Source organism: Pseudomonas koreensis (assembly GCF_025447595.1).
In the GTDB taxonomy this organism is placed as follows: domain Bacteria; phylum Pseudomonadota; class Gammaproteobacteria; order Pseudomonadales; family Pseudomonadaceae; genus Aquipseudomonas; species Aquipseudomonas koreensis_H.
Genome location: NZ_JAOEJU010000010.1, coordinates 112,927 through 170,597 on the forward strand (window position 1 = coordinate 112,927; position 57,671 = coordinate 170,597).

Here is a 57,671-nt window from a genome sequence, read left to right on the forward strand (position 1 = left end):
GATCCCGGGCATATTTGATCAGGCGTTCGAACCAAGCCAGTTTGTAGGCGAACTTCGGCCCCGGTTGCGGATTGCCATTGGGCAGGTACAGGCACCCCACCAACACCCCGTGCACCGCCGCTTCGAGGTAGCGACTGTGTTTATCGTCGGGATCGCCGGGCAGACCGCGCCGGCTCTCCAGCGGTTGCGCATCGCGGGCAATAATTGCCACGCCGTTCCATGACGCCTGACCGTGCCAGATGGCGCCATAACCGGCGGCCGCAAGCTCAGCGGCAGGAAATGCGCTGTCCACCAGTTTCAGCTCCTGCAAACAGACGATGTCCGGCTGCTCGCGCCTGAGCCACTCCAGCAGGTTCGGCAGTCGGGCCCGCAGGCCGTTGACGTTGAACGTGGCAATGCGCATTTTTTTCATCGTCCGGACTCCTGCCATTGACCGATAAAAACTGTGACATCCGCCCACCGCGACGGTTGCGTCGGATCGTTCCCGTACGGCGTAATAAGCCCTCGCCCGAACCGCCGAGAATCCCCACATGCAAACCACGCTGCAAGGCCCGGGAATCATCCTGCGCCCGCTTCAATACACCGATGCCGATGCCCTGCTCCGTGCCGCCGCCGACGGTGAACTGTGGAACCTCACAGTCACCATAGTGCCGTCGGCAACCACCGTCGACGCTTACCTGAAAAAAGCCCTCGACGGTCGTGAGGCCGGCACGGTCATGCCGTTTGTCATCGTGCTGAAGGAAACCGGTGAAGTGATCGGCTCGACCCGCTTCTGGAAGATCGACCCGCTCAATCGCAAGCTGGAGATCGGCAGCAGCTGGATTTCGGCGCGCTTTCAGAAGACCTTTGTCAACACCGAGGCCAAGTACCTGATGCTGCGCCACGCGTTCGAGGTGCTCGATTGCGTGCGTGTGCAGTTCACCACCGACGAGAACAATCAGAAATCGCGCAACGCGATCCTGCGTCTCGGCGCACAGCAGGAAGGCATCGTGCGCCATGAGCGAATCATGCCGGACGGCCGCAAGCGCAACTCGGTGCGCTTCAGCATCATCGATGACGAATGGCCGCAGGTGCGCCTGAACCTGGAGCGCAAACTGGCGGACTACGGTCTGCGCTAAGGAGTCAGACGCGGTTGCGCAGCCATTGCAGGAAGCCTTTTTTCGGCACGGCTACCGGTGCTTCTTCCGTCAGGGATTGCGCCTTGTGCAAACGGAAATCGAGCAGCGCCTGCATGGCGTCGTTGATGTCGTGGCGGGCATCCAGGCAAGGCTTCAGATAAGACTTCTCGATGCGATACAGCGCGCAGAAGGTCTTCGCGGAAAAATCGGCCGGCAACGACGAGTCGGAAAGAATACCCGCCTCGCCGATCACTTCGCCGGGGCCCATGCGTCCCGACTCGAACGGCGTACCGTGTCGATTCAATGTCACCGAGACCACGCCGGATTCGATGATGAACAGATGATCGCTGACCGCCCCGCCCGCCAGAATGATCTCGCCGGCACGAAAGGTTTGTAGCGTCATGTTCTGGCTGAAGGTTTCTTTCTCCTCCTGACGCAACGTGGAGAATATCGGCGAGCTGTCGAGCAGTGCCCGGGGTCGCGACAGGTTGGTTGCCGGGATGGGTTCAACACTCGACAACAGGTTGATTCCTGACGCCTGCAAGTGCCGGTATGCCAGATCGAACAGTTGATTGCGTGCCGCGCGTTTTTCATTCATCGCCGCGACGAATCCGCTGATCTCGTACTCCATTCCGCTGCTGCCGGCACTTTTCAAGGACACGCTCGGTGCCGGATTATCCAGCAGCAAACGACAGCCCTGCATGGCCCGCTCCAACGCTTCGATGACCGTGGTCGGCCGCGCATGCGGGCTCACTTGCAGCGAAACGGCCAGGCCGAACATATTGCTCGGCCGACTGAAGTTGATGATCTTGGCCTTGGCCGCCAGCGAGTTGGGAATTACTGCCATGCTGCCCTGACTGGTTTGCAGGCGCGTGGCGCGCCAGTCGATGTCGGTGACCCGCCCTTCCGTACCGTCGATGGAAATCCAGTCATCCAGTTGATAAGGCTTGGTGGTGTTCAGCACGATCCCGGAAAACACGTCGCTCAAGGTACTCTGCAACGCCAGACCAACGATGATCGCCAACGCCCCGGACGTCGCCAGCACGCCTTTGACCGGCAGATCCAGCACGTAGGCCAGCGCCGCGATGATCGCGATCAGGAAAATCACTGCGCCCAGCAAATCCTGCAACAGCCGCCCGGTATGCCCGACCCGTTGCATCATCACCGCGCCGATCAGCACCGTCAGGGTGCGCGCCCCGAACAGCCACCAGCCGATCTGCAACCCGGTCGCCGCCAGATGCAACGGCACGTTGTCGGCCCAAGGCGCGGCCTCCATCGGGTTGAGGCCTTCGTTGAACAACAGGATGCTGAACAGGGCAAAAATCAGCACCCGCACCAGCAGTTTCCACGCGCTGCCGTGGGAGCTGATGAGACGCCACAGACCGAGATCGATCAGGATCAGGATCAAAGCGCAAAACAACGGATGATCGGTGAGCAGAGACAGCATCAAACAACTCCGACAGGGGCCAGTCGCGAGAAGATCGCACAGATTGGGCTCAGTGTAGGAGTAATTGATTTGGCGGGATGAACGCCGCTGCGTGCGCTCAAAAAAAACCGGCAGGCGCACGTGGCGCCTGCCGGTTTTTTTCAGCCGTGCATCTGGCCGAAGCGGCCGGACTGGAAGTCGGCGAACGCCTGGTGGATTTCCTGCTCGGTGTTCATCACGAACGGGCCGTGGCCGACGATCGGCTCGTCGATCGGCTCGCCGCTGAGCAACAGCACCACTGCGTCCTGGCTGGCTTCGAGGGTGATTCGCTTGCCGTCACGCTCGAACAAGGCCAGTTGCCCTTCACGCATCGACTCCACACCGTTGACCTGGACCGAACCCTTCAACACCACCAGTGCCGTGTTGCGGCCCTCGTGCAAGTCCAACGCGAGCAACTTGCCGCTGTTCAGTCGCAGATCCCACACATCAATAGGCGTGAACGTGCGGGACGGGCCCTTCTGACCGTCGAACTCACCGGCGATCAGACGCAGGCTGCCGGCACCGTCCTTGAGTGCGATTTGCGGGATATCACTGTCCAGAATGGTCTGGTAGCCCGGCGCGGCCATTTTGTCCTTGGCTGGCAGGTTGACCCACAGTTGCACCATTTCCAGGTTGCCGCCGGTTCTGGCGAAGTTTTCCGAGTGGAATTCTTCATGCAGGATTCCGGAAGCCGCCGTCATCCACTGCACATCGCCCGGGCCGATGGTGCCGCCGCTGCCGGTGGAGTCGCGGTGCTGCACTTCACCTTCGTACACAATGGTCACGGTTTCGAAGCCACGGTGCGGATGCTGGCCCACGCCACGACGTTCGGTGGTCGGGGTGAATTGCGCAGGCCCGGCGTGATCCAGCAGCAGGAACGGGCTGATGTGCTTGCCCAGGTTGTCGTAGGAAAACAGGGTACGCACCGGAAACCCATCGCCGACCCAGTGGCCGCGAGGGCTGGTGTAGATACCGATAAGGTTTTTCATGGTGGACTCCGTAATCAGGTTGAACATGGACTGATCATAAATTAGCCACACCGCTAGCACTAGTCAGCCAAAACCGTCTTGATCGTTCTACTGATGGAACAATGAGCCAACGCATCGATTCGTGACTTTCAGTCAACAGTACTTTGTCCCGACAGCGGTTTTTCCCAAGGAATCAGACGCGGATACTCCTGCTCATTCCCACTGCAACCCTGGAGTCCTGCATGTCTGTTCCCGCTTTCGGTCTTGGTACGTTTCGCCTGCAAGGTCAGGTGGTCATCGATTCGGTGAGCACTGCCCTTGAGCTCGGATACCGGGTCATCGACACCGCACAGATCTACGAAAACGAAGCCGACGTCGGCCAGGCCATCGCCGCCAGCGGCCTCGCCCGCGACGAACTGTTCATCACCAGCAAGATCTGGATCGCCAACTTCGCCAAAGACCGGCTGATTGAAAGCCTCAAGGAAAGCCTGCAAAAGTTGCAGACCGACTACCTCGACCTGACGCTGATCCACTGGCCGTCGCCGGAAGATCAAGTGCCGGTCGAAGAATTCATGGGGGCGCTGCTGGAAGCCAAACGTCTGGGCCTGACGCGGCAGATCGGTGTGTCCAACTTCACCATCGACCTGATGAAGCAGGCGATCGCAGCAGTGGGCGCGGAAAACATTGCCACCAACCAGATCGAGCTGCACCCGTACCTGCAAAACCGCAAGGTCGTCGAGTTCGCGCAAAGTCAGGGCATCCAGATTACGTCGTACATGACCCTGGCCTATGGCGAAGTGCTGAAGGACCCGCTGATCGTGCAGATCGCCGAGCGCCTGCAAGCCACCCCGGCGCAAGTCACCCTGGCGTGGGCGATGCAGTCGGGTTACGCGGTGATTCCGTCGTCGACCAAACGCGCCAACCTGCAAGGCAACCTCGGCGCCACGGCGCTGACCCTGAGCGACGCCGACATGGCGCTGATCACCACTCTGGATCGCGACCATCGCCTGACCAGCCCCAAAGGCATCGCGCCGCAGTGGGACTGACCGATCAGGCCTGAAGTTGCTGCGCGAGGTCGTGCATGGCCACGCGCAGCAGCTCGATGGCGGTCGTCAATGACGCTTCGGGCTCATCGTCACGGCAGGCTTACTCGAGTACCCGACACGCCGAAACCACGCGCTCGGCACCGATCATGTGTGCCCCGCCCGTGACGTGATGGGCCAGATCACGCAAATCTGTACGATCACCCTTGCGGCCGGACTCGTCCAGCCGCTTCAGATCGATGCGCAGATTGCTCAGTACCTCCCCACGCAATTGCTCGATCAACGGGTTGTCCGCGCCGACCAGTTGCATCAGCACACTCAGGTCGAAATCGGCCACTCCCTTATCGTTCACGCTCTCGACCTGGATCACCCCGGGTTCTGCGGCCATCAGGGCCTGGCTCAAATCGCGCAGCAGAACCGGCTTGAACAGGCAATCGTCCATACCGGCCGCCCGACATCGCTGCTTTTCTTCCATCTGCGCATTGGCAGTGAATCCGAGGATCAGGCAGGGCGCCCTGCCCGTCGCTGCTTCTTCCTGGCGCACCGCACGTGTCAATTCATATCCGTTGAACCCGTGCATGTTGATATCGGTGATCAATGCATCGAAGGATTGACCACGCCACAGCATCAGCCCTTCCTCACCGCCACCGGTGTCAACAGCGCGATGGCCGAGCTCAATCAGCTGCCGGCACAGCAACAGGCGATTCACCGGATGGTCATCCACCACCAGGACGTTCAGCGACTTTACGGTCGCCGCCACTGGCGCCGGTGCAGGCTCTTGCACCCGCGGCGCCAGCACTGGCAGTTCCAGTCTCAGCATGACCTGCGTGCCCCTGGCCGGCTGGCTGCTCATCCACAAATCACCGCCCATCATCCGGCACAGGTTGCGACTGATCACCAGCCCCAGGCCCGAACCGCCCTGCGCCACAGACTGATGGTCGCCGACCTGCACAAACGGGCTGAACAACCGTTGCTGATCCTCGGCGTTGATCCCCCTACCACTGTCTTCAATGACTACGCCCACCTCAATCTGCCCGTTCCGTTCACCGAACACGCGCAAGCGCAGGCTCACCTCGCCGTCATCGGTGAATTTGATTGCATTGCTCAACAGGTTCGACAGCACTTGTTTGAAACGCAGGGGGTCGAGCATCACCTCGACGTTGCTGAGCTCATCCAGTTCGACATGCCACAACAATTGCTTCTGCCGGGCCAGGCCTTCGAAAATCCGACACACCGACGCCACCACCTCGCGCAGATTGGCACGTTCGGGGGCCAGCGACAGATGCCCGGCTTCGATGCGTGCAATGTCAAGAATATCGCCAATCAATGCCAGCAATTGCTGCCCGGCACTGGACGCCACCTCGATCGCCTGGCGATCGGTGACGCCTTCATCGGCACGCTTGAGGGCCAGTTCGAGCATGCCGGTCAGGGCATTCATCGGTGTGCGGATTTCATGACTCATGGTTGCCAGAAACGTACTCTTGGCACGATTGGCTTCATCGGCCGCCTCCTTGGCCTCCTGCAACTGCCTTAGCCATTGCTGACGCTGGCGGATCTGCCGACGCTGAAAGCCGATCCAGCCCAATGCCAGCAACAGCAACCCCGCCGCAACGGCAAATCCGCGCAATATTTGCTCGCGATGACGCTGCCAATAGCTGTCTTGCAGCACCACATTACGACTCCAGCGCGCGACCAGGCCGTCGATTTCCTGCGGTGCGATACTCAGCAGTGCCTTGTTCAGAATCGATTGCAACTGAGGGGAGTCGAGCGCCGTGGCCATGGCAACCCGGGCCGGCTGATCGCCCAGCGTGGAGACAATCCGCAAGCGATCGCGGTACTGGTGATCGATCTGGTAACGCGCCACCAGCAAAGAACTCAATGTCGCATCTGCCCGACCGTCGAGCAGCGCCCTTGTGCCATCCGCCGGACTCGGTAACTCGATCAGGTTGATCTGCGGCACATGCTCCAGCAGGTAATCACGCAACGGATTGCCGCGATAAAGCGCCAGACGCTTGCCCGTCATGTCGTCCAGGCTACGCGGCCCCTGCACCTTCGAATCGGCAATCAGCACAAAGGGGCTGTTGACGTACGACCGGGTGAACAGCATTTCAGTTTCGCGCTCGCGACTCAGTGTCATCACAGACAACAGGTCCAGTTTCCCGCTTCTGAGTTGCTCGACCTGACGATCCAGAGACTGACCGCGCACCACCTCGAACGTCAGCCCGCTGCGCTGACTGATCAGGTTGAGCAGTTGGGCTGCCAGTCCACTGAAGCGGCCATCAGCGTCAAAGAACGTGAGTGGCGCAAAGCCATCGACAGCGCCGACCCGCACCACCGGATGCTGATCCAGCCATTGTTGCTCGCTCTCGCTCAGGCTGACTCGCGACTGCGCTGCCATGTCGGCGCGACCGGCGCTCCAGCGCAGTTCAATGGCCAGACGCTGCTCCATGGGAATGGCCAGCAGGGCTTTGTCGACCAAACGCTTCAAGCGCGTGTTGCTGCGGGCCAGTGCAAAGGCAAACGGGTTGGCGTCAAGGCCCGAAGGACCGGCCAGTTGCAGGTCGTTGTGAAAGTGAGTGTTGATCAGGTAACTGGCGCTGATGAAATCGCCCAGGTACAGATCATCCCGGCCGAACGCCACAGCGCCGAGGGCATCGAGAATGGAGCGATTAGGCTGCAGGGAAGCTTGCGGGTAAGCCTCCTGGATAGTCGAGGCTGGCAGGTAGTCATCCACCATGGCGATGCGTTTGTCAGCCAGATCGCCGGGCAACGGTTCATCGATCCGAGTGACCCACATCGGCTGATCCTCGGCGTAGGCGCGGGACAGCATCAGGCCGGAATCGGCTTCTTCGAACTTGTTCGACGTGCCCAGCAGGTCCACCTCACCAGCCTTAAGCGCAGCCATGGCGCTTGCTCGGTCGGGATAGCACCAGACTTCAACGCCGATGTTCAAAATCTGTGCAATCGCGTCGGCGTAATCGGCCGTAAGGCCTTCCAGTTCATGGCGCTTGCGGGTCAGCTCAAAAGGGGGGTAATCCGGCCAGGAGGCACCGATGCGCAATACCGGGTGCGCGCTCAGCCACTGTTTATCCTGCTCATCCAGGCGAACCTGCACCCCCTCGAGACGGGTGCGGGAGACGATTTCCAGCCTTTGTGCCTCGGTCGCGTGCACTGCGCTTGCAAGCATCAGTATCGACAGAAGCACAAACCGCAGAGGCCATATCATGGGCAGCCTGTCAAAACAGGCCGTTGCGTTTGACAAACTCTCGCAACACCACCAGCGAGCTCACTCCAAGTTTCAGCATCAAGCGGGTCTTGTAGGTGCTGATGGTTTTGTGACTAAGGTTCATCGCTTGAGCAATGTGCTTGTTGGACTTTCCTCCGGCCAGCTCCAGCATGATCCCCAATTCGCGGGGGGACAGGAGTGCGATCAACTCTCGCTCATCACGGTGCGCTTCGGATTGACCGGCATTGACCCCAGGCATTTCGGGGAAGTAGGTATAACCCGAACGGACGGCCTTGATTGCATTTTGCAGATGTTGCATCGAGGCGGACTTGGCGACAAATGCCATCGCCCCCGCACGTCGACAGCGCATCAGATAGTGTTCAGGGTCGGCCGAGGTGAAAATCAACACCTTGCAGACCAGCCCGATGGCTCTGATGCGCTCCAACACCTCCAGGCCGCCGAAGCCTTTGAGTTTCAGGTCGAGCACGACCAGTTCCGGCGCGTGTTCACGCAGCATCGGCACCACATCGATACCGCTGGTAGTCACATGAATCGGTGTGTAACCCGCCGACTCCAGAACCATCCGAACGGCCCCCACCACCACTGGATGATCATCGACGATCAAAGCTGAACCCATGACCACTCCCGGGGCGAATACATGACATGAGGCCACCGATCTTGCATGAACGGGACTATTGGTAGCTGCGCTACAACTGTTGCACGGTGTGCACGCTGGATCACCTGTCAGATCTGACAGTTGTGCGATAGAGCGATCTGTGATCGAGCAAGCGATGAGCGCCCAAACGAAGCCTCGACCGAGGTCATCAACTGCTCGATCGCGTGGATTGAAGGCAGAGGCGCAGGACTGGTGATGATCTTTGCACCAAAGTGCTCGGGAACCCCTGAGGCGTCCGCCGGTTCACCATAGACCAGCGCTCGCCGGACTTGCGGATGATCAAACAGGAAACCACGAAGATCCGCGATCCCGACCGCCAGTTCCGCGTTGACCACCAGAACATCGAACGGCTGGCAGCCGTAATCGACCAGTGTCAGCAGTTCGACAAGGTTTTGCACCGGTGCAATGCGATAGTAATCGAGGCCGTTGAACATCCGCTCGATCTTCATCCGGTGAAAATGCTGCAAGTCGGCGATCAGGATGCGCAGGGTTTTGTCGGTCAACGTGGAGGTCCGGGTAGTCGCTTCAAGTGGCGGCAAGACTACCCAAGCATCGGGATGCACTCTGTAGGACTTTTCCGAAAAAAACCGTCACTCATCCGGAATAAAAAAGTTACTCCGTGGTGCTCGGACTCCAGAAGGCCTGCACCACCAGCGCCGATGTCGAGATTCGCGCCACCAGTGCATCCAGTTCATCGCCATCCACCGAAGTGGTCGCCAGCGTGGCCTCGATCTCGATTTCATCGGCACCGAAGGCATGTACATCAACATCGCTGGCCGGGTAGTTGCTGCGTTCCAGCTCGGCTTCAAGCAAGGCGAACACCGCCTTCTGCTGTGAGCGCCGGGCGATGACGTAAACGATGTTGGTGACTTCCGCCGAGACCACGTCCAGCGGCTGACGGTTGATGTTGTTGACGATCGGCCGCAGCAGCGTATTGGCGGCGAGCACGAACAAGGTGCCCAGTACCGCTTCGGCCAGCAGGTCGGCACCGGCGCAGGCGCCGACGGCCGCCGAGGTCCAGAGCGTGGCGGCGGTGTTGAGCCCGCGCACGCTGCCCTCTTCGCGCATGATCACGCCGGCACCGAGAAAACCGATGCCGGAAACCACATACGCGACCACCCGCACCGCGCCTTCGGCACCGGCGAGACGGTTGGCCATGTCGACGAAAATCGCCGCGCCGACCGCCACCAGCACATTGGTACGCAAACCCGCCGTGCGTTGCCGGTACTGGCGTTCGAAGCCGATCAGGCCGCCGAGGATGAACGCCGCGCTGAGGCTGACCAGGGTGTCGAGCAATGAGGTGAGGTTGAGATTGTTGATCGCTTGCATGTCGAGCTCCTTGAAACCGCCCCCCTTGCTCCCACAAGGGGGGAATCTTGCCTGTTACTGCCAGCCGAACCGGCGGATGTAGAAACCTTTGACGGCCTGGGTCAGCGCCATGTACGCCAGCAGGATCACCGGCAGGAACACGAAGTACATCGACGGCAGCGCCTGCAGTTTGAAGTAGTGCGCCAGCGGCCCCATCGGCAGGAAGATGCCCACAGCCATGATGATTCCAGTCATCACCAGCAACGGCATGGCCGCGCGGCTTTGCAGGAACGGAATCTTCGGCGTGCGGATCATGTGCACGATCAGCGTCTGGGTCAGCAGCCCCACCACGAACCAGCCGGACTGGAACAGGGTCTGGTGATCCGGGGTGTTGGCATCGAACACGTACCACATCAAGGCGAACGTTGTGATGTCGAAGATCGAACTGATCGGGCCGAAGAACAGCATGAAGCGCCCGACGTCACCGGGCTGCCAGCGCTGCGGCTGTTTCAGCATTTCATCGTCGACGTTATCGAACGGGATCGCGATCTGCGAAATGTCGTAAAGCAGGTTCTGCACCAGCAGGTGCATCGGCAGCATCGGCAGGAACGGAATGAACGCACTGGCCACCAGCACCGAGAACACGTTGCCGAAGTTCGAGCTGGCGGTCATCTTGATGTACTTGAGCATGTTGGCGAAGGTCCGTCGCCCTTCCAGCACGCCCTCCTCCAGCACCATCAGGCTCTTTTCCAGCAGGATGATGTCGGCCGCTTCCTTGGCAATGTCTACTGCACTGTCCACGGAAATCCCGATGTCTGCGGTGCGCAGCGCCGGGGCGTCGTTGATGCCGTCGCCCATAAACCCGACCACGTGGCCGTTGCCCTTGAGGATGCGCACGATGCGCTCCTTGTGCGACGGCGTCAGCTTGGCGAACACGTTGGTGGTTTCCACCGCCACCGCCAGTTCGGCGTCGCTCATGCGTTCGATGTCGTTGCCCATCAGCAGGCCTTGCTGGGCCAGGCCCACTTCGCGGCAGATCTTGGCGGTCACCAGCTCGTTGTCGCCGGTCAGCACTTTCACGGCAACGCCGTGCTCGGCCAGGGCCTTGAGCGCCGGTGCAGTACTTTCTTTCGGCGGATCGAGGAACGCCACGTAACCGATCAGCGTCAGCTCCTGCTCGTCGCTCAGGCTGTAAGTGTCGCGCCCTTGCGGCATCGACCGGGCGGCCACCGCTACCACGCGCAAGCCTTCAGCGTTGAATGCTGCTGTGACCTGACGGATTTTCGCCAGCAATTCATCGCTCAAGGCTTCGTCGACTTCACCGTGACGAACCCGGCTGCACACCGACAGAACCTCTTCCACCGCGCCTTTGCAGATCAGTTGATGCGGCTGACCGCGCCCCTCGACCACCACCGACATGCGTCGGCGATTGAAGTCGAACGGGATCTCGTCGACCTTGCGAAACGCCGTGCCGACCTTCAGCTCGCGGTGGATTTCCACGTGTTCCAGCACCGCCACGTCCAGCAGGTTTTTCAGGCCGGTCTGGTAGTAGCTGTTGAGGTAAGCCATTTCCAGCACGTCATCGGAGTCTTCGCCCCAGACGTCGACGTTGCGCGCCAGGAAAATCCTGTCCTGGGTCAGGGTGCCGGTCTTGTCGGTGCACAGCACGTCCATGGCGCCGAAGTTCTGGATCGCATCCAGGCGTTTGACGATGACTTTCTTGCGCGACAGGAACACCGCGCCCTTGGCCAGGGTCGAGGTGACGATCATCGGCAGCATTTCCGGGGTCAGGCCCACGGCAATCGACAGCGCGAACAGCAGTGCTTCGGTCCAGTCACCCTTGGTGAAACCGTTGATGAACAACACCAGCGGCGCCATGACGAACATGAAGCGGATCAACAGCCAGCTGACTTTGTTCACACCTTGCTGAAACGAAGTCACCGCGCGATCAGTCGCCCCGACCCGCTGCGCCAACGCACCGAAATAGGTGCTGTTGCCGGTGGTGAGAATCACCGCCACCGCTGTGCCGGACACCACGTTGGTGCCCATGAACAGGATGTTGTCGAGTTCCAGCGGATTGCGCGTGTCACGATCGGCCTGACGCGGGAATTTCTCCACCGGCATCGATTCACCGGTCATCGCCGCCTGGCTGACGAACAGATCCTTGGCGCTGAGCACCCGGCAATCGGCAGGAATCATGTCGCCGGCCGAGAGCACGATCAGATCGCCGGGCACCAGTTGCTTGATCGGCAGTTCAGCACGCGGCGCATCCCGACGCAGCACGGTGGCGGTGTTGCTGACCATCGCCTTGAGCGCGTCGGCGGCCTGGTTGGATTTGCTTTCCTGCCAGAAGCGCAGCAGCGTCGACAGCACCACCATCGAGAAAATCACGATGGCGGCCTTGAGGTCTTCGGTCAGCCACGAGATCACCGCCAGCAGGGTCAGCAGCAGGTTGAACGGGTTTTTGTAGCAGTGCCACAGGTGGGTCCACCACGGCAGCGGTTGCTCGTGTTCGACTTCGTTGAGGCCATGCTGCGCACGCAGCACATCGACTTCGAAATCGGTGAGGCCGTCGGTGTGGGTGCCGAGGTTCGACAGCAGCACGCCACTGTCGCAATGGGCGGCGTCCACCAGTGTATTGGCCAGAGTGGGCGGCACTTCACGGCTGACCGTGGTGTCGCTGATGGTTTCCAGCAAGGCCAGGCGACGGAAGTGCCGGGCGATGTGGCGGGTCCGCAGGAAGCCTGCGAAAAATTCCTTGAGCGTAAGTTTCATGGCTGTTGCCCCTATGGTCAGCCGGGAAACCGTCGAGCAGGTACGTCCTCGTCTTGAGCACCGGGAAACCGGCACGGCAAGGCGTGGCGCGCCGGTCAGAAAAGACAGGCGTGTCGATAGGCATGCGATGGCGACAATAAAGTCGAAATCACAGGCTTTTCAGTGTCGATGAGAAGGACGTCGGGACATGACCGGGACCGGTCATGATCGGGATGCCGCTGCTCGCTGTTCGGCGAGACAACGGCACAAAGGAATGCGCGTTATCTTGCCGAGAATCTGCCGGTTACAAGGACCGGCCGACAACTGTCACTCGAACAAGTACCCACTGTGGGTCTCCGCTATTGATGAAAACGCGCGAAGCTTACGCCCCGATATCTGGAGAGTAAACCCGCAAAAGGAAGTGTGTCGGGGAATGTGGCGGGTGTTCAGGAAGGGTTCAGGATTGAGTTTTTGCGGTGTAGTTGAAGGCCTCTTCGCGAGCAAGCCCGCTCCCACAGGGGATCTTCATTGAACACAGATTTTGTGGTCAGCAGAGATCCAGTGTGGGAGCGGGCTTGCCCGCGAAGACGATTTGGCAAACGCCGCAGGTTTAGCTGGCAGTCGCCAACAACAGATCCATCACCGAACGGCTGTGCCCACGGTTCTTGCCATGCTCATACAGCGAGCCGGCAATCTCGTCCGCGCGGATCGGCAGGATCGACAGCAGCGTATCGCTCAGACCATGGCTGGCCTGGCAGAAGCCCTGCATATACAGACCGGCCTTGCAACGCTCGTCGGTGATCAACCGGTAATTGCGGTCGACCTCGAAATCGCCCAGGTACTCCTCCAGCGGCGCCAGCAGTTTGCGGTGCATCTGACGCTCGTAACCGGTGGCCAGCACGACCGCGTCGTAGGCACGCACGGTGACTTCGCCGGTGGCGTTGTTGCGCACGGTCAGTTCGATACCGCGTTCGGTGGCAGTGGCTTTCTCGACAGTGGTCAGGGTGCGGAACGCATGGCGGGCAACACCCGAAACTTTCTGGCGATAGAAGATGCCGTAGATGCGCTCGATCAGGTCGATGTCGACCACCGAGTAGTTGGTGTTGTGGTACTCGTTGACCAGACGCTCACGCTCGCTGCTCTTCTGCTGGAAGATCAGGTCGGTGAATTCCGGCGAGAACACTTCGTTGACGAACGGGCTGTCGTCCGCCGGCTTCAGGGCCGAGCCACGCAGAATCATGTCGACCTGCACCGACGGGAACGAGTCGTTCAGGTCGATGAAGGCTTCCGCCGCGCTCTGGCCGCCACCGATGATTGCGATGCTCATCGGCTGGTTGTTGATGCACGGCTGCTTGGCCATCTCGGCCAGGTACTGCGAATGATGGAACACCCGACCGTCGCCCTTGAGCGCCTTGAATGCCTCGGGAATACGCGGCGTGCCACCGGCGCTGACCACCACTGAACGCGCGGTACGCACGAATTGCTGGCCTTCGGTATCACGGGAAATCACCCGCAGCGCTTCAACCTGATGGTTGTGCAATACCGGCTCGATGGTCAGCACTTCTTCGCCGTATCGGCTCTGCTCGGTGAACTGTGCCGCCACCCAGCGCAGGTAGTCGTTGTACTCCATGCGGCACGGATAGAAGGTGCCAAGGTTGATGAAGTCCACCAGACGACCGTGGTGCTTGAGGTAGTTGACGAACGAATACGGGCTGGTCGGATTGCGCAGGGTCACCAGATCCTTGAGGAAGGAAATCTGCAACTCGCTCTGGGTCGACAGGGTGTTGCCGTGCCAGCTGTAGTTGGGTTGTTTGTCGAGAAACAGAACATCCAGTTCCCCCTGGGTCGGGCCGCGCTCTTGCAGAGCGATGGCGAGCGCCAGGTTCGAAGGGCCGAAACCGACGCCGATCAGGTCGTGAACGATGGGCGATGCAATTGCCTGTGTCATTTCCAGTGTCCTCTGGACGAAAAGCCTGAGTGACCTGACCGGCCTTGAGCAGGACAGCAGATCGTCTGTTGAGTAGGAACGAGGACAGTGAAATAAAATTTAGCGACGACGGCTCAATGGGCATCCCATTGTTTGATGCGCAGGCGGCAATGTTTCATCGCGTTGACGATGTGCTTTTCCACCAGAGCCTTGGAAATCCCGAGGTGTTCGGCAATCTCGGGATGCGACAGACCTTCGATCTTGCGCAACAGAAAACTTTCGCGGCACAGCGGCGAAAGTTCTGCCAGGGCTCGCTGGAGCATCTCCAGGCGTTGACCATGATCGAAGGTGCTGTGAGGTGACGGCGTGAAGTAGCGCTCTTCACTGTCGAGCACTTCCAGCGACTCGGCCTGACGCAGGGCATTGCGCCGATGGTCGTCGATCACCAGGTTCAGGGCAGTGCGATAAAGAAATGCGCGAGGCTGCTCGATCGGCGTTTCGCTGGATCGCTCCAGCACCCGCAGATAAGCGTCATGCACCACATCTTCGGCAACCTGACGGTTGCCGATTCTGGCGTTCAGGAAACACACCAACTCGCGATAGTAGTTTTCCAACATGATTCCCCGCCGCAGCGTGCGGTTTCGATCCTTGAGCCAGATCCGCGACTGTCGAAAAAGACAATGGCACGATAGTGGCAAATTCAGGTGCGTAATTTATAGTAATTCTCATATAGATTTAAAGCGCTGTTTCGGTTTGCCCGACAAATTGTTCGTGTCTATACCTGTTACCGCGTTTTTCATTGCTTAAATTCCCCGCTGCTTTCCTCGTTTAACCATCAGCTCCCCGTGTCTGTCGCGCCCTGCGACAGCGTCCGGTCGTGCTCCGCTTGCGGTGCCCGATGGACGACGGGCCCGACTCACACTGGCCGGAACCCTGCATGAAACGTCCCCGTCCCGCCCGACGCGCCCTGCTCGCTGCTCTTTGTCTGATCCCCGTGATTGCCGTTGCTGCCTGGCAGGTTCTGCCACCCGGTCGTGACAAGTTCGCCACCGTTCAGGTCGGCCGTGGCGATATCGAAAGCAGCGTCACGGCTCTGGGCACCCTGCAACCGCGCCGCTATGTGGATGTTGGCGCACAGGCATCCGGGCAGATCCAGAAAATCCACGTCGAAGTCGGCGACGTGGTCAAGGAAGGCCAGCTGCTGGTGGAGATCGACCCTTCCACGCAGAAGGCCAAACTCGACGCCGGGCGTTACTCCATCGAAAACCTCAAGGCGCAATTGCAGGAACAGCGCGCCCAACATGAACTGGCGCAACAGAAATACCAGCGCCAGCAGAATCTCGCCGCCGGCGGCGCAACCCGCGAAGAAGACGTGCAGACCGCCCGCGCCGAGCTGAAAGCCACCCAGGCGCGGATCGACATGTACCAGGCGCAGATCCGTCAGGCCGAGGCCAGCCTGCGCAGCGATCAGGCCGAACTCGGTTACACGCGCATCTACGCCCCCATGACCGGCACCGTGGTCGCCCTTGATGCACGCGAAGGCCAGACCCTCAATGCCCAGCAACAGACGCCGCTGATCCTGCGTATTGCCAAGCTGTCGCCGATGACCGTGTGGGCCGAGGTCTCGGAAGCCGACATCGGTCACGTCAAACCCGGCATGACCGCTTACTTCACCACCCTCAGCGGCGGGCACCGGCGCTGGAGCAGCACCGTGCGGCAGATCCTGCCGGTGCCGCCCAAGCCACTGGACCAGACCAGCCAGGGCGGCGGCAGCCCCGCCAGTTCAAGCAAAAGCGGGAGCGCCCGAGTGGTGCTGTACACCGTGCTGCTCGATGTGGATAACGCCGACAATGCACTGATGGCGGAAATGACCACGCAAGTCTTCTTCGTCGCCAACCAGGCAAAAAATGTCCTGACTGCTCCGGTCGCGGCGCTGCAAGGCAGCACCACCGCCAACCTGCAGACTGCGCAGGTGATCGCCGCCAACGGCAAGATCGAGACCCGCGAAGTACGCACCGGCATCAGTGATCGCCTGAAAGTACAAATCCTCGAAGGCCTGAATGAAGGCGACCACTTGTTGATCGGCCCGGCCGACGGCAGTGGAGGTTGAATGCAAACGCCTCTGATCGACCTGCAGGACATCCGCAAGTCCTACGGTGGCGGCGACGCGCCTGAAGTTCATGTCCTGCGCGGTATCGACCTGTCGATTCACGCCGGCGAGTTCGTGGCGATCGTCGGCGCCTCCGGCTCCGGCAAGTCGACGCTGATGAATATCCTTGGCTGCCTCGACCGCCCGACCACCGGCGAATACCGCTTCGCCGGTGAAAACGTCGCGGGCCTGGACACCGACGAGCTGGCCTGGCTGCGTCGCGAAGCCTTTGGTTTCGTGTTCCAGGGCTACCACCTGATCCCGTCCGGTTCGGCTCAGGAAAACGTCGAAATGCCGGCGATCTACGCCGGCACACCGGCCGCCGAGCGCCATGCCCGGGCCGCTGCCCTGCTCGACCGCCTGGGCCTTGCCTCGCGCACCGGCAACCGTCCGCACCAACTCTCCGGCGGCCAACAGCAACGGGTATCGATTGCCCGGGCGCTGATGAACGGCGGACACATCATTCTTGCCGACGAACCCACTGGCGCCCTCGACAGTCACAGCGGCAAGGAGGTCATGGCGCTGCTCGACGAATTGGCGAGCCAGGGCCACGTGGTGATTCTCATCACCCACGACCGCGAAGTGGCAGCGCGAGCCAAACGCATCATCGAGATCCGCGACGGCCTGATCATCAGCGACAGCGCCCGGGACAACCCCGAAGCCCAGACCACCGCCAATCCCGGCGCCTTGCAGGCCGTGGATCTGCGCAAACGCCTGAGCGAAGGCGCCGAGGCCACCGGGGCCTGGAAAGGCGAACTGGTGGACGCACTGCATGCCGCCTGGCGAGTGATGTGGATCAATCGCTTCCGCACGGCGCTGACCCTGCTCGGGATCATCATCGGCGTGGCGTCGGTGGTGGTGATGCTCGCGGTCGGCGAAGGCAGCAAGCGTCAGGTCATGGCGCAGATGGGCGCCTTCGGCTCGAACATCATTTACCTCAGCGGCTCGGCGCCCAACCCGCGTACGCCGCCCGGCATCGTCACCCTCGACGACGTCGCCGCGCTGGCAAGCCTGCCGCAGGTCATGCGGATCATGCCGGTCAACGGCTCCGAAGCCGGCGTGCGGTTCGGCAACGCCGACTACCTGAGCTACGTGGGCGGCAACGACACCAACTTCCCGGCGATCTTCAACTGGCCGGTGGTTCAGGGCAGTTACTTCACCGAAGCCGACGAGCAGAGTGCAGCGGCCGTCGCGGTGATCGGGCACAAGGTACGCACGCGATTGCTCAAGGATGTCGCCAACCCCATCGGCCAGTACATCCTGATCGAAAACGTGCCGTTCCAGGTGGTCGGCGTGCTGGCGGAAAAAGGCGCCAGCTCCGGCGACTCCGACAGTGACAACCGGATCGCCGTGCCTTACTCGGCCGCCAGTGTGCGGCTGTTCGGTACACGTAATCCTGAATACGTGGCCATCGCCGCCGCCGATGCGCGCAAGGTCAAGGAGGCCGAACACGCCATCGAACAACTGATGCTACGCCTGCACAACGGCAAGAAGGATTTCGAGCTGACCAACAACGCCGCGATGATTCAGGCCGAGGCTCGCACGCAGAACACCCTGTCGCTGATGCTCGGTTCGATTGCTGCGATTTCGCTGTTGGTTGGTGGCATCGGGGTGATGAACATCATGCTGATGACCGTGCGCGAACGCACCCGCGAGATCGGCATCCGCATGGCCACCGGCGCCCGCCAGCGCGACATCCTGCGCCAGTTCCTCACTGAAGCGGTGATGTTGTCGGTGGTCGGCGGGATCGCCGGGATCGCCCTGGCACTGATCGTCGGCGGCATCCTGATTCTCAGCGAAGTCGCCGTAGCGTTCTCCTTGATGGCGGTGCTCGGTGCCTTTGGCTGCGCCCTTGTGACCGGTGTTGTCTTCGGCTTCATGCCGGCCCGCAAAGCCGCCCGACTCGACCCGGTGACGGCCCTTACCAGTGAATGATCGACCTATGAAACCGCGCCTCAGCCTGTTGACCGTTTGCTTGATACTCAGCGCCTGCAGCAGTCCCGTCCAGCGTCCGGACAGCGGCGTGCAGCCGCCCCCGACCTGGCAATCGCCTCACATCGACAACCGCGCGCGCGAGGAAGCGCGCTGGTGGACCCGGTTCTCCAGTCCGCAACTCAATCAACTGATCGAACAGGCCCAGGTCGGCAGCTACGATCTGGCCGCCGCCATTGCCCGGGTGCGTCAGGCCCGCGCCGACACCGTCATCGCCGGCGGCTCGCAATTACCCGAGGTGCAAGCCACGGCCAACGCCAATCGCCAGAAACTGCTGCGCGGCAATGGCTACAGCCAGCTCGATGCGAGCAGCAGCAACAAGGCCGTGGATTACTTCGACGCCGGCCTGAGTGCCAGTTACGAAATCGATTTCTGGGGCGGCAACCGGGCCTCCCGGGACAGCGCCCGATTCAGCTTGCAGGCCAGCGAATTCGACCGGGCCACAGTGGAGCTGACTCTGCTCAGCGGCGTGGCCAACAGTTATGCGCAAGTCCTGTCGCTGCGCGAACAGAGCCGCATCGCCGAACTCAATCTGACCAATGCACAAAACGTCCTGCAACTGGTGCAGACCCGCTTCAATGCCGGCTCCGCCACCGCGCTGGAACTGGCCCAGCAAAAAAGCCTGGTGGCGGCGCAGCAACGGCAGTTGCCCACCGTGCAGCAACAGGCCGAAGACGCGCGGATCAGTCTCGCCGCCCTGCTCGGCCGTCCCGTGCAGCAGTTACCAGCCAGCGTCGAATCGTTCGAGCAGATGCAATGGCCGGAGATTGCCACCGGCGTACCGAGCGATCTACTGACCCGCCGCCCGGACATCGCCCGCGCCGAAGCACAATTGGCGGCGGCCCAGGCCGACGTAACCGTTGCCCGTGCGGCGATGTTTCCCAAGCTGACCCTGACCGCCAACCTGGGCTCGGGCGCCAACCAGATCGGCGATGTGCTGCGCAGCCCGTTCTACAACCTGACCGGCGGCCTCGTCGCTCCGATCTTCAACAACGGCCGCCTCGGTGCCGAGCGCGACAAGGCCACGGCCCGGCAGGACGAGCTGCTGCAGACCTATCGCGGTGCGATCATCAACGGTTTTGCCGACGTGGAAAAAGCCCTCAACAGCATTCGCGGGCTGGATGAGCAACGGCAGTGGCAAACCGAGGAGCTGAATCAGGCACAGACCGCTTTCAACATCGCCCAGAGCCGCTACCAGGCCGGCGCCGAAGACTTGCTGACAGTCCTGGAAACCCAGCGCACGCTGTATGCGGCGCAGGATCAGAATGTGCAACTGCGCCTGTCGCGGATGCAAGCGAGCATCGCGCTGTACAAGGCGCTGGGAGGCAGTTGGGAGATTCGCTGAAACACTGATTCGCACAAACGGGAAAGGATCGCAGCCTGACACAGACTGCGATCCTTTTTTTATGCCTTGGCTTTCAGGTTGCGCGCATACCACGGCCGTTGCGGCACGCGGCGGAACAGCGCGGCGAGTTTTTTCTCGTCGTTGAGGAAGGTGATGCGCAGCGCCAGCTTCATGGTTTCCGGGTCCATTTCCACGGTCTTGCCGACCTGCAGGCCTGGCGTGGTGCTGCAACCATGAGTCACCGGCCCCAGCCACGGATCATCGACTTCCACCCAACGGCCGGGGGCAAACCACGGCACGCCATTGACCACCAGACGCGAGACTTCGCCCGGATGGAAACGCTCGTGAGCGCGGAACCAGTCTTCGATCCGGTCATCGATCCAGCCATGGAAATGCCAGAACGCAGGGTTGACGTGGGACGAGAACGGATCGCCGAGAAAATCATTCTCCGGGCCAAACCAGCGTTGCGCGAAATCCGCCGGATCCCGGGCAAACGGCACCGGCTGACCGTTGGACGGATCGCGCGGCACGGAGGCCCAACGCATGTGCAACCAGTCGTGCAGACCGAGCTCCACCTCGGAGCCGAACTGGCCCAGGGTGAGCCTGGACAGATACGCCGGATCACGGTACTGAGACTCCCAGACCTGGAAATTGCTTTCATAAGTCTCGGCAGTCTTGATGTCACTGACCCACTGGCTGTATTCGTTGTCACCGTCGGCCAGCCAGGTCGGTGGCAGTGCCGTGCCGTCATGGTTGTCGAAGTAGCGGGCGAATCCGGCGCGGTCGCGTATCAGCTCCGGCTGCGGCAACGGAAAGTACTCCCAGGATGGCAGATCCTGCATCGATCTCGCGGTGCCCAGCATGTGCCGGTGCATGAAGAAAAAATCGACGCCCGAACCATTGCGATCCTTGCGTGGCCCACGGGCATCACGCTCCTTGTCCCGCGGCCCCGGCTGCCAGCCGATGCCACGCAAGGCTTCGCGCTTGTCTTCCGGCAAGGTGTGCCACTTGTCCCGGGTCGCATGCCACAGCTGATGGAACAGACGATGCTCGGGCGAGATCAGCCAGGCCAGCAACGTCGGGTTCAGCGGCGTACGCTCGCGGGCTTCGGGAAACAGCCGCTTGACTGCGACGAAGCCGTTGTCCTGCGCCGGCCAAGCCAATGGCCGGTCCAGGCGCAAGGCCTTGCCACTGAGAGTGCCGCTGCCGGCATTGCCGAAATCGGCCCAGACTTCGTCGAGGATCATTTCCAGTTCATAGTCGATCCGGCCATCGGCACTGATCAGGCGCCAGCTCAATTTCGCGGCATCAGCGCCGGCAAGATCACCCAGAATTCGGTAACGAGGTGTTTCGCCGGAACGCAGTCGCGCTGGCGTGTCGAGAAATCCGCACACGCCCCGGCCTTTCTGGCCAATGTCGAGAAACACCTGCAAGCCGTTCGCCGGCAGCCCTTCGAGGCCCGCGTCACGCCCTTCGAAACGGATGTCCCAGACTCCGCGCAAGGCATTCGCCAGGCGCTGTCCGGCCACGTCAGCGACGTCGAACGACGCCTCGCCGGGGGTGATCGTCGGATCCGGCTTCGTCCATTCACGATGCCCAAAATAAGCCGCCGGCACAGCAGCGCCGGTCAGCGCCAGGCCTGCCATGAACCATCGTCGAGAAATCTTCATTGCCCTACCTGTGTCAGCCATGAAGCAGGCTTTATCCAAGCTAGAACGTTTGCTGCCATGGCAAATTTAAGCGCCCGTCACGACGCACGTTTAACCCCTCTCCCGTCGCACTAAATTTCCACGGCTGCCAGTCGTTCTTCCCAGATAGCAAAGGCCCCTGCGCCTGCACTTCGATGGCGAACCTGACTGAGATCGGCAATGACAAAACCACGTTCGAAAAAGGCTCTTTTCATCGGCCTGCCACTGGCACTGGCGATCACCGCCGGCGCCGGCTTCGCCGTCTGGGAACACTGGTTCAAGGACGATCTGGGCTATCCGGTCAAAGTCGTGAAACAGGCCGCCGAACTGCACGAGCGCATGCTGTCCTTCGACAGCCACATCAGTCTGATGCAGAACTTCGGCACCGACGGCAACGAGGCTGACAAGGACGGCAAGGGCCAGTTCGACCTGGCCAAAGTCAACCGTGGACAACTCTCCGGCGCAGCGCTGACGATTTTCGGCTGGCCGGAAATGTGGAACGGCCCCGACGCGCCGCACAAACCCACCGCAGGGTTCATCGACGAGGCGCGCAATCAGCAGGAAATCCGCTACAGGATCATCTCCGGCATGGTGCGCGACTTCCCCAACCAGGTCGCCATCGCCTACACCCCGGACGACATGCGCCGCCTGCACGGCGAAGGCAAGTTCGCGATCTTCATCAGCATGCTCAATGCCTATCCGCTGGGCCACGACCTGAACCTGCTGGATCTGTGGACCGCACGCGGCATGCGCATGTTCGGCTTCAGCTACATCGGCAACAACGACTGGGCCGACTCGTCGCGCCCGCTGCCGTTCCTCAATGATTCGCCGGACGCCCTCGATGGTCTGTCGGATCTGGGCAAACAAGCGGTCAAACGCCTGAACGACCTGGGTGTGATCATCGACGTGTCGCAAATGTCGACCAAAGCGCTGGAACAGGTCGCGCAACTGAGCCGCACACCGCTGGTGGCCTCGCATTCGGCACCACGGGCGATGGTCGACATCCCGCGCAACCTCAGCGACAAGGAAATGCAACTGATCAAAAACAGCGGCGGCGTGGTGCAGATCGTGGCGTTCTCGCAATACCTGCGCCCCCTGACCCAGAAAACCCAGGATCGGCTCAATGAATTGCGCAAAGAGTTCGACCTGCCGCCCCTGCCAAACCTGGCCATGGCCCTGATGCCGGGCGACCCGATCATCTCTGCCTGGTCCGAGCAGAAGTTCGGCCTGTACGCCAGCCGCCTCTACGCGATCCTCGAAGACGAACCCAAGGCCAGCCTGAAAGACCTGGGCGACGCCATCGAATACGCGGTGCGCAAGATCGGCATCGACCACGTTGGCATCAGCTCCGACTTCAATGAAGGCGGCGGCGTAAAAGGCTTTGAAAACGTCGGCGAGATCCGCAACGTCACCGCCGAGCTGCTGTCGCGCGGCTACTCCGAAGCGGACATCGCCAAGCTGTGGGGCGGCAACTTCCTGCGGGTCTGGGATCAGGTCGAAAAAGCCGCAAAACCGGCCCTGGCCACTGCACGGGAAACGACCAAGCCATGAGCAATCGTCGCGAGTTTCTGAAACAGGCCGGCATGCTGGCCGCTGCTTTGCCGTTGGGCGCCAGTCTGCCAGCGATCGCCGAAACGGCGTCCACCCCGGCGGCGTCCGGGGACAAATGGACGCAATTGCGCCAGCTGTTCGACCAGGATCCGGCGTACCTGCACTTCTCCAACTTCCTGATCACCACCCATCCCAAACCGGTGCGCGAAGCCATCGAACGGCATCGCGCCGCCCTCGACAAAAACCCTGGCCTGGCCATGGACTGGGACCTGGGCGTGATCGAAGAGCGCGAAGAAAACGTGCGGGTCTGGGCCGGCCGTTACCTGCAGGCCAACCCGAAGCAGATCGCCCTGACCGGCAGTACCACCGAAGGCCTGACCATGATCTACGGCGGCGTGCATGTGCGCCCCGACCAGGAAATCCTCACCACTGCTCACGAGCACTACGCCACCCACACGATCCTCGCCCTGCGCAAGGAACGTGAAGGCACCAAAGTGCGCAAGATCCACCTGTTCAAGGATCCGCACACGGCGACCAAAGCCGAGATTCTCACCGCCATCGACAGCAGCATCCGCCCCGAAACCCGGGTGCTGGGCATGTGCTGGGTGCATTCGGGCAGCGGCATGAAACTGCCCATCGGCGAGATCGGCGCCATCGTCGACAAACACAACCGCGGGCGCAGCGATGCCGACCGGATCATCTACGTGGTGGACGGCGTGCACGGCTTCGGCGTGGACAACCTGAATTTCCCGGAGATGAACTGCGACTTCTTCGTTGCCGGCACCCACAAATGGATGTTCGGCCCACGGGGCACCGGCATCGTGTGCAGTCGTTTCGAAGAGGTGAAATACGTCACGCCGATCACCCCGACCTTCTCCGAAGCCACGGCGTTTTCCACCACCATGACGCCCGGCGGCTACCACTCCTTCGAGCACCGCTGGGCGCTGGACGAGGCCTTCAAGCTGCATTTGCAACTGGGCAAGGCCGAGGTCGAGGCGCGCATTCACGCCCTCAACAGCTATTTGAAAAAACGTCTGCTGGAACACCCGCAGATCGAACTCGTCACGCCTCTGAGCCCGCAGCTGTCAGCCGGCTTCACGTTCTTCCGGGTCAAGGGCAAGGACTGCGACAAGATCGCCGCGTTCCTGATGCAAAACCGGGTGGTCGCCGATGCCGTGGAGCGCGATGTCGGGCCGGTGGTGCGCTGCGCACCGTGCCTGCTCAACGACGAAAGCCAGATCGACCGCTTCATGAAACTGCTGGTAACTCAGTTGTAGGCACCCGACGCCACGAATTCCTTTCCACCTGTTTACGAGAGAACCGATGAACAGTGAGCTGCGTAGTTTTTCCTTGAAGTCGCTCCCCGCGCTGTCCCTCGCCGCACTGCTCGCCAGTCTGCTGCCGGGTCTGGCACAAGCCGCCGAACCGAGCAAACCGGGGACAGTATTCAAGGACTGCAAGGACTGCCCGGAAATGGTTGTTCTGCCCACCGGTACGTTCACCATGGGCACCCCGGATGACGAAGTCGGTCGTGAGCCGGACGAAGGCCCGATGCACCCCGTGACCTTCGACAAACCGCTGGCCATCAGCCGCTTCCAGGTGCTCAAGGGGCAATGGGACGCTTACCTCAGCGACACCGGTTACAAGATGCCGGACGGCGACAAACGCCCCGGCCGTGCGTGCAAGGCCGGGATTCCGGACTACCAGGGCAGCGATCCGAAAAAGCAGTACACCGACAAACACCCGGCCGTGTGCATGGACTTCAACGAAGCCAACGACTACGTGGCGTGGCTGTCGAAGAAAACCGGCAAGACCTACCGCCTGGTCAGTGAATCCCTGCGTGAATACGCAGCACGCGCCGGCAGCACCGGGCCGTTCCCGTTCCCCTTCGACGAGGGCAAGGAATACAGCATCGCCAAACATGCCAACACCTACGGTGCCGCTGACGGCTACAACTTCACCGCCCCGGCCGGCAGCTTCCCGGCCAACGCCTTTGGCGTCTATGACATGCACGGCAACATCTACGAGTGGACGGCCGATTGCTACAACGAAGACTATGTCGGCGCTCCGAGCGACGGCAGCGCCATCACGACCGGCAACTGCAAGGTCCGCCGTATCCGTGGCAACGACTGGGGTGAAGCGCCGGTATTTTCCCGTTCCGGCAACCGCAACGCGACGTACAGCGACACCCGTGGCGACTGGATCGGTTTTCGCGTGGCGCGGGATCTGTAACAGCCAAAGTACCTCCCTCTCGCTCGTCGCCTGAGACCTCGATAAACCCGTGGGTGGCTAAATCGCTGCCCGCGGGTTTCGTCTTTTAACCAGCCCAACCCTTGAACCTTTGCCCTTGCGGGCACTAGAAGCGGAAACCTCCATGACCACAAAATCCCGCGGAGCCATCAGTGAAGTCCTCGGCCTGCTCAAGCCTTACCGGGTCGTCGTGGTGGTGTCGATCCTCCTCGGCATGCTCGGTGGAGTCAGCGTCACCGCCCTGTTGGCGACCATCAACAAAGCCTTGAACGGTGCGAGCACCCCGTCGACGGACGTGCTGCTCACCTTCGCCGGGCTCTGCGTCGCCGCCCTGCTCTGCTCTATCCTGTCGGACATCGGCACCAACCACGTCGGACAGCACATCATTGCCGGCCTGCGCAAAGCCCTGGGCGAGAAAGTGTTGCTGGCCCCCATCGAACAGATCGAACGGTTTCGCAGCCACCGCCTGATTCCGGTGCTGACCCACGACGTCGACACGGTCAGTGATTTCGCCTTTTCCTTCGCACCGCTGGCCATCGCCTTCACGGTCACGCTGGGTTGCCTGGGGTATCTGGCGTACCTGTCGCTGCCCATGTTCGCCTTGTTGCTGGTGGCGATCGTGATCGGCACCGTGGTCCAGTACATCGCCCGTGCCCGTGGCATCAAAGGCTTCGAACAGGCCCGCGAGGCCGAGGACGAATTGCAGAAGCACTACAGCGCCATCGCCGCCGGCGCCAAGGAACTGCGGATTCACCGCCCGCGTCGCCAGCGCATGTTCAGCCAGCGCATCGAAGGCACGGCGGACTCGATCTGCAACACCCACATTCGTTCGATCAACACCTTCGTCGTCGCCAAGACCTTCGGCTCGATGCTGTTCTTCGTGGTGATCGGCCTGGCCCTGGCCCTGCAATCGTTCTGGCTGGGCACCGACAAGGCGGTACTCAGCGGTTTCGTGCTGGTGTTGCTGTACATGAAAGGCCCGCTGGAATACCTGGTCACCACCCTGCCGGTGGTCAGCCGCGCCAACATCGCCTTCAAGCGCATTGCCGAACTGGCGGAACAGTTCTCCTCACCGGAGCCGCACCTGTTGCTGCGCGAATCTGCACCTGCGAGCAAAACCGCCGTGCAGCAATTGCAGATGCACAACGTCCACTACGCGTTCCCGCCAGTCAAAGGCAGCGCTGCGTTCGAACTGGGCCCGGTCAACCTGAACATCGCCCAGGGCGACATCGTGTTCATCGTCGGTGAAAACGGCGGTGGCAAAACCACCCTGATCAAACTGTTGCTGGGCCTCTACGCCCCGCAGCGCGGCGAAGTACTGCTCAATGGCCAGGTGGTCGACGCCAAGGCCCGTGACGACTATCGCCAACTGTTCACCACCATTTTTGCCGACTACTACCTGTTCGATGAGCTGGTGCAAGGCGATCAGCAAGTACCGGCGGACACCAGCCGCTACCTCGAGCGTCTGGAGATTGCTCACAAGGTGAGTATCCAGGACGGCGTGTTCAGCACCACCGACCTGTCCACCGGACAACGCAAGCGTCTGGCACTGATCAATGCCTGGCTGGAGGAGCGCCCGGTGCTGGTGTTCGACGAATGGGCGGCGGATCAGGACCCGGCGTTCCGCCGGATCTTCTACACCGAACTGCTGCCCGAGCTGAAAAGCCTGGGCAAGACCATCATCGTTATCTCCCACGACGACCGTTATTTCGACATCGCCGATCAACTGGTGCGCATGGAGGGTGGCCGGGTCGTAACCCAGAAAAAGCCGCTCGCCACCGCCTGAGGTTAATCCGCCGAACACCTTCAGCCGCCCGGACGTCGCGTCCCGGCGGCTTTCACCCGAATGCCCTGCGCCGTGCTCGCGACGGCTGACAACACCGTCAGCGACCACCGCGCCGTCCACCCCCGAGAGCCCGATGAACGACTTACTCGATGATGAGGTACTGGCGCTGCTGATGGCAGATGCCGGCGAACACTCCCAAGGCATTCCTGCCCGCGCCCGTCCGGCCCCGGCGCCGCTGTCTTTCGCTCAACAGCGATTGTGGTTCGTGCAGCAACTGACCCCCGACAGTGCCGCCTACAACCTGCCGCGCGCGGTGCGCATCACAGGCGAGCTGCAACCCTCGCGTCTGGAAACGGCGCTGAACAAGGTCATCGAGCGCCATGACATCCTGCGCAGCGCCATCGTCGAGATCGACGGCATCGCCATGCAGGTGCTCGACGAAAAAGCCACGCTGCCCCTGGGGCACGAAGACTTGCGCGGGCTGAACAGCGAACAACGGGAACACCAGGTCACCCGCCGCATTCATAGCGAAGCCGGCCGGCCATTCGATCTGGGCCTGGCCCCGTTGATGCGGGCGACTCTGCTGCAGGTCGCGGACGACGAGCACCTGCTGTTGCTGAACATGCACCACATCGCATCGGACGCCTGGTCCAATGCGATTCTGCTGCAGGATCTGGGACAGGCCTATGCACGCGCCGGCGCCGGCGACTTTTCACCGCTGCGCCGTCCGGGCATTCAATACGCTGACTACGCCACATGGCAGCGTGGCGAATACCTCGACAGTGCCGCCTGCCGCACCAGCGCCCAATACTGGCAAAGTTACCTCGGACAGGCCCTGCCGCCACTCGACATGCCCGTAGACTTTCCACGTAGCGAGCAGCACAGCCATCCGGCGGGCAAGCATGATTTCAGTCTGCCGGCGCCTCTGGCACAAGCGCTCAACCGGTTCTGCCAGCAGCAGGGCCTGACGCCGTTCGTGGTAGTGCTCGGCGCCTGGCAACTGCTGCTCGCGCGCTACAGCGGCCAGCACGATTTCACCGTGGGCGTGCCCAACGCCACGCGCAATCGCAGCGAGACTCAGGAACTGGTGGGTTTCTTTGTCAGCACCCAGGTCTACCGCGTACGCATCGACCCGCAGATGCCGGCCAGGGATTTTCTTCAGCGCCTGCGTCAGGAAACCCTGTCCGCGCTGGATCACGCCGACTACCCGCTGGAATTGAGCTTCGACGACTTGCAGTTGCAAAGCAGCCAGCAGATCAATCCGCTGTTTCAAGTGCTGTTCAACTGGCGCACCGACGCGGCCACTGCGGTGCCGCTGACGCTGGGCGATCTGGCGCTGGACTTCCTTGAAAGCGGCACCCGTCAGGCGAAGTTCGACCTGTCCCTGGACGTCAGTTATTCGTTGCGCGGGATCGACGCCAACATCGAATACAGTGCAGACCTCTACACCCCGGCGACCATCGAGCGGCTGGCCGGCCACTGGCAGAACCTGCTACTGGCCCTCACCGAGAACTCGACCCGCGCCCTTGGCGAGCTGCCGCTGCTGAGCCACGACGAACAACGCACACAGCTTGAGCAATGGAATCCACCGGCCGCAGCGTTACCCGCCGAAGGCGTGCACCAGTTGTTCGAACGCCAGGCCGCCGTCACCCCGGATGCGATCGCACTGATCTGCGACGACGTGCAACTGAGCTACGCCCGGCTCAACTCGGCGGCCAACGCACTCGCGTGCACGCTGATCGAGCGTACAGTCGGCCCGGAAGTACGGGTAGGTATCGCCGTGGAACGTTCGGCGCAGATGATCATCAGCCTGCTGGCGGTGCTCAAGGCCGGCGGCGTGTATGTGCCGCTCGACCCCGATTACCCGCAGGATCGCCTGACGTGGATGATCGAAGACAGCGGCCTGAGCGTCCTGCTGACCCAGCGCTCGCTGCTCGAACGCCTGCCGGCGGTGCCGGCGGTCAGCGTCCTGTGCGTCGATGAACTCGACCTGCTTGATGCGCAGCACAGCGACAACCCGGCCTGCCGCACCCAGAGCGATAACCTCGCCTACGTGATGTTCACCTCCGGCTCCACCGGGCGCCCGAAAGGCGTGGGTATCACGCAGGGTGCGCTGACCCGGCATGCCCAGGTCGCCCTGGAATTTCTCGGCCTGACGCCACAGGATCGCTCCCTGCAATTTGCCACGTTCAATTTCGACGCCTTTGTCGAACAGCTTTACCCGGCCCTGATCTGCGGCGCCTCGGTGGTACTGCGCGGACCGGACATCTGGGACAGCGAAACCTGGTATCGCCAGTTGCTCGACAAGCGATTCACCGTCAGCGACCTGACGACCACCTACTGGAACATGCTGGCCAAGGACTTTGCCGCCGCTGGCGAGCGTGACTATGCCGGCCTGCGCATGGTGATCGTCGGCGGTGAAGCCATGCCGCCGGAAGGTGTTGCGGCCTGGGGTCAGGCCGGTCTCGGCCATGTGCGCCTGCTCAACACCTACGGGCCGACGGAAACCACCGTCAGCTCGACCGTGCTCGATTGCAGCGACTACGTCACCGGGCGCACCGCCCTGCCGCGCAGCATGCCGATCGGGCGTCCGCTGGGCGGGCGCACCATCTACCTGCTCGACGCTGGTGGGCAACCGGTGCCGGTGGGCGTCGTCGGCGAACTGGTGATCAGTGGCGAACTGTTGGCCCGTGGCTACTTCAAGCGCCCGGATCTGACGGCCGAACGGTTCATGCCCGATCCGTTCAGCCGTGATGGCGGGCGCCTCTATCGCACCGGCGACCTGGCCCGCCATCGCGCCGACGGCGTGATCGAATACGTCGGCCGACTCGACCACCAGGTAAAGATTCGCGGGTTCCGCATCGAACTCGGAGAAATCGAATCGTGCCTGCTGCAATCCCCGGCCGTACGCGAAGCGCTGGTCATCGCGCGGGAAGGTTCCGCCGGCCTGCAACTGACCGGTTATGTCGTGGCCAGCGCCGGCGCCTTGAGCGACACCCAACGCCTTGAACTGCGCGATACCCTCAAGGCCGATCTCCGAAGCCGCTTGCCCGCGTACATGGTGCCCAGCCATCTGATGGTGCTGGACGCCATGCCCGTCAGTCCGAATGGCAAACTGGATCGCAAAGCCTTGCCGCTGCCGGACGTCAGCCAGGCACAAGGCGCGTTCAAGGCGCCCGAAACGGCGCTGGAAAAAGCCCTCGCCGAACTCTGGCAAGAGTCGCTGAAAGTCGAGCGGGTGGGCCTCGACGACAACTTCTTCGAACTGGGCGGGCATTCGATTCTGGCCATTCAGTTCATCGCCGCGCTCAATGCACGGCTCGGCATCAAACTGGCCCTGCAACAGATGCTCGCTCACCCGACAATCGAGGCGCTCGCGCGATTCATCGCCCTGGAGCACCAGCAGCAGGCGCAATGCGTGGTCGAACTCAGCACTGCGGGCTCTTCCGCCCCGCCGCTGTTCTGCCTGCACCCCAGCGGCGGCATCGTGTTCTGCTATCAGCCATTGGCCAAACGCCTGAGTCCCCATGCCCGCACCTTCGGGGTCATGCACAAGGGGTTTGCCGACAAGGATTCGAACGCCCAGACCTGGGCGGAAATGGTCGCCGAATACACCCAGCAGATCGTTGAAAAACAACCGGTCGGCCCGTATCGGCTGATGGGCTGGTCGCTGGGCGGCGCGATTGCCATGGACGTAGCCGCCGAGCTGGAGCGCCAGGGCAAGGCCGTGACGTTCCTCGGTCTGGTCGACACCACGCTGCCGGACAGCGCACTGCCGGCGGATGTGCCGCGCAAACCGCTGGAGGAAGACAACCCGGACCACTTCAGTGCACGCAACGAACTGTCGGTCGCCGTGGAAATGTTCAGCCTGATGTTCGCCCACCTGGAAGAGCCGGCGGCACGTTTCATCGCCGACCACCCGGAGATCGATCTCAAGGGCTTCTACCACTGGGCCAGCCAGCAAGCGTCCACCCGCGAGGAAGACATGGTGGCGACCCTCGAAGCGATCCGTCAGGAAATCATGAACGCCCAGGCATTCTCCATCCATGATCGCCTGGTGAAATCCTTCGATGCGTTTGCACTGCCGACCCTCAAGGTCGAGGCCAGTTGCTGGTGGTCGCTGTCCCACAAGACGCTGGAACAGGTGCTGCATTCGGAGCAGGTCTTGCGCGAACACACGGTCAGCGGCCAGTTACAGGGTTCGGTGCATTCTCCCCTGCCGCACCGCAGCATGATCTATGGCGAGTCCTTGCTGGAGTCCTTCGAAGCGGTGTTCCTTGCCTGCGAGGCCGCGCGGCGCGACTGACCGCCCAGAGCCGTAAACAGAAACGCAGAAGCCCTGGCTTCTGCGTTTTTTTATGTCCGCTGCCCGGTGCGCGTCGGTTCACGCAATGCCCTGGCCGCAGCCAATAAAAAACCGGCCTGCGCTCAAGGCGCGGGCCGGTTCGCTCCAGCAGTTGTCAGTGCATCAGAACTGCGGGGTGTACTTCACGGTGAACATCAGGTTGCGAGGGTCACCGAAGTTGTTGTTGCCATCGAGCTGGTTGTAGCCGGCCGAGATGTACTTCTTGTCGAACAGGTTGTTGGCGTTCACCGCCAGACCGATTTCCGGGGTCAGCTGGTAGCCGACACGGGCGTTCCACACGGTGTAGCCCGCTACGTCGTAGGTGCCTTCGTAACCCAGCGTGTGGCTCTGGGTGGTGAAGCCCAGACCGGTGCTGACACGGCTCCAGTCACCAGGCAACTGGTAGTTGGCCCACATGCGCAGCATGTGTTTAGGCGTCCAGGTGCTGAACACACGACCTTCGTTGGTCGGGTCTTCCAGGTACTTGGTGGTGTTGTAGGTGTAGCCGGCGAACAACTGCAGGTTCTCTACGACTTCACCGCTGATTTCCGCGTCGATACCCTGGCTGCGAACCTTGCCCGAGGCCTTCGAGCAGTACCAGCCATCGCACTCCATGCCACCGGCGATGTCGTTGACGGCACGGTTTTCCTGGTCATAGCGGAAGACGGCCAGGGAGGTATTGACCCGCCCGTCCATCAGCTCGCCCTTGAGGCCGATTTCGTAGTTGCTGCCGATCACCGGCTTGAGCACGGTGCCGCCGGCATCGCGGTTGGTCTGCGGCTGGAACACATCGGTGTAACTTGCATACACCGCCCACTCGCGGCTCAGGTCATACACGATGCCGGCGTAAGGCGTGACTTCCCCGGTTTCGTTCGAGGTACTTGGATCGTTGGGGGTAATGCCGCTGCTCGTCTGGGTTTTCGATTTGTAGCTGTAGTCGTACCAGCTGACACGGGAACCGAGCACCAGCGTCAGGTCGTCGACCGGCTTGACCCGCCAGGTGCCGTACAGACCTTTCTGGCGAATGTCGTATTTGCTGAGTGTGCCGCGACCACCTGTAGCGCTGATCAGGCTTTCGTAGCTGATGTCCGGACGGTTGTGATTGAGGTCGAAGATCGAATCGCTGCTGTTGTTGAACGTACGGGCGAGCTGGTCGTCGGTTTCGATCTGGGAAAAGTTGCCCCCCAGCATGACTTCCTGCTGCATCGAGAAGGCTTCGAACTTGCCGTTCAGGTTCATGTCCAGGCCGACCTTGGTGGAGTCGAAATCGGTCACGAAGTCGGCGTACTGCACGCCGGTGCCATCTGCTTCGAGGCCGTCACCGGCGCTTTGTACACGCTGGTTTTTCGCCTTGTTGCTTTCGGTCATCTGCACCGCGCCGACCTTGAACGCCCAGTCGTCGTTGAAGCGGTGTTCAAGATCCGCATACACCGTTGTGACGTCGATGTCCGAGCTGTTCCAGCGCGAGCCGGTGTAGGTCGAACGCTTGATATCCGGCATCTTGCCGTCGGCGTAGCGTGGCAGGCCGCGAATGGTCGGACGCGAATCGCCATCGGAACGGCTGACCGCCAGGCCCAGGGTGGTGTCGTCGCGCAGGTCGATGTCCAGTGCGCCATACAGCGAGAGGGTGCGGCTCCACTCGTAATCGATAAAGGAGTTGCTCTGGTCCTGGTCGGCGACGACTCGGCCGCGAATCGTGCCGGTCTGATTCAGCGGGCCGCCTGCGTCCACTTGCATGCCGTAGTGGTCCCAGGAGCCGGCCTTGCCGGTCACGGTCACGGTCGGCGCGTTCTGGCCACGCTTGCGCACCAGGTTGATCGCGCCACCCGGGCTGCCGGTGCCTTGCAGCAGGCCCGAGGCACCGCGCAGGATTTCCAGGCGATCGAAGAAGATCAGGTCCTGGGTCGCCCAGTTGCCCAGCGAGTAGGTGTTACGCGGGATCGGTACACCGTCGTATTGCCAGTCGTCGATCTGGAAACCGCGCGAAGACACGATCAGGCCCTTGCCCACGCCTTGCAGGCCTACCACACCGGTGGTCTGGTTGAGCGCGTCCTTGAGGTCGACCAGATCCTGATCGTCCATCTGTTTGCGGGTCATCACCGTGACCGACTGCGGAATCTCCTTCAGGGTGTGGGTGCCCTTGCCGATGGTCACGGCGTTGGAGGTATACGAGTTGCTGCCTTCGGTGGTCGCGTTCGCATGCTGTGCGCTGATGGTGGTCGCGCCCAGTTCCAGGCCTTCGGTGGCCGTACCGCGCACCAGCATCAAGGTGTTGCCTTCGAAGCTGTAGCGCACGCCGGTGCCCTTGAGCAATTCGGTGATGGCCGCCTGCGGGCTCATCTTGCCGCTGACACGGGTGCTTTTCAGACCCGCCATGTCATCGGCGTTGTAGATCACTTGCTGGTTGGTCTGCTGACCGAACGCCTGCAGAGCTTGTGGCAGCGATTGCGCAGGGATATTGATGGTGAAATCTTCAGCCATCACCTGCGAGCTGAGCGGCAACACGCAAACCAGTCCTAGCCCGGTCAACACTCGGCGCGAACGCAGGCTGCGGGACATGACGAGTGCCTTGAACAGAGGTTTCAACTCATGAATTGCTGACATCGTGCTCTCTATTATTGGTCGAAGTGGATAGCCGATGGGCCGATGGGCCCACCGCTGCCTGCACAGTTGAACCGCTTGCTGTCGACGGCCTCGCAGCCGTGTTTCAGTGCGCGGTCGACCGGCCCCTCCCCGGGCGCGGTCCACTGGCGGGACAACGGAAAATTCTTTTTTGCCAAACAAATCTGGTGCCTTTGGCTACCCTGCCCCAACCCGATTTGCTCACATACCTAAGTAAGACGTGGCACCTCCAAAAAACCGGAATGAGTTTATTTATCATTAACGCAAAAGATTAAAAAAAAGGCCGACGCTTCAGGCGCCGGCCTTTTTGTTACCCGCTACGTCAACCGTTCTGAGCCGCCTTAGCGGCCTGCAACTGGCGCGCCTGCTCAGCCAGCCGCGCCTTGTCCTCCGGGCTCATGGCATCCATGCGCAAGCGCACCTGGGCGAGTTTCTCCAGTTGCCCGGGGCTGCTTTCCACCGCTCGCAAGGCGAGCGCCAGCGAAGCCACGGTCGGGTGATCGAACACCAGACCCGGATGAACATCGCACTGCAACAGCTTGCGAATGCCGGCGACCAGTTTGATCACCAGCAACGAATGGCCACCGGCCGCAAAAAAGTCGCGGTCGATGCCCAACCGTTCAAGTCCGAGCAATTGCCCCATCCGCGCGGCGAGCAATTGTTCCAGTGCATCACGCGGAGCCTGGCCCTCGTCATCCGCCGCGCTGGCGGCCAGTTGCTGCAAGCCCTTGCGATCGATCTTGCCGTTGGCCAGCCGCGGGAAGCGTTCGAGCAGTTGCAGATGTTGCGGCACCATCACGCCCGGCAGGCGCGCCGCCAATTCATTGCGCAGTGTCTGCGGCAGATCGCTCGCGACACCCTGCGCCACGACAAAGGCCAGCAGCCCTTGCTCGGCAGAAGCCGCCGGCAACACCAACGCCTCGGCGACCTGTGGCAGACGCAGCAGTTCAGCTTCGATCTCCGCCAGTTCGATACGGAACCCGCGCACCTTGACCTGCTGATCGCGACGACCGTGCAACTGGATGGACAGATCCGGGCGATAGCGCGCCAGGTCACCGGTGCGATACAGGCGCTGCGCCGGATCGAACGGACTCTGAATGAAAGTCTGCGCATCGGCCGGAGCATTGAGATAACCCCGGCACAACTGCGCGCCGCCCAGATACAGCTCACCGATGACACCCACCGGTGCCAGTCGCAAATCGGCGTCCAGCACGTAAACCTGATTGTTACCCAGCACCTGGCTCAGCGCCGCGCAGTCCGAAACGTCACCGGACAAGGACAGCGGATGAATCAGCACGCCCACCGTGGCTTCGGTCGGGCCATAGTGGTTGAACACCCGGCAATCACTGCGCAGGCGAGCGATGCGCTCGATCAGCGGCGCGGCAATCGGCTCGCCGCCCAGAATCAGCGTGCCCGGCACCGTCACGCGCTCACCGTCGAGCAGTGCCGCCAGATGCGAGGGCACGATTTTCAGGCAGTCGATCTGCTGTTGTTGCAGGTAGTCGGCAAACAAGGCGCCATCCTGCATCTGCTCATCACTGGCCACATGCAGGGTCGCACCGTTGAACAAGGCACCGAACAACGCGGTGTTGCCCAGGTCCGCCGCCACCGTGGAGCTGAAACCGACGTGACGACACGCCGCCAGACCCAGCGCTTCACTGGCCTGCGCTGTGTAGTTGAGCAGTTGCCGGTGTTCGATCACTACACCTTTGGGCACGCCGGTCGAGCCGGAGGTGAACAGCACATAAGCGATGTCGTTGCCACGGGTTTCCAGCGCCGACAGCGGCGCATCTGCCGCCCCGGACACTTCGGCCAGCGTGCTCGCCTTCAGCGGTTGACCTTCCCAGCCGCCCAGATGCGCGGCATCGGTGAGCAACAAACTTGCGCCAGCCTGCTCCAGCATCAGCGCCTGGCGTGCCTGCGGCCATTGCACATCCAGTGGCAGATACGCCGCGCCGATGCGCCACACAGCAAGCATCGCAATCACCAGATCCGCCGAACGCGGCAGCGCCAGCGCGACAATGGCGTCACGCCCCAGGCCCTGCGCAATCAAACCTTTCGCCAGTTGCTCGACCTGCGCCTGCAACTGGCTGTAACTCAGCTGTTGCTGGTTGTCGGTCAAGGCGATGGCATTCGGGGTCTGGCTCGCGAAGTCGGCAATGCGTTGGGGCAGATAACGGTTGTCCGCCAGCGCCTGCATCGTTGGGTTGATCGCCAGCAGTCGCCGGGTTTCGGCGGCGCCCAACAGGTTAAGCTGCGCCAGCTCGGCCTGCGGTTGGGCGACGATGGACGCGAGCAACACACCGAACTGTTCCAGCACGGTACTTGCCGCTGTCGTCGAATAACGGTCGCTGGCGAAGTTCAGGTGCAATGCTTCCAGGCTGTCAGCATCATTCAGTTCGACCTGCAACGACCACTCGAAAACGTCCCGCTGAACGAGCGCAACCGGAGCCGGCGCCCAGCGCAGGCCATCGACCGTTTCCGACCTGATCGTGCGGCCGATGGCAAAACCATAGGCCGGACGCGCGGCTTCAGCGGCCAGTTCCGGTGCCCAGTATTCCTGCCACGTGCGTTGTTCTTCCAGCGTGGCGTTCAGCTCCACCAGCCACTGGCTGAATGTTGCCGTTCCCGGCAGCGTCAGCTGCAACGGCAGGGTCTTCTCGAACACCCCGGCGGCGCCGGCGAAATAGTCATAGTCGGCACGGCTGTCATGACGCACACCGACCAGCATCTGCTCACAACCGCTCAAGCGTGCGAGCAACACCCACCACGCGCCTTGCAGCAGTGTGGCGAGGGGTTGTTCAAGGGTGTCAGCCAGGCGCTGCAAGCCATCACGCAGCGCGGGTTCCAGCGTCAACGATTGCCGTGCGTCAGCCGCCGAAGCGCTGCCGCTGATCCGCGAAGCCAGCCATGGCGTAGCCGTGTCAGCCTGCGCGCCGTGCAGGTGGTTCTGCCAGTAAGTGCGCGCGGTGGCCGCGTCTTCATCGAGCACCACTTCGCTGCGCCATTCCAGGTACTGAGCGAACTCGCCCGCCTCGTCCTCTTCCGTCGCTGGCGACTGACCATAGGCCTGCTGCAGGTGCTGACGGATCAGGTTGAGCGTCGGTTCATCGGCACTGTGCCGGGCGACACCCAGCACCAGTTGCCATTGCTGTGGCGCCAGGCGATACAGCACGGCCTGGGCGTTCTGCGATTCACCGATCACGAATGCCCGGGCCGCCCATTCCTCGATCTGCGCCCGGACTTCATCCGCCGACTGCACACTGCTCTGCACGGTCAGAGGGAAGCGCTCGGCCCCCTCGGCCCGTTGCCGCCAGCCATGGAAGCCTGCCACTTTGACCAGACGCGCCAGCAGCATCGGCTGTTGCGCCAGTACAGCGTCCAGCGCCGCTTGCAGGCGTTGCGGATCGAGGTCCCCGTCGATGACCAGATTCAGCCAGCGCAGCGCCTCGCCGCAGGTCGCCGTGGTCGACAACCGCTCAAGCACCGCCTGCTGCTCGGGGGTCAGGGCGAAACCCGGATCCTGCGCGTCCATCGATACGTCGTTCATGCTCCGGTTTCCTCGGTGTTCAATGCGTCCTGGGCGTTCGGCTCGGTCGACGCCGGGCGTTCAAGGCTGCTGTGGTCATACATGTCACCCATGGCGACGACGATTTTGCGCGGCCCCTCGAAAGGATCGCGGGCATGGGCCACCAGCATGTTGTCGAGCAGGATCACATCGCCCTTCTGCCAGTCGAAGCGCACGGCGCACTCTTCGTACAGATCACCGATGCGCTGCATCACTTCGTCCTCGATCGGTGTGCCGTCGCCGTAGAACACATGACGCGGCATGCGCTCCAGACCGAACATCGACAGCAGGTCTTCACGCACATCCGGCTCCAGCCAGTAGATGTGGTGGAGTTGCACCTGGTTGAAGAACGATTTCGCACCAGTGACCGGGTGACGGATCACCGCCGGCCCAGGGGTGCGGGTCTGCAACTCGTTGTTGTCGAGCCAGCGCCACTGGATGCCGCCGGCCCGGCAACGGGCCTCGACTTCGGCACGGTCTTCGGTCTTGAAGAAGTGCTGCCACGACACATCGAGGTTGTCGGTGAAGGTGCGCACATACAGCAGGCCCTTGGACTCGAACTTGTCGCGCAGGTCCGCCGGCAGTTTTTCGTACATCAACCGGCAATCCACCACCGGCGTCGCGCCACCGATCGGCGCGGCCACTTCGCAATAGAACATCTGCTTGCGCGGCCAGCGATCCTGATGGGAGCTCTCGTTGTGGAACAGGATCATCTTGCGTTCCGGGTACGGCGTGGAGCGATAGGTGTTCTTGCCGCCCTCTTTCTTCGGCAGGTCGCCGTACTGACCGTACAGCCCCGGCTGGACCGCTTCGGCGAAGGCTTCGAAACCCTGGATGCCATCCAGCTCGAAACCGCGGAACAGGATGCCGGCATGTTCGGCCAGCTTCTGCTCGATCAAGGGCCGGTTGTGGTGGATCCACTCGACCAGATCCAGTTGCGGCTCATTCGGTTCCATCAGCAGCGGGAACGGCTGTGGCGCGCACAGCAGCGATTCACGCACAGGCTGCGGGCGAACTTTGGCGACCGGGGTGGCGGAACGTTTGAGGAACTTGCCGAGCTTGTCGGCCTTGGCTCCGGGGGCGGCGGTGGGCGCGGTGGCCACTGCGCGGTTGTCGACTGGCATGCTGATAGCTCCCAATTGAATGTCCTGATCAGCGACGATCTGTTCCAACAGGGCTATCCAGGCCTTGACCAGGTACTGAATGCGCTCGTGTCCGAACAAGGTTGTGGCGAATTGCCAATTACCCAGCAATTGCCCTTCTTCTTCGTCAACGAACAATGCCATGTCGAATTTAGAATGGGTCTGCAGCGCAGCCAGCGGTTCGACGCTCAGGCCACCCATCGATTGGGTGCGTCCCGGCAGGTTGTTCATCACGAACAGCACCTGCACCAGCGGGTTCATGCCCTTGTGTCGCGGCACGCCACAGGACTCGACGATCATGTCCAGCGGCAGGTCCTGATGCTCCAGCGCGCCCAGCAGGTTGTCCTGGGTGCCGGCGAGGAATGCCGAGAACCGTGCTTGCGCATCGAAGCGCGAGCGCAGCGGCAGCACGTTGACGAAGAAACCGATCAGCCGCTCCAGCTCCGGCTGCTCGCGCCCGGCGACGTCGGCGCCGACCAACACATCGTCACGGCCGCCGAACCGATGCAACAACACCTGAAACGACGCCAACAGCGTGCTGTACAGGGTCACACCGGCTTCACCCGACAATTTGCGCAGTGCCTGGCTCAAGTCCGGTGTCAGGCGGAACTGCACGGCATCGCCATCGTAGGACGCGGACTGCCCGCGCGGCTTGTCCAGCGGCAGATCGAGCTGGCCGCTGTAGCCATCCAGCCGCTCCTTCCAGTACGCCGCCTGCTGGCCGAGAACCCCGCGTTGTTCAAGTTCCTGCTGCCACAGGGCAAAGTCGGAATACTGCACTTCGAGCGCCGGCAGTGACGTCGCGTCGCCAGCCTTGCCCAGTTCGTAGATCTGCACCAGTTCATTGATCAGCACCCCCATCGACCAGCCGTCGGAGATGATGTGGTGCATCGAGAACAGCAGCACATGCTCGTTCGCCGACAGATGCAGAATCCGTCCACGCCATAGCGGCGCCTGCTCCAGATCGATCGGTGTTCGGGCGTTGTCCAGCGCCGCTTGCGCCACATGTTCTTCCTGGGCGCTGCGGGACAGGCCGGACAAGTCGATGACCGGGAAGTCCACCTCGACCTGCTCGCAGATCACGGCAATCGGATCACCCTCATCATCCTGTGAGTACGCCGTGCGCAGCACCTCATGCCGCTGCACGACCTCGGCAAAACTGCCCACGAACCGCTCGACCGACAGCTCGCCGCGCAAGCGCAAAGCCAGCGGCATGCCGTAGGCCGAACTGCCACCGGACAATTGCTCGGCCACCCACAAGCGGCGCTGCACCAGCGAAAGCGGTGCCGTCTGTTTACTGCCGAAAGCCTTGAGCGGCACGCTCTGACTGCCGGCGCCGATATCCTCTTGGGCCTGACTCATCCAGGCCGCCAGATCCTTAAGACGCGGATGGTTGAACAGATCCCGCAGACTCAAATGGCTGCTGCCCAGTTTGCGCAAGCGCGAGATCGCCTGCGTCGCCAGCAACGAGTGGCCGCCCAGTTCGAAGAAATGATCCTCACGGCCCACGCGGTCGAGTTCCAGAACGTTCTGCCAGATCGTCGCGATCTGTTGCTCCAGCGCACCGACCGGCGCGACAAATTCACCGCTCGCGGCGCCTGCTTCGACACCGGGCAAGGCCTTGCGATCGATCTTGCCGTTGGGGGTCAGCGGCAGGCTGGCGAGGAACAGGACATGGGCCGGAATCATGTAGTCCGGCAAATGTTCCTTCAAACGAGCCTTGAGGTCGTCACGCAGCACACCCTGCGCAGTCGAATCACCGCCGACCACAGCAGGATCGTCGTAAACCACATAGGCCACCAGTTGCGCACTCACCGCCCCCGGCTGCGCAATCACCAGCGACTGCTGCACGCCCGGCACCTGCATCAGACGGGCCTCGATTTCACCCAGTTCGATGCGGAATCCGCGAATCTTCACCTGATGGTCGATACGACCGACGTACTGCAACGTGCCGTCGGCCTGATAACGGGTCAGGTCACCGGTGCGGTACAGGCGCTCGCCATTGCTGGCGAACGGATTCGGCACAAACTTCTCGGCCGTCATCGCCGCGCGGCCCAGATAACCACGGGTAACCCCGGCGCCGGCCAGATACAGCTCGGCGGCGACACCCAGCGGCGCCGGTTGCAGGTCGGCGCCCAGCAGGTAGCTGGCGGTGCCGGTCAGCGGCCGGCCGATATTCGCCTGGCCACCCGCCTCGCGACGGGTCCAGGTCGAATAGGTGGTGTCTTCCGACGGGCCGTAGAGGTCGTAGACGTGCGCGATGCTTGCCTGCCGGTACAGCGTGTCCACCAGGCTTTGCTTGAGCGGTTCACCGGCCAGATTGATGATGCGCACGCTCGACGGAATATCGCCGGCGTCCTGCAAGGCATTGATCGCCGACGGCACGGTGTTGATCAGGCGCACCTGATCCCGGGCCGGCAGATTCGGCAGTTCCAGAGCGTTGCGGGCAATGATCAGCGAGCCGCCGTTGGCCAGGGTCACGAACAGCTCCCACACCGACAGGTCGAAGCACACCGAAGTCGATGCCAGCACCCCTTGAATATCGTCGCGGCTGTAGACGCGTTTCGACCAGTCGATCAGCGCCTGCACGTTGCGATGGGTGATCGACACGCCTTTGGGCTTGCCAGTGGAACCGGAGGTGTAGATCACGTACGCAAGGTTGTCAGCGGTCACTGCGGTGGCCGGCGCCTGACTGCCATAAGCCGTCAGATCCAGTTGATCCACGCGCAGCACCTGAGTGTCGCCACCGACATTGAGCTGCGCGGCCACTTCGGTTTCGGTCAACAGCACCCGTGCACGGCTGTCTTCGAGCATGTAGGCCACGCGATCAGACGGGTAATCCGGGTCCAGCGGAACGTAGGCGCCACCGGCCTTGAGCACTGCGAGCAAGGCGACCAACAGGCTGTCGGAACGCTGCATGGCCACGCCGACCCGCACTTCCGGGCCGACTCCGGATTCGATCAGCCTGTGCGCCAGACGGTTGGCCCGGGCATCGATTTCACGGTAGCTGAACGCCTGCCGTGCAAACGTCACGGCCAGTGCATCCGGCTGGGCAGCGACCTGAAGGTCGATCATCTGATGGATGCACAACGCGTCGACGTTGGCGCTATCGATGCGATTCCAGTCATGCAACATCCTTTGTTGCTCGGCGTCTTCCAGCAGGTTCAACTCACCCAGGCAACGATCGGCCCCAACGCTCATCTGCATCAGCAGTTGCTGCAACTGGCTCGCCAGTTTCACCACGTTGTCTGCTGCAAAGCGGTTGTTCTGATAGCCGAAATGCACGGTCATCTGCTCGTCGAGGTTGACCATCAACGTCAGCGGGTAGCTGGTCTGCTCGTAGCGGTCGGCTTCGCCGAACTTCAGATCCTGGGATTCGGCCTGTTGCAAGGCTTCGGCAATCGGGTAGTTCTCGAACACCAGAATGTTGTCGAACAGCGCTTCACCGCCCTGCCCGGCCCAACGCTGGATGTCGAACAGCGGTGTGTGTTCCTGCTCGCGCAGCAGCAGGTTCTGCGCCTGCACCTGTTGCAACCATTCGGACAACGGCTGCTCGGCGCGCGGGCTGGCGATCACCGGCAAGGTGTTGATGAACAGACCGATCTGCCCCTCGACCCCGCTCAACTGCGCCGGACGCCCGGACACCGTCGCGCCGAAGCTGACGGTCGACTGGCCGGTGTAACGCTGCAACAGCAACAACCACGCCGCCTGCACCACGGTGTTGACCGTGACTTTCTGCGCACGGGCGACCCGGTTCAGGTCAGCCGTCGTCATGGCGTCCAGCGTCAACAGGTATTCGCCCTGCCCGGTGACCGTCGAATCGTCGGTGCGCGGCAGGCTGTCGGCCAGATAGGTCGGCGCATCGAAGTCGGCCAGTTGGCCCTTCCAGAAGTGCTCCGTGACCTGCGCGTCCTGCTGCGCCAGCCACTCAATGTAATCGCGATAACGACCGGCTCCGGCAACCGGGGCCACGCCGTGGTAACGCTGCAACACTTCGCCCAGCAGCTGCGAGTTGCTCCAGCCGTCCATCAGGATGTGATGGCTGGTATAGATCAGGTGATAGCGTGCGGCGGCGACTTGCACCACCACCAGACGCAGCAACGGTGCGTTGCGCAGATCAAAACCCTGCACCCGTTGCGCCTGCTCCAGTTCACTCAAGGCCTGATCCAGATCGCTGCGCTCGCGCCAGTCCAGCACGGTGAACGGCACCGGCAGATCCTTGTGCACCACTTGCAGCGGACGAGTGAACTCGCCTTCCCAGACAAAACCGCTGCGCAGTACATCGTGGGCATCCAGTGCCGCTTGCCAGGCGTCTCGGAAACGCTCGACCTGCAAGCCTTCGACCGCAACGCACATCTGGTTGATGTAATCGCCCGCCTGCTGTTCGAAAAGACTGTGGAACAGCATGCCCTGCTGCATCGGCGAGAGCGGATACAGATCCTGCACTTCCCGCGCCGGGATCGTCAGTGTGTCGAGTTGCGCCTGCGTCACGCCGGCCAGCGGGAAGTCCGAAGGCGTCAGGCCTTCGCTGCCCGGAGTCAGGCAATGGCCGATCAGTGCCGCCAGTTCGTCGGCGTAATCCTGTGCAAGCCGCTCGATGGTTGAGCTGTCGAAACGCTCCGAACTGAACGTCCAGCCCACACGCAACTCGCCGCCATATACCTGACCGTTGAGGGTCAGCCAGTTGCCCAACGGGGCATCCGGGCTCTGATCAAGACCGGCGTTCTCCGGCGTCGGCGTGAACAGCGCGCCGTCATCGGCCTCGAAGCTGCCGTCGAACTGACCGAGATAGTTGAAGGTGATGCGCGGGGTCGGCAACGCCTTCAGGCTGCTTTGCGCGTCGGCATCGCCGAGGTGACGCAATGCACCGAAACCGATGCCCTTGTTCGGGATCGAGCGCAGTTGTTCCTTGATCTGTTTGATCGAATCGCCCGGCAACTCAGACGGGGTCAGACGCACCGGGAACAGACTGGTGAACCAGCCCACGGTGCGGGTCAGGTCGACACCATCGAATAGCTCTTCGCGACCGTGGCCTTCCAGTTGAATAAGGGTCGACGACTGCCCGTTCCAACGGCCGATGACTCGCGCCAATGCAGTCAGCAGCAAATCGTTGACCTGGGTGCGATAGGCCGCCGGGGCTTCTTGCAGCAGTTGTCGGGTCAGCTCCGCGCCGAGGCGGGTCTGCACGGTTTTCGCCAGTCGGTTGTGTTGGCTGGCGTCGAGGCGCTTGCACGGCAGATCGGTGCTGACATCGCTCAGGCAGGCCTGCCAGTACGCCAGTTCTTCCTGCAACGCCGGGCCGTTGGCGTAACGCTGCAAGTGCTCGCTCCAGTCCTTGAAGGCACTGGTCTTGGCCGGCAGGCTCAGGGCCTGACCGCTAATGGCTTGCTGATAAGCGCTTTGCAGGTCTTCCAGCAGAATCCGCCACGACACGCCGTCCACCGCCAGGTGATGAATCACCAGTTGCAGACGCTGAGTGCCGTCGGCCAGATTCGCCAGTACACCGCGCAGCAACGGGCCGTTCTGCAGATCGAGGCTGCGCTGGGCGCGATTGCCCAGGGCTTCGAGCCCGTCGACATCGGTCACGTCCTCCTGCCAGAGCAAGCCTTGCGGTATGTCTGCGACGGCACGGTGTTCGGCCTGCCAGACGTTGCCGTTCAGGCTGAAGCTCAGACGCAGGGCATCGTGATGGACGACCAGCGCCTGCAAGACCTGCTCGAGTTTTTCGGCATCCAGCACCTGAGTCGGCTTGAGCAGCACCGACTGGTTCCAGTGGTGACGCTCGGGAATCTCGTCCTCGAAGAACTGCTGCTGGATCGGCAGCAGCAACGCCGCGCCAGTCACTGCTTGCTGATCGATGGCCGACTCACCGTCATCGACCTGTGCCACCAGCGCCAGTCGCTGCACGGTCTGATGCTGGAACAGGTCTTTGGGGTTCAGACGGATGCCGGCCTGACGGGCACGGCTGACCACCTGGATCGAGATGATCGAATCGCCGCCGAGTTCGAAGAAGTTGTCGTTCAGGCCGACTTGCGGCAGCTTCAGCACGTCCTGCCAGATCTCGGCCAGACGCTGTTCCATCTCGCTTTGCGGTGCCTGATAGGCCTGCTGGGCCTGACTGGCGTCCGGCGACGGCAAGGCGTTGCGGTTGAGTTTGCCGTTGGCGGTCAATGGCAATTGTTCGAGCAGCAACAGGTGCGCCGGAATCATGTGATCCGGCAGGTTTTCCTTGAGTTCGGCGCGCACACGGTCGCGCCACTCGGCTTGTTCGAGGCTGCTGGCTTGCAGCACCTCGGCGTCGCTCGGCACCAGGTACGCGACCAGTTGCTGACCGCTCAAGCCCGGTTGCGCCAGCACCACGGCCTGACGCACGGCGGATTGCTCCAGCAACTGCGCTTCGATCTCGCCGAGCTCGATGCGGAAACCGCGAATCTTCACCTGATGGTCGATCCGCCCGATGTACTCGATCACGCCATCGGCGCGATAGCGCGCCAGGTCGCCGGTGCGATACAGACGCCCACCATCGGCGGCAAACGGATCGGGAATGAAGCGCAGCGTGGTCAGGTCCGGACGGTTCAGATAACCCCGGGCCAGACCGGCGCGACCGACGTACAGCTCGCCGATGCACCCCTTGGCCACCGGGTTCAGGTCGCCATCAAGCAAGTACCACGACAGGTCCGGAATCGGCTCGCCGATCGGGCTGCTGGCGTCGCGTTGCAGGTCGGCCAGGGAGATCGGCCGCCAGGTCACGTGGACCGTGGTTTCGGTGATGCCGTACATGTTGATCAGTTGCGGGGCCTGGTCGCCGAAACGTTCGAACCATGGGCGCAGGCTCTTGACCTCCAGCGCCTCGCCGCCGAACACCACGTAACGCAGCGACGGTTGCATCGCCGCGTGTTCCGGGGCGCACGCCACTTGCATCAGTTGCTTGAACGCCGACGGTGTCTGGTTGAGGACGGTGATTCCTTCACGGCACAGCAGGCCGAAGAAATCTTCCGGCGAGCGGCTGGTTTCGTATGGCACCACCACCAGTTTGCCGCCGTACAGCAGCGCCCCGAAAATCTCCCACACCGAGAAGTCGAAGGCGTAGGAATGGAACAGGCTCCACACGTCCTGCGGGCCGAAATCGAACCATGCATCGGTGGCTTCGAACAGGCGCAGCACGTTGCGGTGGGCCAGCAAGGTGCCCTTCGGCTGACCGGTGGAACCGGAGGTGTAGATCACGTAAGCCAGGTTGTCCGGGCTCATGTTCACTTGCGGATTGGCGTCGCTGTAGCTTTCCAGACCATCGCGATCCTGATCGAGCATCAGGCTGCGCACCGAGTCCGGCACCGGCAGACGGCCAAGCAAATGACTCTGGGTCAGCAGCAGGCCGATGCCGCTGTCGCCGATCATGTAGGCCAGGCGCTCTTCGGGATAGCTCGGGTCGAGCGGCACGTAGGCGCCGCCGGCCTTGAGGATCGCCAGCAGGCCGACCAGCATGTCCAGACTGCGCTCAACGGCCAGGCCGACGCGCACGTCCGGGCCGACGCCGCTGTCGATCAGCTTGTGGGCCAATTGGTTGGCACGGCTGTTCAGTTCACCGTAGCTCAAGACCTGCTCGCCATAGGTCACGGCAACCGCCTGCGGTGCACGTTCGGCTTGGGCTTCGATCAGCGTGTGCAGGCAGCGCGCGCTCGGGAAATCGACGGTAGCCGGGTTCCATTGCAGCAGCGTGGCCTGATACTCGGCGGCGTCATGCAGCGGCAGATCGGCGATGCGTTGTCCGGCATCGGCGACAATGCCGTTCAGCAGGTTGAGCCAGTGCCCGGACAGGCGGGTAATGGTCTCGCCATCGAACAGATCGGTGGCGTAGGTCAGTTCGGCCCAGACGTTGTCCGTCGATTCGAACGTATTCAGGGTCAGGTCGAACTGAGCGGTGTTGGAAGCCCAGTTCAAGCCTTCGATGGCAATCTTCGGCAGGCGGGTTGCGCCCTCGGCCTGCCGCGCCTGGCTCTGGTGGTTGTGCAGCACCTGAAACAGCGGACTGTGGCTCAGGCTGCGTTCCGGTTGCAGCGCGTCGACCAGTTGCTCGAACGGCAGATCCTGATGGGCCTGAGCGCCGAGTACGGTGTTTTTCACTTGCTGCAACAGGCTGCGGAAGGATTGCTGGCTGTCGAACTCGGCCTTCAACACCTGAGTGTTGACGAAGAAGCCGATCAGGCCTTCGGTTTCGACCCGGTTACGGTTGGCCACCGGCACGCCGACGCGAATGTCGGCCTGACCGCTGTAGCGATGCAGCAAGGTCTGGAACGAGGCCAGCAACAGTGCGAACAGCGTGACGTTTTCCCGTTGCGCGACCTGCTTGAGTGCACTCGCCAGTTCGAGGCTGAGCGCAATGTCCTGGCGCGCACCGCGATAACTTTGTTCGGGTGGGCGCGGACGATCGGTCGGCAGCTCCAGCAACGGCTGGTCGCCGTCACCCAATTGCGCGGTCCAGTAATTGAGTTGACGCTCGCGCTCGCCGGCGTCCATCCACTGCCGTTGCCACACGGCGTAGTCGGCATATTGCACCGGCAACGTCGGCAACTCAGCCTCGCGGCCCTGACTGTAAGCGGCATACAGCGCGATCAGTTCATTGACCATCACGCTCATCGACCAGCCATCGGAGACGATGTGATGCAGGGTGATGACCAGCGCATGGTCATCGACGGCCAGACGCAACAGCTTGACCCGCAGCAACGGGCCTTGCTGGAGATTGAACAGGTGCAGGGTTTCTTCCGCGACCAACGCTTGCAGCGCCGCATCATCCAGATCGGCCGCGACGTTCTGCACTTGCAGATCCAGCGCCCCCTGGGACTGGATCACTTGCAGCGTCTGGCCCTGCTGTTCAACGAAGCAGGTGCGCAAGGACTCATGACGGGCAATCAGGGTTTCGAAGCTGCGCTGCAACGCTGGCAGATCCAGTTCACCGCGCAGGCGCAGTGCCGATGGAACGTGGTAAGCAGTGCTGGTCGGTTCCAGTTGCCAGAGGAACCACTGGCGTTCCTGAGCGTAAGACAGTGCCAGCGGTTGCAACCGCGACAGCGGCACGATTGGCGGTTCCTGATGAGCCTGCTCGACACCGAGTGCGGCGACGAAATCTTCCAGGGTGCTGTGTTCGAACAGCGTGCGCAGCGGCACCTGCACGTTCAGCGCCTGACTTACCCGCGACACCACCTGGGTCACCAGCAGCGAGTGACCGCCGAGCTCGAAGAAGTTGTCGCTCAGGCCCACACGGTCCAGCTTGAGCACGGTTTGCCAGATTTCGGCGACGGTGTGCTGGGTGGCGGTCTGCGGTGCGACGTAGGTCAATTGCAGTTGGCTGGCGTCGGGGGCCGGCAAGGCCTTGCGGTCAACCTTGCCGTTGGGGGTCAGCGGCAGTTGCGCGAGGAACAACAGGTGCGCAGGCACCATGTATTCTGGCAGCTCGGCCTTGAGGCTGGCCTTGAGCGCGGCGCGCAAAGTGGCCTCGCCTTCAACGTCGAGCACCTCGCTGCTGGCCGGTACGACGTACCCCACCAGTTGCGGGCCGGTCGGGCCGTCCTGGGCGACCACCACCGTTTCGCGGACGCTGTCCAGCGCCAGCAGGCGGGCTTCGATCTCACCCAGTTCGATCCGGAAACCGCGGATCTTCACCTGATGGTCGATCCGCCCGATGTATTCGATCACGCCCTCGGCGCGATAACGGGTCAGGTCGCCGGTGCGGTACAGGCGTTCGCCGTTTTTCGAGAACGGGTCCGGGACAAAACGTTCGGCGGTCAGCGAAGGACGCTGGAAGTAACCCCGGGCCAGGCCGTCGCCACCGATCAGCAGTTCGCCCGGCGCGCCGAGCGGATTGAGCTCAAGGTCGCTGCCGAGGATGTACAGCGCGGTGTTGTCGACAGGCGTTCCAAGGAACGGACGGCTGTTGTCCGCACTCAGCGCATGTTGTGCCGACCAGATGGTGGTTTCGGTCGGGCCGTACAGGTTCCACACCTGCGGCGTCAGCGCCAGCATGCGCCGGGCCAGCTCTTGCGACAGCGCTTCACCGCCGCACAGGAAGGTGCGTCCAGTCAGGATCGCAGCGTGTTCATGGTCGAGCAGCATGCGCCAGGTCGAAGGCGTGGCTTGCAGCGTGCTGACAGCGTGACGTTCGATCAGCTCCAGCACCGCTTGCGGGTCCTGATGCACATCCTTGCCGGTCAGCACCACGCAGGCGCCGGCCAGCAACGGACCGTAGATTTCCAGGCCGAAAATGTCGAACGAAAACGTGGTCAGCGACAGCATGCGGTCAGCAGCGGCGATCCCCGGTTGCTCGACCATGCTGGTGACAAAATTGCTCAGGGCTGCATGGCGCACCATCACGCCTTTCGGCTTGCCGGTGGAGCCCGAGGTGTAAATCGTATAGGCCAGGTGTTCGCCGTCGACTGCAACCTCCGGCGCGGTCTGTGGATAAGCCGCCAGCCAGTCCTGTGGCTGGTCGAGCAACAACGTTTGCACACCCGCCGGGATCGGCAGTTGCGCCAGCAAAGGGGATTGGGTCAGCAGCAGTTGCAGACCGCTGTCTTCGATCATGTAGGCCAGGCGATCTTCCGGATACGCCGGGTCCAGCGGCACATAGGCACCGCCGGCCTTGAGGATCGCCAGCAGGCCGACAATCATTTCGGCGCTGCGCTCGACGGCAATGCCGACGAGACGATCCGGGCCGACACCGGTTTCGATCAGCTTGTGCGCCAGTTGGTTGGCACGGCTATCGAGTTGCGCGTAAGTCAGCACCTCCTCGCCAATGATCAGCGCGGTGGCGTCGGGCAACTGCTGCGCCTGCGAGGCAAAGCGCTGATGCACGCAGCCGGCCTGCGCGCTGTGATCGGCCTTGCGGAACCAGTCCTGTAGCAGCACGTCATGTTCTGCGTTTTCCAGCAACGGCAATTCGCCGATCCGCCGGGTTGGCGCGGCGACTATACCTTGCAGCAGGTTCTGCCAGTGACGCGCCAGTCGCTCGACGGTTTGCGGCTTGAACAGGTCGGTGGCGTAGGTCAGTTCGGCCGCAAAGCCATCGCCGGACTCGTAGGTGTTCAGGGTCAGGTCGAACTGTGCGGTACGACCCTCCCAGGCCACGTCTTCGACGCTCAGTTGCGGCAACTGCGTCTGACCGGCCTGATCGCGGCTGCTCTGGTGGTTGTACATCACCTGGAACACCGGGCTGTGACTCAGGCTGCGTTCTGGTTGCAGGGCTTCGATCAATTGCTCGAACGGCAGATCCTGATGGGCCTGGGCGGCCATGGCCGATTGCTTGACCTGCGCCAGCAACTGATTGAACGGCAGTTGCCCGCTCACCTCGGCATTCAGAACCTGAGTGTTGACGAAGAATCCGATCAGGCCTTCGGTTTCCACCCGGTTACGGTTGGCGGTCGGTACGCCGACGCGGATCTGCGACTGGCCGCTGTAGCGGTGCAGCAAGGCCTGAAACGACGCCAGCAACACCATGAACAGACTCGCGCCTTCGCGCTGGGCCAATTGCTTGAGAGCATCGCCGAGCCCGGCGGGCAGGCTCAGTTGCAGCCGTGCACCGCGCAGGTTTTGCACGGCCGGACGCGGGAAATCGATCGGCAGTTCCAGCACCGGCTGCTCGCCGTCCAGAGTCTTCACCCAATAGGCGAGTTGCCGTTCGCGCTCTCCCGCTTCCAGCCAGTGGCGCTGCCAGATCGCGTAGTCGGCGTATTGCACCTCGAGCGCCGGCAGGCTCAACGACTCGCCCGCCGTGTCGGCGGCGTAATGCTGGATCAGCTCGTTCACCAGCACCTTGATCGACCAGCCATCGGAGATGATGTGGTGCTGGATCAGCACCAGCACATGATCGTCGTCCGCCACTTTCAGCAGCGACACCCGCAACAACGGACCCTGCTGGAGGTTGAACGGGCGGGCGGTCTCGCTTTCGACGAAAGCCTTGATGTTCGCCTCCACCGCGTCGCCGTCGATGCCCGCAGGCAGCGACTCGACAGCAATGGTCAGCGCCATCTGCGGGTGAATCACCTGGCAGAAACTTTCGCCCTGCTCGACGAACGTGGTGCGCAGGCTTTCATGGCGCGCCACCACGGCATTGAAGCTGCGCTCCAGCGCCGCCACATCCAGCCGGCCCTTGAGGCGCAAAGCACTGGGAATGTGATACGCGGTGCTGTGCGGGTCCATCTGCCACAGGAACAACTGGCGTTCCTGGGCGTAGGACAGCGGGATCGCCTCGAAGCTTGAGCGAGTCTCTGGAATCGGCAGGTTGGCCGGCGAGACGCCCTCTTCGAGCATCTTTTCCAGGTAGAGCTTACGTTTGTCCAGCGGCAGAGTGATAAAGCGCTTGGCAATCCTCAAAGCAACACTCGTGTCCATCAGACTTCCTCCATATCGTCAAGCAGGGCTTCCAGCTTGTTCAGTTTCTGTTCGTTGATTGCCCCGCCTCCTGTATTGAGGTGAGCGACAAAGTCGCTCAGGACAGGGTGCTGGAATAACAACTGCGGCGTCAGCGTCAGGCCCAGTTCGAGGGCGATGCGCGAAACCACGTTGACCGCCAGCAGCGAGTGCCCGCCCAGTTCGAAGAAGTGATCGTTCAGACCGACGCGTTCCACGGTGAGCACTTGCTGCCAGATAGCCGCGACCTGTTGCTCAAGCTCACTCTGCGGCGCGACGTACGCGGCCTGCATCTGGCTGGCATCCACCGCTGGCAGGGCCTTGCGGTCGAGTTTGCCGTTGGGGGTCAGTGGCAACTGCTCAAGGAACAACAGGTGCGCGGGGATCATGTAGTCAGGTAACGAAGACTTGAGGCCAGTCTTTAGTCCGTCGCGCTGTTGGCGTTGCGCTTCGCTGTCGTGCAGGTCCAGTGACGGAACCGCGACATACGCCACCAGTTGCGCCCCGCCCTCGACCTCGATGGCCAGCACGGCCGCTTCGCTGACGCCAGGTTGCGCCAGCAGCCGCGCCTCGATTTCACCCAGTTCGATCCGGAAACCACGGATTTTCACCTGATGGTCGATCCGGCCCATGTACTCAAGCTCGCCGTCCTCGCGCTGGCGGATCAGGTCACCGGTGCGGTACAGGCGTTCACCGATGCCCGAGAACGGATTGGGCACGAACTTCTCGGCCGTCATCGCCGCTTTGCCCAGGTAACCGCGCGTGACGCCGGCGCCCGACAGGTACAACTCGGCAGAAACGCCCTGCGGCACGATCTGCAGATCCGCATCGAGCGAGTAGCTGGCGCTGTGATCCAGCGTCCGGCCGATACGCGCCTGGCCACCGTCGGTGCGGCGGGTCCAGGTCGAATAAGTGGTGTCTTCCGACGGGCCGTACAGGTCGTAAACGTGCGCAAGGTTCGGCTGTTGGTACAGCGTGTCCACCAGCGATTGCTTCAGCGGTTCACCAGCGAGGTTGATGATCCGCACGCCCGACGGAATCTGCCCGGCGCGTTGCAGCGCATTGATTGCCGACGGCACGGTGTTGATCAGGCGCACCTGATCCCGGGCCGGCAGTTGCGGCAACTCCAGCGCGTTGCGGGCGATGATCAGCGACCCCCCATTGGCGAGAGTCACAAACAGCTCCCACACCGACAGGTCGAAGCACACCGACGTCGAAGCCAATACGCCCTGAATGTCGTCGCGGCTGTAGACCTTGGCCGACCAGTCGATCAGCGCCATGACGTTGCGATGGGCAATCGACACGCCCTTCGGTTGACCGGTGGAACCGGAGGTGTAGATCACGTAGGCGAGGTTGTCCGGGGCCACGGCGGTTTGCGGGGCGTGAGTCGGATAAGCTTCCAGAGCCACTTGATCCAGCAGCACCACTCGGGTTTCGGTCGGCACGATCAGGGTCGCGGCGACGGCCTGTTCGGTCAGCAATACCCGCGCACGGCTGTCTTCGAGCATGTAGGCCACGCGGTCAGCCGGGTAATCCGGGTCGAGCGGCACGTAGGCACCGCCAGCCTTGAGTACCGCCAGCAACGCGACGAGCAACTGCTCGGAACGCGGCATGGCCACACCCACTCGCACCTCCGGACCGACCCCGAGCTCGATCAACTTGTGCGCCAGGCGGTTGGCCAGGGTATCCAGTTCGGCGTAAGTCAGACGGGTGTCGGCGAAAGTCACGGCCAGGGCATCCGGCTGGGTGGCGACCTGACGGTCGATGCCCTGGTGGATGCACAGCTCGGTGACGAAGTCGGTTCTGGCCGGCTGCCGATCCTGTGCATTCAGGCTCAGTTCACTGAGCGAACGTTCACCGGCCTCGGTCATCTGGCCGAGCAGGCGCTGCAAGTGCTCGCCCAGTTGCGCCACGCTCGCCTGGGCGAAGCTGTCGTGCTGGAAGCTGAAATGCACCGACAGTTGTGCGCCCATGTTCACCAGCAGGGTCAGCGGATAGTTGGTCTGCTCCTGATTGGCCACCGTACCGAAGCGCAGGCCTTGCGGCGCGCCGCGTTCCAGCGCTTCGGCAATCGGGTAGTTCTCGAACACCATCAGGCTGTCGAACAAGGCGTCACCGCCCTGCCCGGCCCAGCTTTGAATCTGCGCCAGCGGCGTGTGTTCGAACTCGCGCAGCGCCAGGTTCTGCGCCTGCACGCTTTGCAGCCAGCCGGTCAGGCTCTGATCCGCGCGCGGCTCGGCAATCACCGGCAAGGTGTTGATGAACAGCCCGATCTGCTGCTCGGCCCCCGGCAGGTCTGCCGGACGTCCGGCGACGGTGGCGCCGAACGCCACGCATTGTTTGCCGGTGTAACGCTGCAACAGCAACAGCCACGCGGCTTGCACCACGGTGTTGACGGTGACTTTCGAGGCCCGGGCGAATTCGCTCAGACGACGGGTCAGATCCACATCCAGCACTTGGTAATGATCGCCGTAACCAACGCTCGGCAGACCACCAACCGGACGTGCAATCGCATCGCTCAGGCGCGTCGGCTCCTGCAGGTTGTTCAATGCCGCCTGCCAGTAAGCCTCGGATGCAGTCGCATCCTGACGCTGTAGCCAGGCGATGTAATCGCGATAGCGACCGGTCGGGCGCGGCACGTGCTCGCCGCTGTAGTGTTGCAACACTTCGCCAAGCAACTGCGCGCTGCTCCAGCCGTCCATCAGGATGTGATGGTTGGTGTAGATCAGGTGGTGACGATCCGTCGCCGTTTTCACCAACACCAGTCGCAACAGCGGCGCACTGTTCAGGTCCAGACCCAGGGCGCGTTCCTCATCGGCCAGGGTTTGCAACGCGCGGTCCAGATCGGCGCGGGCGCTCCAGTCGAGGACGCTGAACGGCACCTCGACCTGACGCTGCACCACTTGCACCGGTTGCGGTAAATCGCCCTGCCAGAAGAACCCGGTGCGCAGAATGTCATGGACATCCACCGCCGCTTGCCACGCCGCACGGAAGCGCTGCGGATCGACGCCGTCAACGTCCAGGCGCATCTGGTTGATGTAGTCGCCGTTGCCGTGTTCGAGCAGTGTGTGGAACAGCATGCCCTGCTGCATCGGCGACAGCGGGTAAATGTCATCGATGCCCTGCGGCTCCAGCAACAGCGCATCGAGCTGCGCCTGGGACAGTTGCGCCAGCGGGAAGTCCGACGGCGTCACACCACGGTTGGCGGAGTCGCAGCAGTGGCGAATCAGCGCCGTCAGTTCCTGCACATAGTCATCGGCCAGACGCTGGATGGTCGCGGTGTCGAACATCGCGCCGCTGAAGGTCCAGCTCAGGTCCAGCTCACCGCCGAACACCTTGCCGTTGAGCGCCAGCGGATTGCCCAGCGGGCCCTGCATATTGACTTCAGCACCGCCAGCTTCAGCGGTCGGCACGAACAAGGCGTCGTCGCCAGCATCGAAACTGCCGTCGAACTGGCCCAGGTAGTTGAAGGTCAGGCGCGGTGCCGGCAACGCTTGCAGCGACTGCCGTGCCGCGTCATCGCCCAGATGCGCGAGCGCACCGAAACCGATGCCTTTGTTGGGGATCGCGCGCAGTTGTTCCTTGATCTGTTTCAGCGATGCGCCCGGTTCGGCGGCCGGCGCAAGACGGGCCGGGAACACACTGGTGAACCAGCCCACGGTGCGGGTCAGATCGACGCTGTCGAACAGGTCCTCGCGACCGTGACCTTCGAGCAGGACCAGCGCACTGTTGTCACCGGTCCAGCGCGTCATCACCCGCGCCAGCGCGGTCAGCAGCAAGTCGTTGACCTGGGTGCGATAGGCCGTCGGCGCTTCCTGCAACAACTGACGGGTGAGAGTTTGGTCCAGTCGGCTGCGGATGGTCAGCGCCTGATCATGTTGCTGCCCACCGTCCGGATGGTCATACGGCAACGCCGCCGAAGCGCCCTGCAACTGCTGTTGCCAAAAGCCCAGTTCAGCCTGCAACGCCGGGGTGGCGGCGTAGTCCTGCAACGCGGCCGCCCAGGCTTTGACCGAGCTGGTGCGGGCCGGCAATTGCACGGCGGCACCGGCAGCGATCTGCCGGTAAACGTTTTGCAGGTCTTCGAACAGAATCCGCCACGACACGCCATCGACCACCAGGTGATGCACGATCAGCAACAGCCGCTGACTGCCGTCGGCGAGGTTCGCCAGCACCGCGCGGATCAGCGATCCACCGCTCAGTTGCAGGCTGCGTTGCGCTTTCTCGCCCAGCGCTTCGAGGGCGGCGAGGTCTGCAACGTCGACAGTCCACAGAATCGTTTCGCCGGCCTTGGTGGCGATGTCGCGGTACTGCGCCGACCAGCCTTCGGCCTGTTCAGCGAAGTCCAGACGCAAACTGTCGTGATGCATCACCAGCGCATCCAGCGCCTGCTCCAGCACTTGAGCGTCCAGTGCCTGGGTTGGCTTGAGCATCACCGACTGGTTCCAGTGGTGACGGTCAGGAATCGCGTCGGCGAAAAACACCTGGTGAATCGGCAACAGTGCGGTGCTGCCGGTGGCCGGTGCCTGATCGATCAGCGGCAATGCGTCGCCGGTCTGCACGACCGTGGCCAAGGCCTGAATGGTCTGGTGCTGGAACAAGTCTTTGGGGGTGAAACGAATCCCGGCCTGACGCGCGCGGCTGACCACCTGAATCGAAATGATCGAGTCGCCGCCCAGTTCGAAGAAGTTGTCGCTGATCCCCACCTGCCCGAGCTTGAGCACCTCCTGCCAGATCGTCGCCAGTTGCTGCTCCAGCACGCTCTGCGGCGCGACATAGGTCTGCTGCAACTGGCTGACGTCCGGCTTGGGCAGGTTCTTGCGATCGAGCTTGCCGTTCGGCGTCAGCGGCATGCGTTCCAGACGCAGCACGTAGGCCGGCACCATGTGGGCCGGCAACGAGGCCTTGAGCTGTGCACGCAGGTCTTCGGTGAAGTCTGCGCGGGTCGAATCGCCTACCACATAGGCCACCAGCCGCTTGCCACTGCCGGCGCTGCCTTCCTGGGCCACGACCACCGCTTCGCGCACGCCGTCGAGGGCTTGCAGCGCGGCTTCGACTTCGCCCAGTTCGATACGGAAACCGCGAATTTTTACCTGATTGTCGATGCGATCCAGGTAGTCGAACGTGCCGTCGACGCGCTGGCGAACCAGGTCACCGGTGCGGTACAGCAGACCGCCGGTGGTGCTGAAAGGGTCGGCGACAAAACGCTCGGCCGTCAGCCCCGGACGGTTCAGATAACCCCGCGCCAGCCCCGTGCCGCCGAGGTACAACTCACCGGCCATGCCTTGCGGCAGCAGGTTCAGATCGGCGTCGAGCACATAGGCACTGCGGTCACCGATGCGACTGCCGATCGGCGCGTACGCGGCACCGCACGGCACCTCGCGGCCGGCCTTCCAGATCAGCGGCGTGACCACGGTTTCAGTCGGGCCGTAGCCGTTGATGATGTAGTCCGGATCGAGTGCGCGTTTGACTCGTTCGAAACTGGCGCTCGGCACCGCATCACCGCCGAAGCAATAGATGCGCACCTTCGGCGGATTGCCCTCGCGCTCGGCGTGTTCGGCCAGTTGTTGCAGGTACACCGGCGGGAACGCGACCACAGTCACGCCGTGTTCGCGCATGGCGTTGTAGGTCTGCTCCGGGGTCCACAGGCTGTCGTCGCGGATCAGCAGCGAAGCGCCGTGGGTCAGGCTGGTCAGCCAGCGTTCATGGGCACCGTCGAAGGCGAACGACATGAAGTGGAATTCGCAGTCGCTGTCGCGCATTTCGTAGCGCTGGCCGATGGCCTGGCAGTGCATTGCCAGCGGGCCGTGAGCGACGCTGACGCCTTTCGGATTGCCGGTGGAACCGGAGGTGTAAATCACGTAGGCGAGGTTGTGCGGATCGAGCTGCACCGATGGCGCGCTGATCGGCCACTCGCGCAGGTCAAGGCGATCGAGTTCCAGCAGTGGCACCGAATCGTCGACCGGCAGTTGCGCCGCCACCGACGAATCGCTGAGCAACAGCGCCAGCCCCGAATCCTCGATCAGGTACGCCAGACGCTCGCGCGGATAACTGGTGTCCAGCGGCACATAGGCACCGCCGGCCTTGAGTACCGCCAGCAGCGCGACGATCACCGCTTCGCTGCGCGGCAACGCCACGCCGACCCGGGTCTCCGGGCCGACGCCACGAGCGATCAGGGCATGGGCCAGTTGATTGGCACGCTGGTCGATCTCGCCATAGCTGAAGTGCCGGCCATCGAAGATCACCGCCGTACGTTGCGGACGCTCGGCCGCCAGCGCAGCAATGCGCTGATGCACGCCGATGTCCACCGGGTACGGCTGAGGCAGGTTGTCCGCGTGTTGCTGCGCGT

Annotated in this window: 24 protein-coding genes and 1 pseudogene (2 of these 25 only partly in view); 10 read left to right on the forward strand and 15 right to left on the reverse strand. The window is 62.4% G+C overall.

The features are described from left to right. Nucleotides 1-412, reverse strand: partial view of an exodeoxyribonuclease III gene (locus N8H71_RS14740; RefSeq protein WP_262194536.1) — the 5' portion only. It extends 383 nt beyond the left edge of the window; only the first 412 of its 795 coding nucleotides appear in the window; its start codon is at nucleotides 410-412; its stop codon lies off the left edge, out of view. A 118-nt stretch (nucleotides 413-530) separates the two neighbouring features. Between N8H71_RS14740 and N8H71_RS14745 the strand changes: the two genes are divergently transcribed. Then, a complete protein-coding gene (locus N8H71_RS14745; RefSeq protein ID WP_262194537.1) occupies nucleotides 531-1,118 on the forward strand; it encodes a GNAT family N-acetyltransferase in 588 nt (195 codons plus the stop codon). Nucleotides 1,119-1,122: 4 nt separating this feature from the next. Here N8H71_RS14745 and N8H71_RS14750 read toward each other — a convergent pair whose 3' ends face one another. Both N8H71_RS14750 and N8H71_RS14755 read right to left on the reverse strand, forming a co-directional pair. Beyond that, nucleotides 1,123-2,565 carry a mechanosensitive ion channel family protein gene (locus tag N8H71_RS14750; RefSeq protein WP_262194538.1) on the reverse strand — a complete coding sequence of 481 codons (1,443 nt, stop codon included), beginning with the start codon at nucleotides 2,563-2,565 and terminating at the stop codon, nucleotides 1,123-1,125. A gap of 140 nt (nucleotides 2,566-2,705) precedes the next feature. Beyond that, nucleotides 2,706-3,572: a pirin family protein gene (locus N8H71_RS14755; RefSeq protein WP_262194539.1), complete on the reverse strand. Its 867-nt coding sequence runs from the start codon at nucleotides 3,570-3,572 to the stop codon at nucleotides 2,706-2,708. A gap of 221 nt (nucleotides 3,573-3,793) precedes the next feature. On the opposite strand from N8H71_RS14755, the gene dkgB reads away from it, so the two are divergent. Next, nucleotides 3,794-4,597, forward strand: coding sequence for a 2,5-didehydrogluconate reductase DkgB (gene dkgB / locus N8H71_RS14760; protein ID WP_262194540.1), 804 nt, complete (start codon nucleotides 3,794-3,796; stop codon nucleotides 4,595-4,597). A gap of 4 nt (nucleotides 4,598-4,601) precedes the next feature. Here dkgB and N8H71_RS14765 read toward each other — a convergent pair. The 7 genes and pseudogenes from N8H71_RS14765 to N8H71_RS14795 all read right to left on the reverse strand — a co-directional run bounded on the left by N8H71_RS14765 (nucleotide 4,602) and on the right by N8H71_RS14795 (nucleotide 15,102). Next, a pseudogene (locus tag N8H71_RS14765) lies at nucleotides 4,602-7,820 on the reverse strand (transporter substrate-binding domain-containing protein). A gap of 10 nt (nucleotides 7,821-7,830) precedes the next feature. Further along, nucleotides 7,831-8,457, reverse strand: a complete 627-nt coding sequence (locus tag N8H71_RS14770) for a response regulator transcription factor (protein WP_262194541.1) — start codon at nucleotides 8,455-8,457, stop codon at nucleotides 7,831-7,833. A gap of 107 nt (nucleotides 8,458-8,564) precedes the next feature. Beyond that, on the reverse strand, nucleotides 8,565-8,999 hold the full coding sequence (locus N8H71_RS14775; protein ID WP_262194543.1) for a chemotaxis protein CheY: 435 nt from the start codon (nucleotides 8,997-8,999) through the stop codon (nucleotides 8,565-8,567). A 109-nt stretch (nucleotides 9,000-9,108) separates the two neighbouring features. Continuing rightward, a complete protein-coding gene (locus N8H71_RS14780) occupies nucleotides 9,109-9,825 on the reverse strand; it encodes an MgtC/SapB family protein (protein ID WP_262194544.1) in 717 nt (238 codons plus the stop codon). A 54-nt stretch (nucleotides 9,826-9,879) separates the two neighbouring features. Beyond that, nucleotides 9,880-12,579, reverse strand: a complete 2,700-nt coding sequence (gene mgtA / locus N8H71_RS14785) for a magnesium-translocating P-type ATPase (RefSeq protein WP_262194545.1) — start codon at nucleotides 12,577-12,579, stop codon at nucleotides 9,880-9,882. 589 nt (nucleotides 12,580-13,168) lie between these two features. Then, entirely contained in the window at nucleotides 13,169-14,506 is a 1,338-nt protein-coding gene (locus N8H71_RS14790) for a lysine N(6)-hydroxylase/L-ornithine N(5)-oxygenase family protein (RefSeq protein WP_262194546.1), read from the reverse strand. A 113-nt stretch (nucleotides 14,507-14,619) separates the two neighbouring features. After that, the gene (locus tag N8H71_RS14795) at nucleotides 14,620-15,102 is read right to left on the reverse strand and encodes a sigma-70 family RNA polymerase sigma factor (protein WP_279309612.1); all 483 of its coding nucleotides are present in this window, start codon (nucleotides 15,100-15,102) and stop codon (nucleotides 14,620-14,622) included. Between the two features lie 320 nt (nucleotides 15,103-15,422). On the opposite strand from N8H71_RS14795, the gene N8H71_RS14800 reads away from it, so the two are divergent. Genes N8H71_RS14800 through N8H71_RS14810 form a run of 3 tightly spaced genes read left to right on the forward strand, consistent with a single transcriptional unit; the run spans nucleotide 15,423 to nucleotide 19,971 of the window. Next, a complete protein-coding gene (locus N8H71_RS14800; protein ID WP_262194547.1) occupies nucleotides 15,423-16,595 on the forward strand; it encodes an efflux RND transporter periplasmic adaptor subunit in 1,173 nt (390 codons plus the stop codon). Next, nucleotides 16,596-18,569 (forward strand): MacB family efflux pump subunit, encoded by a 1,974-nt coding sequence (locus N8H71_RS14805; RefSeq protein WP_262194548.1) that lies wholly within the window; start codon nucleotides 16,596-16,598, stop codon nucleotides 18,567-18,569. A 7-nt stretch (nucleotides 18,570-18,576) separates the two neighbouring features. Next, on the forward strand, nucleotides 18,577-19,971 hold the full coding sequence (locus N8H71_RS14810) for an efflux transporter outer membrane subunit (RefSeq protein WP_262194549.1): 1,395 nt from the start codon (nucleotides 18,577-18,579) through the stop codon (nucleotides 19,969-19,971). Between the two features lie 59 nt (nucleotides 19,972-20,030). Here the strand turns inward: N8H71_RS14810 and N8H71_RS14815 are convergent, their stop codons facing one another. Next, on the reverse strand, nucleotides 20,031-21,641 hold the full coding sequence (locus tag N8H71_RS14815) for a PvdJ/PvdD/PvdP-like protein (RefSeq protein ID WP_262194550.1): 1,611 nt from the start codon (nucleotides 21,639-21,641) through the stop codon (nucleotides 20,031-20,033). Nucleotides 21,642-21,839: 198 nt separating this feature from the next. Here N8H71_RS14815 and pvdM point away from each other — a divergent pair, with 198 nt between their 5' ends. From pvdM to N8H71_RS14840, 5 genes are all read left to right on the forward strand, one after another. Next, on the forward strand, nucleotides 21,840-23,210 hold the full coding sequence (gene pvdM, locus N8H71_RS14820) for a pyoverdine-tailoring dipeptidase-like protein PvdM (RefSeq protein WP_262194551.1): 1,371 nt from the start codon (nucleotides 21,840-21,842) through the stop codon (nucleotides 23,208-23,210). Further along, nucleotides 23,207-24,487: an aminotransferase class V-fold PLP-dependent enzyme gene (locus tag N8H71_RS14825; protein ID WP_262194552.1), complete on the forward strand. Its 1,281-nt coding sequence runs from the start codon at nucleotides 23,207-23,209 to the stop codon at nucleotides 24,485-24,487. Before pvdM ends, N8H71_RS14825 begins: the two co-directional genes overlap by 4 nt. Nucleotides 24,488-24,533: 46 nt before the next feature. Next, the gene (locus N8H71_RS14830) at nucleotides 24,534-25,442 is read left to right on the forward strand and encodes a formylglycine-generating enzyme family protein (protein ID WP_262194553.1); all 909 of its coding nucleotides are present in this window, start codon (nucleotides 24,534-24,536) and stop codon (nucleotides 25,440-25,442) included. A gap of 142 nt (nucleotides 25,443-25,584) precedes the next feature. After that, complete coding sequence (locus N8H71_RS14835; RefSeq protein ID WP_262194555.1) at nucleotides 25,585-27,246, forward strand: cyclic peptide export ABC transporter; 1,662 nt, start codon at nucleotides 25,585-25,587, stop codon at nucleotides 27,244-27,246. A 133-nt stretch (nucleotides 27,247-27,379) separates the two neighbouring features. After that, nucleotides 27,380-31,552, forward strand: a complete 4,173-nt coding sequence (locus N8H71_RS14840) for an amino acid adenylation domain-containing protein (RefSeq protein WP_262194556.1) — start codon at nucleotides 27,380-27,382, stop codon at nucleotides 31,550-31,552. Between the two features lie 162 nt (nucleotides 31,553-31,714). Here N8H71_RS14840 and N8H71_RS14845 read toward each other — a convergent pair whose 3' ends face one another. The 4 genes from N8H71_RS14845 to N8H71_RS14860 form a co-directional block, all read right to left on the reverse strand. Then, nucleotides 31,715-34,195 (reverse strand): TonB-dependent siderophore receptor, encoded by a 2,481-nt coding sequence (locus N8H71_RS14845; protein WP_262194557.1) that lies wholly within the window; start codon nucleotides 34,193-34,195, stop codon nucleotides 31,715-31,717. Nucleotides 34,196-34,535: 340 nt separating this feature from the next. Beyond that, nucleotides 34,536-37,763 carry a non-ribosomal peptide synthetase gene (locus N8H71_RS14850; RefSeq protein ID WP_262194558.1) on the reverse strand — a complete coding sequence of 1,076 codons (3,228 nt, stop codon included), beginning with the start codon at nucleotides 37,761-37,763 and terminating at the stop codon, nucleotides 34,536-34,538. Further along, entirely contained in the window at nucleotides 37,760-51,304 is a 13,545-nt protein-coding gene (locus N8H71_RS14855; protein WP_262194559.1) for a non-ribosomal peptide synthase/polyketide synthase, read from the reverse strand. The genes N8H71_RS14850 and N8H71_RS14855 overlap by 4 nt, the downstream gene beginning before the upstream one ends. Beyond that, nucleotides 51,304-57,671: the 3' portion of a non-ribosomal peptide synthetase gene (locus tag N8H71_RS14860; protein ID WP_262194560.1), read on the reverse strand. 5,962 nt of this gene lie beyond the right edge of the window; 6,368 of the gene's 12,330 nt are visible here — the last part of the coding sequence; its start codon lies off the right edge, out of view; the stop codon is at nucleotides 51,304-51,306. Before N8H71_RS14860 ends, N8H71_RS14855 begins: the two co-directional genes overlap by 1 nt.

What these genes read in the sequence shown, in the direction of transcription:
- N8H71_RS14745 (WP_262194537.1), top strand. Translation starts at nt 531, where the DNA reads ATGCAAACCACGCTGCAAGGCCCGGGAATCATCCTGCGCCCGCTTCAA.
- N8H71_RS14750 (WP_262194538.1), bottom strand. Translation starts at nt 2,565, where the DNA reads ATGCTGTCTCTGCTCACCGATCATCCGTTGTTTTGCGCTTTGATCCTG.
- N8H71_RS14755 (WP_262194539.1), bottom strand. Translation starts at nt 3,572, where the DNA reads ATGAAAAACCTTATCGGTATCTACACCAGCCCTCGCGGCCACTGGGTC.
- dkgB (WP_262194540.1), top strand. Translation starts at nt 3,794, where the DNA reads ATGTCTGTTCCCGCTTTCGGTCTTGGTACGTTTCGCCTGCAAGGTCAG.
- N8H71_RS14770 (WP_262194541.1), bottom strand. Translation starts at nt 8,457, where the DNA reads ATGGGTTCAGCTTTGATCGTCGATGATCATCCAGTGGTGGTGGGGGCC.
- N8H71_RS14780 (WP_262194544.1), bottom strand. Translation starts at nt 9,825, where the DNA reads ATGCAAGCGATCAACAATCTCAACCTCACCTCATTGCTCGACACCCTG.
- mgtA (WP_262194545.1), bottom strand. Translation starts at nt 12,579, where the DNA reads ATGAAACTTACGCTCAAGGAATTTTTCGCAGGCTTCCTGCGGACCCGC.
- N8H71_RS14790 (WP_262194546.1), bottom strand. Translation starts at nt 14,506, where the DNA reads ATGACACAGGCAATTGCATCGCCCATCGTTCACGACCTGATCGGCGTC.
- N8H71_RS14795 (WP_279309612.1), bottom strand. Translation starts at nt 15,102, where the DNA reads ATGTTGGAAAACTACTATCGCGAGTTGGTGTGTTTCCTGAACGCCAGA.
- N8H71_RS14800 (WP_262194547.1), top strand. Translation starts at nt 15,423, where the DNA reads ATGAAACGTCCCCGTCCCGCCCGACGCGCCCTGCTCGCTGCTCTTTGT.
- N8H71_RS14805 (WP_262194548.1), top strand. Translation starts at nt 16,596, where the DNA reads ATGCAAACGCCTCTGATCGACCTGCAGGACATCCGCAAGTCCTACGGT.
- N8H71_RS14810 (WP_262194549.1), top strand. Translation starts at nt 18,577, where the DNA reads ATGAAACCGCGCCTCAGCCTGTTGACCGTTTGCTTGATACTCAGCGCC.
- N8H71_RS14815 (WP_262194550.1), bottom strand. Translation starts at nt 21,641, where the DNA reads ATGAAGATTTCTCGACGATGGTTCATGGCAGGCCTGGCGCTGACCGGC.
- pvdM (WP_262194551.1), top strand. Translation starts at nt 21,840, where the DNA reads ATGACAAAACCACGTTCGAAAAAGGCTCTTTTCATCGGCCTGCCACTG.
- N8H71_RS14825 (WP_262194552.1), top strand. Translation starts at nt 23,207, where the DNA reads ATGAGCAATCGTCGCGAGTTTCTGAAACAGGCCGGCATGCTGGCCGCT.
- N8H71_RS14830 (WP_262194553.1), top strand. Translation starts at nt 24,534, where the DNA reads ATGAACAGTGAGCTGCGTAGTTTTTCCTTGAAGTCGCTCCCCGCGCTG.
- N8H71_RS14835 (WP_262194555.1), top strand. Translation starts at nt 25,585, where the DNA reads ATGACCACAAAATCCCGCGGAGCCATCAGTGAAGTCCTCGGCCTGCTC.
- N8H71_RS14840 (WP_262194556.1), top strand. Translation starts at nt 27,380, where the DNA reads ATGAACGACTTACTCGATGATGAGGTACTGGCGCTGCTGATGGCAGAT.
- N8H71_RS14845 (WP_262194557.1), bottom strand. Translation starts at nt 34,195, where the DNA reads ATGTCAGCAATTCATGAGTTGAAACCTCTGTTCAAGGCACTCGTCATG.
- N8H71_RS14850 (WP_262194558.1), bottom strand. Translation starts at nt 37,763, where the DNA reads ATGAACGACGTATCGATGGACGCGCAGGATCCGGGTTTCGCCCTGACC.
- N8H71_RS14855 (WP_262194559.1), bottom strand. Translation starts at nt 51,304, where the DNA reads ATGGACACGAGTGTTGCTTTGAGGATTGCCAAGCGCTTTATCACTCTG.